This window comes from Trueperaceae bacterium, assembly GCA_036381595.1.
In the GTDB taxonomy this organism is placed as follows: Bacteria; Deinococcota; Deinococci; order Deinococcales; family Trueperaceae; genus DASVCN01.
On record DASVCN010000034.1, the window covers coordinates 1 to 57,671 of the forward strand.

Here is a 57,671-nt window from a genome sequence, read left to right on the forward strand (position 1 = left end):
TCGTACATCCCCACCCCCTTGCGGGCGGTCTTGAGCTTCGGTCCCGATGCCGGTTCCACCACCAGCACCACCTGCGACCGGGCGGCCTCCGCCTCGATGAGCTTCCGGGAGCTCCTGCTGCCGGTCTCCTCGTCGCTGCTCACGATCAACGTGACGTTGCAGGAACCTCCGCTCGCGCCCTCCTTGAAGGCCCCGATGGCGAAGAGCCCTTGGACGAGCCCTGCTTTCATGTCGAAGACGCCGGGACCGGTGAGCTTGCCCTCCTCCTGAGCGAAGGGGCGGCGGGAGGTCTCGTCGGCCGGCCAGACGGTGTCGAGGTGGGCGAGTACCAGCACGGTGGGAGCGCTCTCGCCCCTGCCGGGCCAGCGGGCCACCAGATGGTCGCCCGCCTCCTGCTGTTCGACGCGCTCGACCTGAGCCCCCGTCGCCCGGCAGGTCGCCTCGACCGACGACATCGCGGTGTCCAGCAGGTCCTTGCGGCTGCTGGGCGTGTCGAAGTTGACCAACGCCGCCAGCATGTCGATCATCTCCTGCTCGCGCTCGGCAAGCCACCGGGCGTAGCCGCGTACTGCTTCCTCGGGAACTCCAACGGGCACCTCAGCCACCCCTCAACGCTTCGGTGGCGCTTCGGGCCAGCCTCGCGGCCGCCCTTGCCGCGCTCACGACCCAGTTGGCCGTCCGGTGTAGTCGAGTCGCGATGGCGTGAGCGGTGGGGTCATCGGCAGGAAGCTTCGCCAGTCGCTCGAGGTCCTTCATGGACGGCACCGGGACCAGCGGCGCGGCGGGGTCGCGCACGTAGCGCACCTCCTCGTGGAAGGCGATCGGCACCAGGTGACGAGACAACCCCAGCAGCGTGTCGTTGATGAGTTCGTTCGACTGGGCCGGCGCCTTCGTAGCGGCCTCGTGGAACTCGTGGACGTCCCTCTGCAGGCTCTCCAGCTCCAACATCAGCCGGCTCAGGTCGAGTTGCTCCCGCGCCGCCTGCACCCGTGGCCGCACGGTTTCGACGATCTCGTCCACGGCCGGCCGGTAGTCGAACGGGAGAAGATCGGCCGTGAGCAGCTCGTTCACGACCGCGAGGTAGATCTTCGTGTCCCGCACGAGGAACTCCTCGTCCACCTTGTCGACGGTGTCGGCGGGCGTGTGCCACCACCAGCCCAGGCCGCCGGCACGCTTGCCACCGGTCTTGAACGAGATGGTGCTCCCCGAGTCCGCCGCATCCTGCTCCGAGAGGGTGCCGAAGACCGAGTTGAGGCCGATCCCGTAGAACGACTGGTCGGCGAAGCGGCCGATCCGTTTCCCCTCGAACTCCTCGCCGGTCACGGCGTTCACGGCGCGGGATGCGAGCGCCTTGGTCTGCGGCATGACCGGCGCCTCGGTGACGATGGTGGCCCCCATCCCCCCGGTCGAATCGACGAAGACGTTCGCGATGCAGTGGTCGTAGAGCTCGTGCCACTTCTCGTCGGCGTACCAGGCCGAGCCGGCGAAGCGGCCGTGGGAGTGTCCCGACCAGAACGCGAGCCGCAGGCCGCGCCTATGCCCCTTCGCTCGTTGCGCCAGGATCCTGGCTACCTCGATGACCGTGGCGTTGGCGCTGCCGTTGTCCATCGCCCCGTAGTACCAGGAGTCGACGTGGGTCGAGAGCAGGACGAAGGGGCGATCGGGGGCGGCGGCCAGGTCGGCGATGAGGAGCGGGATGGGGCGCCACTCGGTAAGGGTCCTGGTGTGGATCGTGACCGTCACCGGCCCCTGGGCGAGTCGTTCTCTCAGGACGCCGGCGGTCGACCGGCGGATCGACATGCTGGGTGTGCCGGGCATGAGCTCGAGACCGCGCTCGGTGGGGTTGCCCCACACGGGTGAGACGCTCGTCTCGTGCAGGTGGTCGTCGTGCACGTGGACCTGCCCAACCGTGCCCCTCGCCTCCCAGTTGGTCACGCTCACCCCGCTGGCCATGCCGTCGATCAGCACGATCGCTCCTGTGAAGTCGGCGTCCGGATCGTTGGCGTCCACCAGCCGGGCGGTGACACCGGTGGCCGGGGTCGAAGTCGCGAAGGCGTGGCTTATCCCTTCGAACTCCCCGCCCCCTTCGACGCTCAGCATCGCGGCCTCGGGCAGACTGATGTATGCGCGGTGGTGGAGCAGCTCGGTCTCGTAACCGTACTCGCGCAGCCGGGCCTCGATCCAGCGGAAGCTCTTGAGTTCGTCCGGCTCGCCCGACAGCCTCACCCACTGGGCGATAGCCGCGGTCGCGTCCATCAGCCTGCGACCCGAGACCTGGGAGAGGAGTTCGTCTTCGCGGGGTCTTGACACCATCTGTTGGTCCTTTCCGTGGCCCATAGGAGGGCCCGTGGGAGTCTGATCCGGCAGAGGTTCCTCTGCCTGGGCCTCAGCCGCGGTTGGCGCGCGGGTCGAGTGCGTCCCGCAGTCCGTCGCCGAAGAGGTTGAAGGCGAGGATGGCGAGCATGATCACCGCCCCCGGGAAGATCGAGACGTGCATGGCGCTTCGCAGGTAGCGGCGGCCGTCGTTGAGCATCGCGCCCCACTCGGGCGTGGGCGGTTGGGCGCCCAGCCCCAGGAAGCCCAGGTAGGAGGCCGAGAGGATCGCGGTCGCCATGCTCAGCGTCACCTGCACGATGATCGGCGGCAGGGAGTTGGGCAGAAGGTGGCTCCTGATGATCCGCAGATCGCCCGCACCCAGCGCGCGGGCGGCCTCGACGTAGACCTCCTCGCGCACCCGGATCACCTCGGCCCGGATGAGCCGGGCGAAGATCGGCATGAGCGAGATGCCGATGGCGATCATGGCGTTGCCCAGGCCGGGCCCGAAGATGGCGATCACCAGGATGGCCAGCAGCAGCGGCGGGAACGACAGCAGGAAGTCGATGGCGGCAGAGAGGAAGCGGTCCACCGTCCCGCCCGACCAACCGGCCGCGAGCCCCAGTGGGAGGCCGCCAAGCAGCGCGATGCCCACCGAGATCACGCCGATGACGACCGAGATGCGTGCCCCGTAGATGACCCGCGAGAGCAGATCGCGGCCCAGGTGATCGGTACCGAACGGGTGCTCGAGGGTGGGCGGTTGGAGCCTGACCAGCAGGTCGGTATCGTTCGGGTCGTAAGGGGCGATGAGCGGGGCGAACACTCCGCTCAGGAGGAGGAAGAGGAGGAGGACGCCTCCCGCCTGGGCCGCGCGGTGGCGGCGGAAGCGCTTGAAGGCACGCATGGAGGGGCGCGAGCCGCGCTGCTCCGTAGGACGCCTCAGAGGGATGACGCTCACCGGCAGCCTCCCCTCACCGGTGGCTCAACTGCGGGTTGATGAGCGGATAGATGAGGTCGGTCAGCAGGTTCACCAGGGTGAAGGTGAGGGCGAAGAGCATCACGATTCCCTGGATGACCGGGTAATCGCGCTGAGCGATGGCGGTCACGAGATAGCTGCCCAGGCCGGGGAGGTTGAAGACCGTCTCGGTGAGGATGGCGCCCGCCAACATGCGTCCGAACTGCAGCCCGGTGATGGTGACGATCGGGATGAGGGCCATCTTGAAGGCGTGCTTCATGATCACCGAACGCGGCCTCAGGCCCTTGGAGCGCGCGGTTCGCACGTAGTCCTGGCCCAGGCTCTCGAGCATGGCGCTGCGTGTTTGCCTGGCGACGACGCCGGCAGAGAAGAGGCCCAGGCTCACCGCCGGCAACACGTAGTGCTGCCAGGAGCCGATGCCGCCGGTGGGCAACCAGTCGAGTTTGAGGGCGAAGAAGATGATGAGCAGCAGGCCCGACCAGAAGATCGGCATGCTCACGCCCACCAGGGAAAATACCGTGCTGAAGTAGTCGAGGGTCGTGTACGGCTTTACGGCGCTGGCGATGCCGGCCGTGAGACCCAGGATCATCGTCACGACGATGCTGGCGAGGGCCAGCTTGAGCGTGACCATGAGCCGCCGGCCCAGTTCCACCGTTACCGGCTGACGCGACCGGATCGAGTCGCCCAAATCGCCCTGGGCGAGGTTGGTCATGAACACGCCGAACTGCACCGGCAGGGGCTTGTCGAGCCCCCACTCGTGCCGCAGCTGCTCGAGCGTCTCGGCGTCGGCGAAATCGCCGGCCATGATCACCGCAGGGTCGCCCGGCACCAGCCGTATCGCCAGGAAGACGAAGGTGACCACCGCCAGGACGGTGGGCACGGTGAGCACGAGTTTCTGCAGGAGATAACGCCACATCAGCGCGGCCTTCTTCTCTCGATCCGATTCGGCAAGGTCGTTCGCTTCTCCTAAGCTGAACAGCGGAGAGGCAGGCGCCCGGGAAGGGAGATCCCCTCCGGGGCGCCTGCCTGATCCATCGGCGCTACTCGATGCTTACGGTGTAGAGCGGCTCCAGGGTACTGAGCGGAGTGATGACGTCCTCGAGGCCTATGACGTCGGCCCGAACGGCCCACAGCTGCGGCTGGTTGTAGAGCGGGATCGCCGGGAGCTCCTCCATCAGGACCCGCTGCAGGTCCTCGAGCAGCTGGCGCCGCGCCTCGGGATCGGGTTCGACCTGCTGAGCGGCGTAGAGCCTCTCGAACTCCTCGCTCACGTAGTAGGTGGGGTTGTTGCCGCCCGGAGGCATCTCTGCCTCGGTGAACACGCCGATGGCACTGTCGGGGTCGCCGTTGACCGAACGCCACCAGGTGAGCGACATCTGTGACTGGGCTTCGGCTGGTGGTTGCCTGATGAACTGCGAGAACTGTGCCCACTCCATCGCCTGTATCTCGACGTTGACGCCGATCTCGGCGAGCTGCGCCTGCACGATCGTGACGACCTCGCTGTCGAGGAGGTAACGACCGCTGCCGTACGAGAGGGTGAAGCTCAGATTGGGGACGCCCGCCTCCTCGAGGAGCTGGCGCGCCTTCTCGGGGTTGTGTTCGTAGACGTCGTACTCGCCGGTGTAGCCGAAGGTCCCGGCTGGAACGAGCGAGTGCGCGACCGGCGCGGTGCCCAGGAAGATGCCTTCGGCCAACGCCTCACGGTCGAGGCCGTAGGCGATCGCCTGGCGCACGCGCACGTCATCGAACGGTGGCTTCTGGGTGTTCATGTTGAGGCGGATGAAGCCTGCCGACGGTGGGTTTATGACGACGATGTCGGGGTTCTCGCTCAGCCTCTGCGCTTCGAGCGGTGAGAAGGCGTGGATGGCGTCGATCTCACCCGCCTCGAGCGCGGCGATGCGGCTCGCCTCGTCGAGGATTACGCGGAACTCGACGGTCTCGATCGCCGGCGCGCCGGCCCAGTACTCGTCGAACGCCTCGAGTACGAGCCGCTGGCCGGGAACCCACTCGACGAACTTGTACGGACCGGGGCCCACGGGGTGCAAGGAGAACGCCTCGTCGCTGCCCGCGGCATCGTAGGCGTCCTTCGAGTAGACGCCGATGAGCGTGTAGGTGAAGGTGTTGAGGAGCGGAGCGAACGGCTCCTCGGTGCTCACCTGAACGCGGTTGCCGTCCAGTTCCTTCACCTCGGTCACCACCTGCAAAGAGGAGCGGCCGATCGAGATCTCGCGGAACCGGTTGATGCTCCAGGCGACGTCCTCGGCGGTGATCTCGGTACCGTCGTGGGCCATCACGCCGTCGCGGATCTTGAAGATGAGTGAGCGGCCGCCGTCGGCAGACTCCCACGACTCGGCGATCCACGGCACCAGCTCGCCGTCTCGCTCGATCACCAGAGGATCGGCGATCTGGGCGACAGCGCCGAACGCCGGCAGGCCGCTCCCCTTGTGCAGGTCGGGGATGGTGATGTCGATGGGCAGGGCGATGATGAGCCGGTCGCGCGACTGGGCGAAACCGAGGGAGGAGGATGCCATCACCACCACAAGGGCAGCGACCAGCAATGCCAGGGACCGTGTCCACTTCAGTGACTTCGAAAAAACCACTGTCCGAACCTCCAAAAAACCCCAGGACTAGAGCAACGGGAGTTTGCAAGATTATAAGCCTGGGGGTGGCGGCGGAGGCTGGCTACTCGCGTTCGGGACGACAAAGCTGGTGGGGTCAGGGTAGCAGCAGGTATGGGCGCTACCGGTGGCAGCTAACCTGCGCTTCGGAGACCGCGGTCGGGGGAAGCGGGCCTAACTTGGCATCGTTGAGGCTGTTAGTCGGTATGCGGTCTGCCTCATGTTTATGCCTCTCGCTGCGCGAGCAGCGCAGTCGTCGGTCGGCCGCAGGTTCCAGGGGGACTGACCCCTGCCTCCGGCCTTCGCAGTTCGCCACGACCCTGTCTCCGCCGCCCAAGGTGATTCCGCCGCTGGCGCCTCACGCTGGGATGAGTGAGGATCGGGGCAGGAGGAGTTCGCTAGTCATGAGCACACGCCCGGCCCGAACGAGAAGCGATCAGACGAAGAGGTCCGAGAGGCTGCCAGGCGCACCTTCTCCGCCGCCGCTCTCGCCTACGTGAACAGCGACGCGCACAGGAGTGGGAGCGACCTGGCCCGGCTGCTCACGCTCGCCGCCGATCGGTTGGGCAGCCTCGCGGGCAAGGAAGCGCTCGACGTCGCCACCGGCGGGGGGCACGTCGCCCTGGCGCTCGCCCAGGCAGGTGCGCGAGTCACCGCCAGCGACCTCACGCCCGGCATGCTGGCGCAAGCGAGCAACTTCCTCCGCGAACAGACGCCCGGAGTCGAAGTCGTCTTCCGCGAGGCAGATGCCGGCAGGCTGCCGTTCGACGACTCGACGTTCGACCTCGTCACCTGCCGCATCGCCGCCCATCACTTCCCCGACCCGCAGGCGTTCCTCGGCGAGGCTGAGCGCACCTTGCGCCCCGGTGGCCTGCTCGTGCTCATCGACAACATCGCGCCCCAGGATCCGGAGCTGGCGCGGGCGATGAACGGGCTCGAACGCAAGCGCGACGAGGCCCACGTGGAGGCGTACGCCGTCTCGTGGTGGGTGGCCGGAGTCACCCGCGCGGGGTTGGAGACCGTACACCTCGAACGCTTCTGGCGGGAGAAGTCGTTCCGCGAGTGGGCCCGGCGCACGCCCCCCGAAGGCAAGGACCCAGCCTTGCACGCCGACGAGGTCGAGGAGTTCCTCCGCGGCCTGTCCCCGCGCGCCCGAAACTACCTGGGAGAACGCGACGACGACCAGGGTCGGCTCGCTTCACTTCGGCACGAGGTGATGATCCTGCTGGCCACGAGTCAGGCCTGAACTCCTCGTATCGGAGCGAAGCAGCCCCCTGGGGAAGAAGACATAGGGGGGCGAACATCTCCGAGAAACAGACGCTGCGGTAAACTTACCGCCGTGAGCAGCGGCCAAACCACGTTGGCAACGAGTAAATCGAGGCCCAGGCGGGTCTACTCCGCCCTGAGGCGCCTCACCACCCCGCTCTACTGGCTCTACGAACGCCGGCTCCTTCGCGCGGTCAAGGCCGACGGCTCGTTGCCCAGGCACATCGGCATCATCATGGACGGCAACAGGCGCTTCGCCAGGACGGTGGGGCTCGACCTCAAGGCCGGCCACGATTACGGGGCCAGCAAGGCCCGCGAGGTGCTCGACTGGTGCCTCGAGCTGGGGATAAAGCACGTCACGCTCTGGGGCTTCTCGACCGACAACCGCGGCCGCGCCCCGGATGAGGTGCACCACCTGCACAGCCTCTTCGCGGCTCAGGCCAAGGAGCTGATAGACGACCCGAGGGTGCACCGGAACAAGGTGCGGGTGCGGATCATCGGCGACATCGAGGACTTCCCGGAGGAGGCCCGCGAGGCGCTGCGCGAGGTGGAGAAACGCACCGAGGCGTACGACGACATCCACCTCAACGTCGCTCTGGGCTACGGGGGCCGCGAGGAGATCGTCACCGCGGTACGCAACCTGCTGCGCTCGAAACTGGACAAGAGCGGAGACCTCGAGGAGCTGGTACGGGCTGTGGACGCCGAGGAGATCGGCCGCCACCTCTACACTGCCGGCATGCCCGACCCCGACTTCGTCATCCGCACGAGCGGCGAAGTGCGGATGTCCGGCTTCCTGCTCTGGCAGACCGCCTACAGCGAGTTCTACTTCTGCGACGCCTTCTGGCCCGAGTTCCGAAAGATCGACTTCCTGCGGGCGATGCGGAGCTTCCAGGCGCGGGAGAGGCGGTTCGGAAGGTGAGCCGATCGGCAGTGTTAGTCGGCTTGCGGTAGGCGACTGACCCCTTTACTTCACCGACCCGGCCGTCAAGCCCGTTACCAGGAACCTCTGCATGAAACCGGCGAAGAGCAGCCCAGGCAAGGCGATGAGCGTCGCCAGGGCACTCATGTCCTGCCAGTAGATCTGCAGCTCGCCTAGGGTCTCGGCGATGACCACCGGCATGGTTTTGGCGTTGATGCTCGTGAAGATGAACGCGAAGGTGAACTCGTTCCAGGCGAGGACGAATATGAAGGTGGCCGTCGCGGCCACACCGGGCAGAGCCAGTGGCAAGGTTATGTGCCGCAGCGCCCGCAGAGTCGTGCAGCCGTCTACCCGGGCCGACTCCTCCAGCTCACGAGGGATGGTGTCGAAGAACGACTTGAGGATCCAGATGGCGAACGGCACGTTGATGGCCGCGTAGACGATGACCAAGCCCAGGTGAGTGTCGAGTAGCCGCAGGTCGCGCATGAGGAGGAAGAGCGGGATGACGGCGGTGATAGGCGGAAGCAGTCTGGTCGCAAGTACCGACATGAGCAGTGGCAACCGACCGTTGAAGGTCAGGCGCGAGAACGCGTATGCGGCAAGGCATCCGGCAACGATAGTCAGCACCGTGGAGAGGGATGCGATGACGACGCTGTTCCAGAGGTTGGGCAGGATGGTGCCTTCGCCCAGGGAGAGGAAGTGGCGGTATGAGTCTAGATTCGGTGAGAAGAAGAGTTTGGGCGGGAAAGCGAAGATGTCGAGTCTGGACTTGAACGAGTTGAGTATCAACCACACGATCGGGACCAGCGACCAGACGGTAAATATCGCAGTCAGGCCCCAGCGCAGCAGCGCATTGCGGCCGAAGATCATCGGGGCCATCAGTGCTGGACCTCCCGGTAAACGAGTCGGATGTAGACGAAGCTTATCGCCGCCCCCAGAACCATCAGGACCACCGCGATCGTCGCCGCCTGGCCGCCGTCGAAGTATCTGAAGTAGGTGCGGTAGATATGGATGCCGTACGGCGTGGTCGAATTGCCTGGGCCGCCGCCGGTCATGATGTAGATCAGATCGAATACCCGCAGTTTGAGGATCGTTTGGAACAGCAGAGCGATGGTGAGCGAGGGCCGCAGCAGCGGCAGGATGATGTGCCAGAGTTCCTGCCAGGCATTGACTCCGTCGGATCGCGCTGCCTCCAGCACCTCCTTGGGGATCGCCGTCAGGCCGGCGAGCAGGATGATAGTCACGAACGGAGTAGACCGCCACACTTCCGTGACGACTACGGCGAGTCGGCTCATCTGCGAGTCGCCCAGCCACGTGACCGGCTGGATTCCTATCAGACCAACGAACCAGTTGATGAGCCCGAAGTCGTGGTTCCACAACAGCCGCCAATCGAGGCCAACGGCTATGGGCGCGATCAGGTAGGGCAGCAGGATTATCGTGGCGAACCACTTCCGGCTCCTGTCGAGCGAACCGAGCAACAGGGCGCCGGTGAGCCCCAGCACGAACTCGAGGGCGATCGTGGCGACCACGAACAGTGCCGTGAAGCTCGATACCGCCCAAAACGTGCCGTCTCCCAGCAGTGTGGCGTAGTTATCGAAGCCGATGAAGCGGGTCGCGCTGGGGTTTATGTAGCGCCAGGCGAAGAAGGAGAGATAGACGTTGTAGACCAGCGGATATATGAGTACGACGCCCAGGAGCAGGAACGACGGCGCCAGCAGTAGATACGGCACAAACCGGTGCGTCCGGCGGGATCTCCTCCCGCCCGACGCACGGTGAGAATCGATGCTCTTCAGGCGGCTAGCAGCCATGTCAGAGCAAGCTGTCTATCTGCCGACACATCGCTCCGGCTGCTTCCTCGGGTGTGGAACGACCCTCGAGCGCGGTCGTGAGTTCGATAGTGATGATGTCGGCCATCTCGGCGAATCTCGGATGAGAAGGGGTGAACTCGGAGGCAGCAGTCGCCGTCAGCCATCCGGCCGCAGCCGGATTCCCGCTGCTGAAGCCCTGGTCGTTGTAAACCGACGCTCGAACCGGGGCATTAGCGTACTCGACCGCCATCGTCAGCTGGTTCTCGGGGTTGGTGAGCCACTGGACGAGTTGCCAGGCGGCATCCTTGTTATCACTGTTCCTGTCTATCGCGAGGCTCCAGAGAGTATTTAGGCTGCGTCCCGGCTCAACGCCGTCGGCGGTGGGGGTGACGCTCCATCCGATGACCTCTGGTCCGGTCTCGGCCACGATGCGGCCGTAGTAGGGCGAGAAGTAGATTCCCATCGCCGCGTCTCCGGTCTGCAGCATCCTGATCTGATCGTCACGGCCCAAGGCGAACGTGTCGGGTGGCATGTAGCCGCCCTGGAAGAGGTCAGCCCAGAATGCGATCGTTGCAATTCCCTCGGGCTCGTCGAGCAGACATTCGGTTCCGGACTCGTCCAGTATCTCGCCGCCGTGCGCGAATAGGAGCCGTGCGAAGTCCTGAGTGATCTCGAACCCTGGTACGCCGCGCATCACTAGACCGTAAACGCCCTCCCGCGTCAGCTCCTTGGCCGCCGCACCCAACTCCTCGATGGTGGTAGGCGGCTCCACTCCGGCCTCTTCGAGGAGATCCTTCCGGTAGTAGAGCATGGTGGTGCCACCGCGAAACGGGATGGCGACGAGGTTGCCGTCGACGGTATTGACAGCGAGTAACGACTGGATGATGTCGTCGGACGCGTACTCGTTATCTGTCGCTTGGAAGCGGTCGCTCAGCGGCTCGAGGAAGGCAGCCACCTCAAGGTTCATCCACGAGTCTTGCAGCGTGGCGACGTCGAACCTGCCCGTACCGCTCACGTACTCGATCACCGCTCGCTCGCGAAGCTGATCGGTCGGGGCGGTCACCACCTCGACCTCTATGCCGGTGGCATCGGTGAATTCGCTTACCAGTCCCCCCTCACCCCCGGTCGCTTCATAGAGGGTGGGGTGGATCAGAAGGGTGATGCTCTCCTGGGCCGAGGCCACCATCAACAGCGAGATACTCGTCGTAGCGATAAACACCAGAACCAGATTTCGTATTGAACCGTTGATCCTTGTCATGCTCACTCCTTCGCGAGTCGAGGTTGGGGTCGTGTAAGCGGATCGTTCAGTGGGTCCCGTCTACCACCCCCCCTTGCGAAGCGATCCGCTCACGCAATGAATCGACCGCTACTTTGCGGACGTCGGGAAGACCTTGCCGGGAAGCCAGGGCTCCTGCCGTGCCGGCGGCCTGACCCATCGCCATGCAGGGTCCCATGACTCTCGCGGAACCGTTGGCTTCACGGGTCGAGGAGAAGCAACGGCCAGCGACCAGGAGGTTCGACAGGTTTCGCGGGACGAGGCTACCGAACGGGATGTCGTAGGAGCGGCCGTCCTTGACGGGGATACGTTCCTGCTCCCGGCCGGCCCCATGGAGGTCTACGTGGTGCGATCCCTTGGCCACCCCTTCGGCGGACTTCCGACCTTCGAGCACGTCCTCGGTGGTAAGCACGTAGTCGCCCATCACTCGCCTCGTCTCGCGGATGCCAACCCGCGGCGCGATCCCTGAGAGGTGGGCATCCTCGAAACCGGGAACGCAGTCGCGGAGGAAGCTGGTGGCCCGCGCCACCTGGTCGGTGAGGGTGGAGAGGGAATCACTCAGCCGTTCGATGTCGGTGGCGTCGAGTTTGGCGAGCCGGGTCGTATTCAGGCCAACCTCGCGCCTCTGTAAAGAGGTCGGCCACATATAGACGGCGGTGGTGTCGAAGAGCCGGCCGGAAGAGATCGCCCGGTCCATCAGGTCGCCGTTGGCATCGAGGACGCAGAAAGGAAGTCCCTTGTCATAAACGGCCGCTGCGCACTCCGCAGGTGTCTTCTCGATGATCGGGTTCTCGGCGAGGATGAACTGATCAGGATTGTCACGCATATAGCGCAGGTACTTCTCGTAGCTCACTCCACCCATTCGGAAGATCAGGCTGGCCGGTTGCATCTCTCCGTCACGACCACCCGCTTCGTACGGGGCTCCCGCGGCGATCGAAACGTCGCCGTCACCGGAACAATCGATGAAGACATCTGCCTGGATGAAGGTGCGCCCGTTCTTGTTGGTGGCCAATACGCCCAGCACTCGACCGTGCTCCACGATCGGCTCCTGGGCGAGGGTGTAGAGGAGGACCGTGACCCTGCTCTGGGCGAGCTTCTCCATGAGGACGATCTTCATGATTTCCGGATCGAAACAGACCCCGTAGTTGAGCCGCCAGTCGAATACCTCGCCGATGTAGCCGCCCAATTCGGCGCACGCGTCAAGCAGTTCCCGCATAACGCCGCCGACTATCCACTCACCTCGAGCGTTCAGCGCGCCGTCGATCGGCAATCCGCTCAACAGCTCGCCACCCACCGTGGGTCCGCTGTCCAGAAGCAGGGTGCGGGCGCCGTTGCGTGCGGCGGCAATGGCGGCGCTCACTCCAGCGCTACCGGCCCCGATGACAACCACGTCGTATCTCTTCGATTTGAAGGCTGGGTACACTAATCCTCCTCTTCGCCGACGCCGTTGAGTTCCTGGCTCGACTTGGATCGACGTACGATGGTTTCGACACTTCCGATGTGCTGCCTCATTAGGTCCCGCGCCGCTTCGGCATCCCCCTCGTATATCGAGAACGCGATGAGGCGGTGGAAGTGCTTCCCCTTCTCACGCACTATCGGGTCTTCGGCTGGATGCGGCTCTGTCTTGCCGAAGAATTCGTACAGCGTGAGGACCATCTCGGATACGACCGGATTGTGCGAGGCGTTGCAGATAAGTGAGTGGAAAGCGATGTTGTGGCGAGCCCACTCCCCCGGGTCCCTGAGGGCCGCGTCCTCCTCTTTTGACGCCCTGACGATCGCTTGGCGCTCGGCGTTGGTAGCCCGCTGAGCGGCCAGCGCGGCGACCTGCGGTTCGAGTAGACGCCGTGCTTCGAGGAGGTGCGCACGAGTGGGCGCGGGCGTAAAGCTGAGCGACAGGAGCATCTCGTTGTCCGGACCCAAGTTGGTCGACACGAAGGTGCCGCTGCCCTGGACGACTTCGAGGACGCCTCGGCTCTCGAGAACGCGGTAAGCCTCTCGTACCGATCCCTGTCCAACGTTCAGTTCCCGAGCCCGTTCGGCGATCGTGGGCAGGCGGTCCCCGGGTTTCAGCTCACCTTCGAGAATCTGCCCCTTGATCTCCTCGACTATCGCTTCGTACGTAAGTGCCCGGTCTGAAACGCGAGTAGGCATCCTGCCCTTCCTTCTGAATATGTTCTCAGGGTCATCGGATGATTTGAGCAATCATGCGATGTTTGTGTTGGGAAGTCAAGAGTGGAGCCCGGGGCCGACGGAAGACGCAGCACGGAGAACCGGAGGCGAAACCGCTGCCCTTTTCATTAGGAGGACCAAACGTAGCGCCTCTCACGTTCGTATAAACAGAGGCGGCAACGAGGAATGAGGTATCGAACCTCCTCCCCTCCACCCACTTGCTAACCTCTTCGGAGTGAAGTCAGGTCGCCCCCGACCCGCTCCGCTGGACGACACTGTGTCGCCCGGTCCGGCTGGTCCTGCCTCCATCCTCCGCAGCGCGCGCTCCCGCCTGGGCCGCATGGCGTTGGCGGTTCTCCTCTGCCTCCTTGCGGGCACGGTGTGGGCGAGCGAGATCTGCGCCTCCGAGTTGCGGGCGGCGATCGTTCCCGACGCGGCTCCCGCTCGCGTGGCGACGGCGTTGGTGCGCACGGCGGTGGAAGCGATCGAACCCGCCATGCCGGCGGTCCGGGGCGCTTCACGCCAATGGGAAGACGCCAACGCGCACTGGCTCGACCGGCGCGGCTTCCTCCCGCGGCAGTGGGACGAGGACGGCGGGCTCACGTCCGCGAACTGGGCTTCTCTGCTGGCGAAGTTGCAGGAGCCGTACCGAGTGTCTCCGCGTAGGCTCTCGGGCGCGACCGATCCGCAGACACTGCTCGAGGAGACTCAGCGGGCGCTCGAAGCGGTCGTGGAGAGCCTACGCCCCCTCGCCCTGCTTGCCACCGTGCCGGGCGAACGCGACGAGTTGGCCTTCGCCGGTGTCACCTGGAACTGGACGCCCAAGCCGCGCTTCCTGCTCTTCGATCCCCGCGGTCTCGACTTCGGGCCCGACGGAGAGGTCGACTCCATCCTCGCCTCGCTGGGCACCTGCGCCTGGCAGCCGCGCTCCTACCTGAGCACCAACGCTCGCACCGCCACCAACTTCTATCTGGGCAGCGACAGCGCCCGGGCGAGACTGCTCGCGACCGATCGGGCCGACTACTCGGAGCTCGTCCCCGTGGGACAGGAGATGGAGTTCCTCTCCTTCGAGGCCGAGGCCCTGGCCGGAGCCCACGTCGCCGCCATCGGCTTCGAAGGGCCGGGCCCCTCGTTCGGCCAGGTGGCCGGGCTGCTGCTCCGGGCCGAGTCGAACATCGGCGCCTTCGACCTGATGTACTACATGACCCTCCCATGAGGGAGTGGCGAGTGGCGGGCCGCTTCGCCTCCACGCGCGGTACCATTCGGGTAAGAGGAGATGAGTTGAACGATTTCGTTGCCGTCATCATGGCTGGGGGCCGTGGGCAGCGCTTCTGGCCTTTGTCCACCGAGGCGCGTCCCAAGCAGTTTCTCGATCTAGGCCAGGACGGGCGCACCCTGATCCAGGCGACCTTCGACCGGGTGTTGCCGCTGGCTGGCGACCCGTCGAGGATCCTGGTCGCGACCGGCGAGCGGTACGTGCCGTTGGTTTGCGAGCAACTACCCGAGCTTCCCGCCGGCAACCTGATCGTGGAACCCGTGGGCAGAGATTCCGGTCCCGCCGTCGCCCTGGCCTCGCTCGAGGTGCAGAGGCGCTTCGGTGACGTCATCGCCGGCTTCTTCTCCGCCGATCATCGGATCGTGGATGCGAACGGTTTCCAGCGGTCGCTGGCTTCTGCGATCGAGCTCGCTGCCGGTAGGGCGGGGCTCGTGACCGTGGGCATCACCCCGACTCAACCCTCCACCGGTTACGGCTATATCGAGCAGGGGGCGGCGGTCGGTGCCGGTTTCGAGGTGTCGCGCTTCGTCGAGAAGCCGAACCTGGAGCGGGCTACCCACTACCTGGAGTCGGGCAACTACCTGTGGAACGCGGGTATGTTCGTCTGGCCGGTCGACGTCATCCTTGAGGAGCTGGACGCCCATGCGCCGGAGCTGATGGCCCCTCTGCGCGCCGCCTTCGAGCGGAACACGGTGGCGCGGGACTTCCCCGAGCTGCCCAAGATCAGTATCGACTACGCGGTCATGGAGCATACTCGGCGCGCCTACGTCGTTCGCGGCGAGTTCGACTGGGACGACATCGGCGACTGGGTGGCGCTGGAGCGTCTGCTCGAACGCGGCGAGGACGGCTCCAACACCGTCGTGGGTCAGCACGTGGGCCACGAGGCGTACGGCAACATCGTCTACACCGAGTCGTCCGACGACGTCATCGTCACGCTAGGGGTCGAGGACCTGGTCATCGTCAAGCGCGGCAACACGGTGCTGCTGGTGCGCAAGGACCGGGTGCAGGAGCTCAAGAAACTGCTCGAGGACGAGCGGTTGGCGGAGCTGGTTCTGGAATAGTCGAGCCGGGACGGAACGAGCGGTTGACGGATCTGGTGTTGGAGTAGGGCGAGGCGGGAGCCGTCTTCTTGCGCTCCTACTCTCTAGCGTAGATGTCCTCCAGATCCACGAGGCGGATCGAGGGGTCCTGCTCGGCCAACGCTTCGAATCCACTCTCGAAACCAGCCGCCGAGAAGAAGATGTGCCCCGCGGACTTCTCGACATCGAGCGCATCGGCCGCCCAGCCCGATCCGGACCGCGCGAGGTCTTCGAGGTCTCGCCTGAGCTGCCAATGCAGATGCTGTCCCACCGGCTTCGACGACCACTTCACCTCACCGGTTAGAACTCGTTCATCATCCAACCTCGCGACGAAGTCGATCTCGATGTCCCGGCGGTTCTTGTCCTTCCCCTCCCAGCGGGCTACTTCCCTTGCCCCCGGCACTCCCCGCCTGACGTGTTCGCTACCGAAGGCTTCTCGGCAGATGCCCTCGAAGATCTTGCCCATGTAGTCGTCCAAGTATCCCTCGACGTACCTCTTCCAGACCTCATGCACGTCTCCCGTTTCAAGGCGACTACGGTGGGGGTAGACGAATCTGTACCAGAAGCTGACAGCATTGTCCAAGATCCGGTACCGGTATGGAGTGCGGGTCCCGGACTCGAAGTTCCGTTCTCGCCAGATCAGCTCCAGGTCTTCCAGTACCTCCAGAGCCCGCCTCACGACGTGCGGTCTATCCTGCAACCCGGCTGAGTTAGCGATCTCGTTCAACAAGGATGCCCCGTTGGCAACTGCCGTAAGCACGGCGCGGTACTCCGCGGGATCGCGGATACCCTTCTCCTGTTCGATTATCCGCTCCAACTGGATATGGATTTCACCGCGGGGGGAAAGGATCGAGTCCGTCACCCGCTGTGAGAGCGACTCACCCGGCTGAATGGAAGCGAGGTACCTCGGCGTGCCCCCGAAGATTCCGTAGATCAACGCCTTCTCACGCAGCGATCGCCCGGGTGTCATCAAGGCAGAGTTGAGGTAGTCGAAGGGGCGAAGACGGGCAGCCCAGTCCCACCTGCCATAGAGCGGACCTGCGCCACTCTGCAGGTTCTGCATCGTGCTTACCTCCGAACCACACGCAACGAGGATCAGGGGCCTTCCCTTCAGTTCTCGGTCCCAAACGGCCATCAGCTGAGAGGCGATGTCCTCGTCCTTCCCTAGAAGGTGCTGGAACTCATCGAGCACGACGACGAACGGGCCGTCACTTGCGAGGTCGGCGAAGAGACGAAAGATGTGGCGCCACGTCGGATAGAGCGCTGGATCCGCCTCGTCCTGTTCCGGAAGGAAGGCGGCAATCTCTTGGAGAAGGTCTCTCTTGTTGAGCTCACCTGTCGTGTCTCCCGCAAGAAAGTAGAAGAAGCGACCGTCCTGCCAAGCGTGATCGAGGAGAAACGTCTTGCCTACCCTGCGTCTCCCGTACAGGAGGGCCAGTGCCGGTCTCCCTCTGCTAACGAGTCGCCTCAATTCAACGAGCTCGGCTTCTCTGTTCACGAAGCCAGGTCGTTCTGCCGAGCGCTTTGACACCATAAGGTAATTAGACCATAGTGTTATTACACCGTGGTGTCAATAGGAATACCGGCCGCTCGGGCTTCGAAGGGTGCGCCTCGACGCTCAGTAGTACACTCCCCAACGGAGATGACCCCCACCCTCTGGCGCGCGCTACTCCTCTCCCTGCTGCTGAGCGTCGCCGGCGTCCTGGTCGTCGCCCTCTGGCTTGGCGAGCCGGGCGACCTCCGCGCGCTGTCGCGGCTGTCGCTGCCGGACCTGAGCGTCGCTCTGCTGCTCCTGGTCACGAGCCTCTTCGCCGGCGGAGCGCGCCTGCGCATCCTCGTCTCGATGGTGGGCGAGCGCGTGAACCTCTGGCGCGCCACCAGGGCCTTCGTCCTCGGACTCTTCGCGGCTGCGGTCACGCCCAGCGGAGGCGGCAACGCGCCGGCTATCGGGCTCTCGCTCATCCGCGACGGCGTTCGCTCCTCGGCCGCCTGGTCGGTGACGATCTACAGTTCGATCGCCGACCTGCTCTTCTTCGCCTGGTCCATCCCAGTGGCGAGCCTGGTGCTATACCGGACGGACGGACTGCTGAGCTTCCGGCTGTTCTGGCTGTCGCTGCTGGTGAGCGTCGCCTCGCTGGTCCTCTGGTACCTGCTGGCGTTCGAACTGGGCCGGGCCACCCGGCTGAGCGGCAAACTCTTCTCCCTGCCCGGCCTGCGCCGCTGGCGCAAGAGGGTCATGAGGTCGCTGGCCGATGTGGGCACGGCCACAGCCCAGGTCACCGACTCGCACCTGGGCCTGCACCTGCTGCTGCAGCTCCTCACCGCCCTGCTGCACCTGCTGCTCTACGCCATCTTCTATGTCATCGCCACCTCCCTGGGGGCCCAGGTAGCTCTTCCGGTGAGCCTGGCGATCCTGCTCCTGGTATCGGTCACCAGCTACTTCGTTCCCACCCCGGGCGCCAGCGGCTACCTCGAACTGGCCATGTCGTTCGCCTTCGCCCGGCAACTCCCTTCCGCGCTGCTCACCGCGACGGTGGTGGGCTACCGGGCGCTCTCCTACTACGCCGCCATCCTGCTGGGTGGCCTCCTGGGCGGCGCGGTCCTTACCAAGGAGATCGCCAGGCGGACGCAGACGGGCGAGGCGGTGCCCGAGTGACGGGGGGCTGGCACTGGGCTGAGGAGCAACCGCACGCGGGTGTGGAGCGACCGCACGCGGGTGCGGTGTCGAGGCACGCGGGTGCGGTGTGGAGGCACGCGGGTGCGGAGTGGAGGTACGAAAGTGCGGAGCGACCGCACGCGCGTGCGGAGTGGAACTGGTCGGAGCGCACGCAGAGGCGCCAGCGGGTGGCCGAGTGAGTCCAGCTCCTCGGGAAGCAGAACGGCCGCTCACCATCGCCCTCGCCAGCATCGAGTACCCGCCCGACCGCTTCAGCGCAGGCATCGGCTCGTATGCGAAGGCTCTGGCGCGGCTTCTGCACGAACGCGGCCACCGGGTGCATGTGGTCACCCGGGGTACCGACCGCGAAGAGTTGACCGAAGAGGAGGGCGTCTTCGTCCACAGGCTCCTGCCCGGCCGGCCGGAGCTGCCGGAGAACCTGAGCCCGGGCCCGATCGTTCGGCTGCTGGCCCGTAGCCTGCCCGCCGAACTTGCCTACCGCCGCAAGGTGGTCACTACCCTCACGAGGCTGGTCCGCCAAGAGGGGGTGGACCTGGTCGAGGCGGCCGATCACATGGCCGAGACGCTCGGCTACGACCCGACGAGGTTCCCGAAGGTACCGTTCGTGGTTCGCCTCCACACCCCGCTGGCGGTGACCGAGAGGCTCGCGCCGAACATCCCCGAGACGGCGCGCCTGGGCATACGGCTCCTCGAGCGCCGGCTGCTGCGCAAGGCCACCCACCTGACTTCGCCCAGCGCATCGGCCACGGCGGTGATCATGGCCGAGATGGGACTCGACCTGCCCGTCGCCACCTATCCGAATCCGCCGAGCTACGCGGCCCAGGCTCGTGATCCGGGTGTCCAGGAGGAGCCCGGGATGGTGCTCTTCGTGGGTCGCCTCAATACCCTCAAGGGCGTCGATCTGCTGGCCCGCGCTATCCCCCGCGTTCTCGAAGTCAGGCCCGACGCGCGCTTCGTCTTCGCCGGGGCCGACAACATCCCCTACGGCGGCTTCCCGTCGGTATCGCGCTACCTGCTCTCGTTACTGCCGTCCCGAGCGCACCACGCCATCGCCTTCACCGGCCACCTCCTCCACGACGAACTGCGCGACCTCTACCCTCGAGCGACGCTCTGCGTCTTCCCCTCACGCTTCGAATCGTTCGGCTACACCTGCCTGGAAGCCATGGGCTTCGGCAAGGCGATAGTAGGCAGCAACAGCGGCGGGATGGCGGAGATGCTCGACGGGGGGGCAGGCCTCCTCTTCACCCCGCCTGATGTGGACGAGCTGACGGAGAAGATCCTCCGCCTGCTGAACGACCCCGAACTGCGGCGCGACCTGGGCGCGAGGGCGCGGCGCCGAGCGGCCGAGGCGTACGGTCAGGAGGCGGTGATGGACCAGGTCGAGGAGTTCTACCGGCGCGCCATCGCCGAACGTTCACTCGGGCCGGCGTGATTCGAGGGCAACGACGGCGGGCCCCAAGCGACTCGAGACGGACGAGCCGGACCGGCCGGTATGACGGCAGCGTGTCGAGGCGTGCGGCCCGCCGTGACGTGAGAGGGCCCGGACGGCCGCCCCTCCCCGATAATTGCGGGGTATGCGTACCCCTCGACTACTCCCGCGCTGTCCCCGGGGAGATGGATGAGCAGGCTGGAGAGAGCGCTGCGGGCACGCCGCTACCGCCTGGAAAGCTCGTTCCGTCTGCTGACATCCTCGCTGAGGATGCTCCCCCGGACGCTGCTCATCGGGGCTCAGAAGGCCGGCACCACCTCGCTCTTCGAGTACATCGTTCAGCACCCCGCCGTCGGACGGCCTCGCCGCAAGGAGGTGAGGTTCTTCCACAAGCATTACGGGAGGGGAATGAAGTGGTACCACTCCCAGTTCCCGATTCCGATCCCCGGAGTCACGGAAACGATCGACGCCAGCCCTGGCTACCTCGACCACCCGCACGTTCCCGCCAGGACAGCCCACCACCTACCGGACGCCCGGTTCATCGTGCTGCTGCGCGATCCGGTGGAGCGCGCCTGGTCACACTACCGCCACTCGCTGCGACTCGGGGCCGAGACCTTGTCCTTCACTGAAGCACTGTCGGCAGAGGATGAGAGGATCGAACCGCTGCTCGAGCGGATGGAGAAAGAGCCGACCTACTACCCGGAGCAGTGGGCGCAGTTCACCTATCGCCGGAAGGGTCGTTACGCGGAGCACCTCGAGCGCTGGTTCTCTCACTTCGACCGTCGCCGGTTCCTGATCCTCACCAGCCACGAGTTCCGCACCTCCCCGGAAGCGACGATGGAGCGAGTCTGGCGTCACCTCGAACTGCCGCCGCACCGCGCGAGCGAGTACCCGCGTTACAACGAGGGTCAGGCGGTCCAGGTGTCCGATCCCGCTACCGGAGCGGCTATGACGAAGCTCCGGAACTACTTCGAACCGCACGACCAACGGCTCGAGGAGCTTCTGGGCCGTAGCCTCGAGTGGCGGGAGGCGCGAGGCTCGCCCGGCTGATCAGGAGCGCCGCTGCGGGCGGTTGCCACCACCGGAATCAGCAGGATCTACGGCATCATCGAGGTCTCGAACAGCTCCTCGACCCGCACCTCTTCGCCGGGTTCGAAATAGGCCGTGTCCATCTGCGCGAGTTGCAGCCGGCCGGAAACGTCGTCGTTCACGCCGTGCCAGTAGGTGTAGTGGTCGATGACCCAGATCCCGCTCTCGCGGGCGCCGTTGCCCGAGCCCTTGATGCCGCCGAACGGCATGTGCGCCTCTGCCCCGTTGGTGGTGTTGTTGATCGAGGTCATGCCCGCCTCGATGCGCTCCTTGAAGGCGTGCGCCCACTCGCGGTCGTTGGTGTAGATGGCGCTGGAGAGCCCGTAGTCGACGGCGTTGGCCGTCTCGATGGCCTCTTCGATACCGTCCACCTTGACGAGGTTGATGGTGGGGCCGAAGATCTCCTGCTGGAACTGCCGCATGCCGGGCCTGACGTTCTCCCAGACGGTGGGCCAACCGTAGAACGAGGCGTCAGGGTCGCCCACGAAGCCTTCGGGCCTGGAGTCCTGGGTGATGCGCCCCTCGCCGTACAGCTTCGTGGCGCCGTCCTCCTGGCCCCACTCGTAATGCTCGAGCCAGCGGCGGAAGAAGCGCTCGTTGATGAACGGTCCGTAGAGCACGTCCTCGTGCTTGAGCGGGTCGCCGATCCTGATCTTGCGGACCTCGACCAGGAAGCGCTCCCTGAACTCGTCGTATACCGGCGCGTCGATGATGAGGTTGCCGGCAGAGGTGCACCGCTGCCCCCCTGTCCCGAACGCAGAGAAGATGGAGCCCTGCACAGCGTTCTCGAGGTCGGCGTCCCGCAATACAACGAGCGGGTTCTTGCCGCCCAGCTCCAGGGTCGGATGCTGGAGGTTGCGACCGGCGATCTCGCCCACCTGCCTGCCAACGGCAGTCGAACCTGTGAACGCGATCTTGTCGATCATGCCCTCGTCCATCATCTCGATGAGGTACTGGCCGGCGGCGTCCTTGCCGCCGCCGAAGACGACGTTCATGACTCCGGCGGGCAGCCCCGCAGCCTGCATAAGGCGCACCAGGGCGTATGCGCAGGCCGGCGCGTCCTCCGAGGGCTTCCAGACGACAGCGTTGCCGGTGACCAGCGCCGGGATGATCTTCCAGGAGGGCACCGCGACCGGGAAGTTGCCGGCGGTCACGATGCCGACCACGCCCAGTGGGCGACGGTAGGTCATCAGCTCCTTGCGAGGCATCTCGGACGGAACCGTCTGCCCGTAGAGCCTGCGCCCCTCGCTCTGGAAGAAGTCGCAGGTGTCTATCGCCTCCTGAACGTCGCCGCGCGCCTCCTTGAGGGTCTTCCCCATCTCGCGCGAGACGAGCCGGGAGAGCGCCTCCTTCTCGCGGGTGATCGCCTGGCCGATCAGGCCGATAACCTGTCCGCGGATCGGCGCCGGGGTTCGTGACCAGCTCTGGAACCCCTCCCGTGCGGCCTTGCACGCGTCGCGCACCTGATCCTTCGTCGCCTCGGGGAAGACCCCGACGAGGTCCGCCTGGTCACTCGAGTTGCGCGATTCGAAGGTCCTGTCGCTGCTCACTTCGCGCCCGCCTATGAGGTTCGGGTAGCGCTTGCCCACGGCTGCCTGTGCCATGAATCGTCCTCCTTTTCGGTTCGCTGTTGATGTTCCGCTCGCGCCCGCGCTGCCTGGCGGGCCCCGGTGAGCGGAGCAGGGTGCTATGGGGCGATGGTATCACGGGCACGAGAATCGCCCGGCGCGCTCACGCCTCTTCGATCTGAGCCGTGAGAGACGGCAGACGGATCGTGAAGACGCTGCCCTTGCCGGGCCGGGAGCTCACCGCCAGCTCCCCCTCGTGGCGCTCGATGATCCCCTTGGCGACGGTAAGGCCAACCCCGGCACCCTGAGATGGCGAGCCGCTCACGAACCGCTCGAAGATCCGCGCCTGCTCGAGCACGTCGAGCCCCTTGCCCTCATCGCGTACCGCCAGCTCCACGCGGTCGTCGGTCTGCTCCACCGAGATCGTCACCTGCTCGGCAGCACTCGCCTGCACAGCGTTGCGAACCAGGTTGCGCACCACCTGGGTGAGTCTTTCCGAGCTGCCCAGCACGTCGGCCCCCGGTCGGCCCGTTATCGCCACACCCGGATACTGGCGGGCGACTCGCCAGGCCACCTCGTAGAGGTCCACCGCGCCCAGCTCGAGCGGAAGTTCCAGCTCGCCGCGGGCCAGCGTGAGCAGGTCCTGGGAGGTGTAGAGGAGTTCGTCGGCAGCGTCTTTGGCGGCCTGGAAGCGGGGGTCGGCGTTCTCGGCCGCGAGCGCGTTCAGCTGCCCGGCAACCACGGAGAGGGGAGCCGCCAGTTCGTGAGCCACCTCGGCCAGGGCGTCGCGTTCCGACTTCTGCCTCGCCCTGATCGCCTCCAGGGCCCGCTCGAGAGCCTTGGCCACGCGCGCCACCTCGTCGTCGGGGCCCTCGTACTTCTCCATCGTCGGGTTGGCCGGGTCGAGCCGGTCAGCCTGGTCGGCCAGTTGCTTGAGCGGGGACAGGGCGCGCTGGAGGGTCCTCAGGCTCAGCTGCAGACCGAGCAGACAGATGACAACGCCACTGACGACCAGGCTTCGGATGAGGATCAGCCGACCTCTGCCTATGACGGTTGCGTCGTAGCCCATACGGATGGTGCCGACCTCCGTGCCCAGCGGGGTGATCCAGGGAACCGAGGCGGTCAGGGTCGGTACCCCCTCGAACTCGATCAGTTCCGGCTCCTGGAAGTAGGGAATCGCTTCCTCCTCTTCGGGGGGGACGATCACCTCGCCGTCCCTGGAGACGAACTGGAGGCGGCGACCGCCGGACCCGTCGATGAATTCGACGCCCACCTGTGAGGTCTCGAAGAAGCGCTGGATCTGGTGCAGGTCGCGCATCAGGAGCGTCTCCAGCTGCCGGTACTGCAGCCTGCCGAAGAGCACCACGGCCAGCACCCCGAACGCCAGTATCGCGACGAGTAGGGCGGTGGTAAGCAGGAGGCTGAGGCGGAAGCGAAGCACGACCCGGATCCTCGGATGCCGGCCCTATCGGACCAGGTATCCCTTGCTGCGGACCGTCTTGATCACTTCGCTCATCCCCGCCGAAGCCAACTTCTTGCGCAGATTGTGCACGAACACCTCGATGGTGTTGGAGCCTGGCTGGTCCGCTCCGTAGAGCTGGCGCTGCAGCTCCTCCTTCGAGTAGAGCCGGCCCCGGTTGCTTATGAGCAGCCTCAGCAGCTCGAACTCCAGATCGGGGAGCACGAACGCCTTGCCGTCCACGATGCAGGTGTTCGAACCCGGGTCGAGCACCAGGTCGCCGTAGCGGAGCTCGTTCGCCGTGCGCTCCCGTTCGCGTAGCCGGGCGTGGATCCGGGCCACCAGTTCGTGGATGCTGAACGGCTTGGTCAGGTAGTCGCTTGCGCCGGCGTAGAGCCCCTCCACCCTGCTGTCGACGTCGGCCCTTGCGGTCAGGATGAGGATGCTCGCTTCGCTACGCCCTTGCAGCCACTCCGCGACCTCGATGCCGTCCATGTCGGGCAGGTTCAGGTCGAGCACGATCAGGTCGAACGGCTCCTCCTCGGCAACGAAGAGGGCTTCGCCGCCGGTCGTCACGGAACGCACCTCGTACCCCACCTGGCCCAGCTGCTCTTCGAGCAGCGAGACGAGGCTCAGGTCGTCTTCGACCACGAGCAACCGCGCTGACTGCTGTTTCACCGGCTCCAGGATAGCCTGCCCAGGGTCAGCAGCCTTCGTTCGCCCCATCATCGCGGTGCGGGTCCACCAGCTCCTCGACGGGTTGGGTTGGTGCCGTGAAGGCCACGTTTTCTGCCTGCTGGGTCGAGACCGACGCATCATCGACTACGACGCAGGTCTCGGTCGTGCCGGCCGTACTGCTCGGCGTTGGCGGCGGCGTCGGGGCCGGCGTGGTCGTCGTGCTCGTAGTCGGGTTGGTGTTCGTTGCTGGGCTCGTACTCACCGGGTTGGTCGCTGCTGGACCAGCTGTCGTCGTGCTACTCCCCGCTGCCCCGACTCCCGGATCTGACATCCCCGTCTGCGCTCCGTTGGACCGTGCCGGCGGAGTGTTCGACCTCCCGGGTGGATCAGCAGGAGCACCCCGCCGTTCTGCGGGCCCGCCACTCCTCCCCGGACCGGACGGCCGATCCGAAGCTGGCCCGGCGCCTGCTTCTTCGGGCGGTGAAGTCACCGGAACCGTCATCGAGTGTTCGGTCTGCTCAGGAGCGGCCGGTCCGGTCGACATTGTCGAGGGCGCATCGGGCGATGTCGTGTTCGGCAGGGTCGGCGCCTGGGTGTTCGGGACTGTCGTTTGCGGTGCGGTGTTGGCCGGCGCCGGGTCGTTCACAGGTGCCGGATCGTTCGACGGACGGCCAGCGTTACCGGCCGCCTTGGGAGCGGCACCGACGGCGGGACCGTCGGCATCTACCGGAGTGCCGCTCGCGCCGCCGGGCGAGGGCGGGGAGGCGGCGGGAGTGGGCGGGGAGGCGGTCGGGGCTGTCGCCGTATCGACGAACGGGTTGACGGGCGGTTCGGCCACCGGCTCGGTCACCGGCTCGGTCGGCGGCTCCTCGGCAGCCACCGGCGGGACGGGCTCCGACACCGGGCCCCCGACCTCGGTAGTCGTAGGCGGAACTGACTCCGTCGTTGGCTCCGCCGCCTCCGTAGTCGCGGGCGGAACGGGCTCCGTTACCTCCGCGGGCCCTTGCGTCTGCAAGCTGGCGCCATCGACGGTCGACGACGCTCCTTGCGAATCGGGCTCGCCGGTTGGCTCGGACGAGGGAGTCTCTTCGGTCGAGGAACCTGCAGGCGCCGGCTCCTCGGTCACCGGCTCCTCGGTCACCGGTTCTTCGGCCGGCTCCTCGGTCACCGGTTCTTCGGCTGCCGGCTGCTCGGCGGCGGGTTCATCGGTCACCGGTTCTTCGGGCGCGGGCTCGACGTTCGTCGCTTCCCCAGCCGGTGGCGGCTCGGTAGCGGGCTGTTCGATCGTTGACTCATCGGTAGCAGGCGTCGTTGCAGCGGATTGCTCCGACGCCGGCTCTACCGGAGCCGGCTCTTCTGTCGCGGCTTCGGCCGACTGTTCCTGGGCAGGAGCTGTTTGCGTGGGCTCGACCGGCTGCTCCTCCGCGGGTGCAGGCTGGGTAGCTTCGGCTGACTGCTCCTCGGCAGGAGCCGGCGGCGTGGCTTCGACGGTCTCGGACTGCTCGACCGCGGTGTTCTCTCCGGCCGCCTCATCCCCAGCAGCTGCCGGAGTTCCCTCGGCCCCCGCTGGGGCTTGCCCGGCCGCTGCCGGTTCTCGGGGCGCTTCCGATCCACTCGCGCCTGCCGGCTCGCCGGCGGGCGGAGTCGCCGACTCGCCAGCCGGTTCGGGCACGTCGTCGGGAGTCGGGCGGTCGGGTTCTGCCGGCCTACCCGAATCCGCGGGAGTTTCGGCGGGAGGACCGCCGGCTGAGCGAGCCGGATCGCCCTGGGCGGGCGAACGCCCTGCGGCAGGACCGTCGGCGTCGCCACTGCCCGCCTCACCATTGGAGGCCGGGCCGGATTCCGCGCCTGCCGCCGCCTCACCGTCGTCGTTCGCGTCGCCGCCGCCGGCAACTTCTCCGCCCGCTTCAGGCCCGGCTGCCACGTCGATAGGCGGTGGCGTCTCCTCGGGCTCCTGCTCGACCACGACCGGTTCGCCGCCAGGTTCATCGGTTACTACCGGCTGGGGAATATCACGCACCTCGAGACCGACCGAGGCGTCCTCCAGCACGGAGTCGAGGCTCTCGGACTCGCTCCCCTCACGATCGACCATCAGCTGGCCCGACTCGTCGACGCGGCCGGGAAGCGTCTCGACCTCGCCTGTAGGGGACGCCACGACCATGAGGAAGTCCTTGGACCCCTCACCCTCGTCCCCGTCACTGAACTCCAGGCGCAGAACGCCGTTCACGACCCGGCCGTAACCGATCAGGCGCTTGCCGGTGCTGTCGAAGACCATGACTTCCGTGCCTTCGACGGGATCGAACGCGAATACCGTCAGGGTAGTTGCGAGAAGTAGTGAAGCCAAGGCCGCACGAAGCAGTCTCACGCGGTTACCCCCTGGCCCCGAGATTACCGTCCGCTCCAGCCTTTGGGGCTGGCGACGTCACTTCGCTAGTGCAAAATTGGTGTTCGTCAGACGGCGGCTTTCGTTGTCGACCCGGATCCGGCGGCGTTCGGACCTGATCCTGGTCGCCTGCAGGAACTCATGCAAGGTGACCTGCCGGCCTTGTAGGTTGACGAGAAGTTCGCCTTCTTCTGTGACGTGTCCTTCGTACTGGACCATCGTTACCCCCTTTTACGACGGTCGGTTGCGGTGGCGTCCAAAGACGACAACGTAATGGCTGAAGTTAAGACACCGGACCGCTTGCCCCCCGATCCGCTATGGGTACAGTCTGCGATGGTCCACTGAAGTGAATCTTAAGAAGCTCGGCGGGGGCCGCCAGTAACCTCCGGGCCCGGCGGGCTTGTGCCGTCGTTCGGAGTCGCCTAGGCAGCGGACGGCCGCCCGCGGTAGACTTCCTCAGACCTTTAAGCCGGTCCGGAGAGGCCGGGAAGGAGCGGAGATGGAACGTATCGCTGGAAGTCGTCGTGCCGCGCCCCGAAGCGGGGAGAGCGGCTATTTTTCTGCCGAGTCGCCGGCCAAGTCGAACCGGATCGGCGGGAACTGATGGAACCTGTTCACAAGGCAGAACTGATGAGCTCGGAAGAGGTGAGCCGGGCTCTGACCCGCATCGCTCACGAGATAGTCGAGCGCAACAAGGGGGCGGAACGCGTCGCGCTCGTAGGCGTCCACACCAGGGGCGTGCCCATAGCCTCACGCCTGGCAGAACTCATCTCCGGTTTCGAGGACACCACGCCGCAGGTGGGTAAGCTCGACATCACGCTCTACCGCGACGACCTGACCGAGATCGCGCTGCAACCGATCGTCAAGCGAACCGAGGTCGACTTCGACGTGCACGGCATGCGCATCGTCCTCTGCGACGACGTGCTCTTCACCGGCCGCACCGCCAGAGCAGCGCTCGACGCCCTCATCGACATGGGGCGCCCGCAGGTGATCCAGTACGCCGTCCTCGTCGACCGCGGGCACCGAGAACTCCCGATCCGGGCCGATTACGTAGGCAAGAACGTGCCCACCAGCCGCGCGGAAGTGGTCAAGGTCAAACTGACCGAGACAGACGGTGAGGACCGCGTCGACCTGCTCGAGGTGAAGCGGTGATCCCCGGCTCCACGGCCGTGGCGATCCCGCAGCGGGAGCCGGTGAGCAAGGGCCCGAGGAAGAATCTGCTCGACTTCGCAGACTGGTCGTCCGAGGAGGTAATCCGACTCTTCGAAACGGCCGACGTGATGGCCCAGGTGCTCACCCGCACTATCAAGAAGGTGCCGGCCCTGCAAGGCTTCTCCGTTGGCCTCCTGTTCTTCGAGAACTCGACCCGCACCAGGCTCTCGTTCGAGCGCGCCGCCAGAGCACAGAGCGCCGACGTCATGAACTTCGCCAGCGGCGGCTCGAGCATGAGCAAGGGCGAGAGCCTCAAAGACACGCTTCGCACCCTCGATGCGATGCAGGCCGATCTCTACGTCGTCCGCCATCACGCCTCCGGGGTGCCTCACCAGCTGAGCCGCTGGACCGACGCCGTCGTGGTCAACGCCGGCGACGGCAGGCGGGCCCACCCCACCCAGGCGCTGCTCGATGCCTACACCTTCCGGAACTCCTTCCCCGGCTTCGACGGCTTCGCCGGCAAGAAACTGACGATCGTGGGCGATATCGCGCACTCCAGGGTCGCGCGCTCCAACGCCGAACTATGGACCATGCTGGGCGGCGAAGTGGTCCTCTGCGGACCGGCCACGTTGCTCCCGCCGGAGCTCGCCGAACTGCCGGGGGTGAAGCTGAACGCCCGGCTGGACGAGGCGATCGAAGGTGCCCACGCCATCATGGCCTTGCGGCTCCAACTCGAGCGTATGCGTCCTGGCCTCCTCCCTTCGGCGGCCGAGTATGCGGCTCGCTATCAGATAACCGAACGGATCGTGGCCGGAGCGCATCCCGACGCCGTCGTCATGCACCCGGGCCCGATGAACCGCGACCTCGAGATCGAGGGACGGCTGGCCGACAGCCCCAGAGCGCTCGTCGAGAAGCAGGTCGCCAACGGCGTGCCCGTTCGCATGGCGGTACTCTATTCGCTCCTCGTGGGGAAACGCTGATGAGAACGGCGATCCGCAACGCACGACTGGTAGATGGCCTAGGAGAGCACGGCAAAGGCGATCTCTACCTGAAGGACGGCAGGATCGAGGGTGTAGACCTGGGTGGTGAGGTAGACGAGGAGTACGACGTCGCCGGCCACCTGGTGACGCCGGCCTTCATCGACCTCCACGCCCACCTGCGCGAGCCGGGACAGGAGGTGAAGGAGGATCTGGAGAGTGGCCTGGGAGCGGCGGTAGCGGGCGGCTTCGGCACCGTGGTGTCGATGGCCAACACATCGCCTGTCATCGACGAACCCGGGTTGGTTTCACAACTAGTGGAGAAGGCGCAGGGGCTCGGTCTCGCCCGTCTGCGACCGGCAGCAGCGCTCTCTCACGGCCTTGCCGGCCAGCGCCTCACCGATTTCGCCGCCCTCCGGCAGGCAGGCGCCGTGATGATCACCGACGACGGCATCCCCGTGAACGACGGGCACCTGATGCGGCGGGCCTGCGAGTACGCTGCCGAGCTCGGGCTCGTCATCCAGACCCACTCGGAGGAGCCTTCGCTCCGCGGAGACGGGGTGATGAACGAAGGGCCGGTGAGCCAGCGGCTCGGCCTCCCTGGAAACCCCGTCGCAGCCGAGGCGGTGATGGTCTATCGAGACTGCGAACTCGCGTTGCTCACCGGCTGCCGCGTGCATATCGCCCACGTGTCGAGCAGGCGGGCGTTGCAGGTGATCGAGAGCTTCAAGGCCGCGGGCGCGCCAGTGACGGCAGAGGTTACGCCTCACCACCTCACCCTCACCGACGACTGCCTGACCAGCTTCGACCCCGTCTACAAGGTGGCGCCGCCCCTGCGCACAGGCGACGACGTGGCGGCGCTCCGCGAGGGGCTGGCTGGGGGCCTGGTCGACACGGTCGGCACCGACCACGCGCCCCACACGAGGGCCGAGAAGGAGCGGGACATGCTCGAGGCGCCGTTCGGCATCGCCAATCTCGAGGTCGCCTTCCCCCTCCTCTACACCCGGCTCGTTGGTGAAGGTGTGCTAAGCCTCCCAACGCTGCTCGAGCGCCTGCAGGGCGGCCCGGCACGAGTGATGGGTTGGGAGCCTCCGACGCTCGAGCCGGGCAAGCCGGCGGACCTCACCGTCATCGACCTGCGCAGCGAGCTACCGGTGGAGCCGGGGACGTTCCGGACCAAGGCGAAATTCACGCCCTGGGATGGTCAACTGCTCACAGGTTGGCCCGTCCACACCTTCATCGGCGGCCGCAAGGTGTTCGAGCGGTAGGACGCCCCCAGGAGCCGCCCAAGGAACGGGAGCGGGCCCGCGCGCTTCAGAACGCCAGGACGCTGCTGCCCACCTTGGCGCCGGAAGCTTCGTAGGCCGTTAGGGTCAGCTCGATGACGGCGGCATCGGCGCTGCTGCTGACCCGCACGAAGCGGGCATCCTCGAACGCCAGGTAGCTCTCGAACTCCTCCGCGAGCGGCAGGAGCAGGGTGTTCTCATCCACCCGTCGGGGCGAGTCGACCGCCGCGAATATCACCGTCCGTCCGCGCGGCCCCAGGAACTCCACCGCGAGGGGCGGAGAATCGCCGCCTAGCCCCACGTCCAGCTCATTGCGCACGTAGGCCCGAGCACGCAGTTGCAGCACGCCCGAAGGAGCGAGGAGTTGCCACTCCGCCCCGCTGGGCGCGGCCTCCATCGGTTGGCGGACGATGATCGCCTCACCGTTCTGCGCTCCTACCTGCTCCCCGAAGAGCCCGCTCTCCAGGAGCGGCGTCTCGCCTCCGAGGGCGGTCAGACTGGGCGTCGGCTGGTCCCCGCTCTCCGCGCCCAGGCGTCGATCAACGAGCACTCTGCGCCAGCCGGAGAGCCCTCGGCGGACCTTGCTCCAGTCGACGCTACCGTTGACCCGCGACATGTGGTACTGGGCGGCTACCTCGTTCCCGGCAGCCTCGAAGTAGTCGGCGGCGGCCCCGTGATAGAGCTGAGACCGGCCCTTGGGCAGCGACAGGTAGATCGCCTGCCGCGCCACCCTCCCCTTGAATCGCCAGCCATCTCCCAGCACCAACCAGTTGCGCCGCTCGAGTTCGATCAGGTACGGCTCCACGTCGAGGGCGCCAAGCAGCCCCGCAGGCATCGACCCCGGGTGGACGGAGGCTCGCTCTAGCGCGAAACGGGCGTCGCGTGAGAGGCGGCGGGCCTCCAGCTGATACGCAGCCCTGATCCTCTGGGGAAGTTGCGCCGGATCGGCCAGGGCGTTGGAGCCGCGGAGCTCGAGGAGTTCGCGGAGGAACCCGGCGTGACCCCCCGTCCTGGTGTAGATCTCCGCTGCTTCCGGGAACGTGAGCGACGCCTGCAGCTGAACTTCGACCTGCCGCCAGCTCAATCCGGGGAGCTCCAGGAAGGTCGTCCGGGAAGCGGGGTAGCTGCGCCGGAGGTCGAGGAGGAAGAGGCTGTCCTCTCCGAAACTGGGCCGCTCGACCACCCAGACGTTCGACCTGTCTTCGGCGATCCGTCTCACGACGCTGTCGTCGTACCTGCCGTCGGCCGAGAGGTGGCGCAGGGCGGGTTGGCTGCCGTGGAGCTCGCTGGTTAAGCCCAGGCCCAGCCGTGCGGCGAGCGCGGTAACGAAGGCATCCTGGCCCGAGTCGGGCTCCGCCGCGAGTATCAGCAGGTATGGGGGCCGGATCCGGCTCACGAGAGAAGCGAGCAGTTCACGGTGCGGCCGCAGCGCCGCGGGCCGCCTGTCCTGCAACGCCCGCTGATCCTCGAGCCAGGCTTGGAACGCAGGCGAGAGCCCTTCGAGACCTTCGAACGATTCCCCATCGCCGCTGTTCATCTCGAGCCGCAAGCCTGGGGGCAGCGTGAGCGGGTCGATGCTGCTCTCGAACGAGTTCACGCCGAAATCCACCAGTTTCTTCCGCAGGTCGTGCAGTTCCACGCGGAGGTTCTGCGCCGAGTCGACTTGCTCCCAGAGCAGGTCGGCCAACAGCTGACGGCGGGTGGGGCCTTCTACGGCGAGGTAGTAGAGGATCGCCAACGACTTCCGCCTCAGCTTTATCGTCTGGCCGCGCCGCTCGAGTCGAGCGGGGCCGAACATAGGCAGCAGCAGGAATCCGTCCTGGTCGGCCATGAGGGGAGTCGGATTGAGGCTCAACTGGGGGCGGGGCACGTCGACCTCGAAGCTGGAGTGAGGGCCGGGCCTTAATCGGCCGTTAAGCCCAGCATGAATGTGCCCCTCAACACACTTTATAGGCTTGTCAGAAATTTAACAAGCGGGAGGGAAGGGCTCCACCATATCCGTCACCCTCGTCATCTCCCCTGTTCACGGCCGCTTGATGCCCTCATCCCTAATCTGGCGAGAAGTGCTCCCTGGAGCAGTGTCGCGTCCACCGTCCTTCGCCGATCCGTCCCCACGCGACCGACTGAAGCGGCTGCCGACACCTCCCGAGGATGGGAAGAGGTGAAGCAGTGAGAAAGCCCCCGATGTTGCTCATAGCGATCCTGGCGCTGATCCTTACGCTCGGAACGGCCACTGCCGGCGGCGGCAAGGGCGGAGGGGCCGATCCCTGTGTCCCGCCGCCGTTCGCCGGTGGGTGCGGAGGAGGAGGCGGCACCCCAGGACCCACGGGGCCCCAGGGGCCAGAGGGACCCCAAGGGCCAGAGGGACCGCAGGGACCGGCAGGTCCAGAGGGACCGCAAGGACCAGCCGGACCAGCGGGACCCCAGGGACCAGCAGGGCCAGCGGGACCCCAGGGACCGGCCGGACCAGCAGGGCCGGAGGGACCGCAAGGACCAGCCGGACCAGCGGGACCGCAAGGACCAGCCGGACCGCAGGGGCCGGCCGGAGCCCAAGGGCCGGCCGGACCCGCGGGAATCGCTGGCGCGGCAGGCCTACAGGGACCCGCGGGACCGGCCGGCCCGGCGGGCACCCGGGGCCCGCGCGGACCTCAGGGCGAACCGGGTAACCGCGTCACCTGGTTCGAAGAAACGGCCCAGAATCTCTCGGCGAGCGGGATCCTCCGCTTCGAGGAGCAGGGCGGCTCCTGGGTTCGAGCAAACCACGCCGACAGCTTCGAGCAGCTCATCGGCCTGGTATTCAGGACCGAGGACGACATCTTCCTCTCGGGCAGCATAGTGACCGGCGTGAGGGGCGTCCACACCGGCGAGATCTACTACCTGGGCACCGACGGCAAGCTCACCGCCGACGTCCCGGTTACCGGCTTCGTGGTCGTCGTTGGCAAGGGCATAGGGCAAGGTGTCCTGCTCTTCAGCCCCCACCTGCCGGTGCAGACCGACGCGTTCATGGCGATGTCGGGAACCGGTCAGGCGCTGGCCGGCAACTAGGACGGCCGACCGTCACCCGAGAGGCAGGCGCTGCAACGGCGCCTGCCTCTCGCTGTTCAGAGACCCGGTTCGAGGATCAGGTTGGTCCGCAACTGCTCTCCCGGCGCCAGGGCCAGATCGAGGCTCCTGACGAGCGAGGTGGACTCAGGGTCGACCGCGCGAAGCTGATAGCGACCCGGAGCGATGCCGTCGAACGAGAACTCGGCGCCGCCAGGCGCGACGCCCAGGGTCAGCGGCAACTGACGGCCAGCGCCCGATGAAGTTTCGGTCAGTTCGATGACCACGCTGTCGCCCGGTCCCAGGTAGCCCAGCGCCCTGTCGGCTCGCAACACTCCGGCGCCGTATTCGGCTTCGTTCATGGAGTCCGGGTCGAAGTATGCGGAGTCCAGCAAACGCCGTTCGAGCTCGGCAACGCTCAGCTCAGGCTCGTGACTCAGGATCAGAGCGGCGGCGGCGCTCACCATCGGGGCGGCCATCGAGGTTCCGACGGCGCTGCCGTAGGCGTCGCCGGGGATCGAGCTCATCAGCCCCTCGACCTCGTAGGGGCTGATGCCGCATGGAACGATGCTGCCGTCGGCTTCTCCGCCCGGCGCGAGGATGTCGACGCCTCCGGGGCCGTTGCTGCCCACCCCGTAATTGGAGAAGCAGGAGCGTTCGAAGTCGGAGTTGATGGAGCCGACAGCGACGACCCCGGCCGCGGCGGCCGGCGACATCACCCGATCCACACCGGCGTTGCCGGTCGATGCGACCACCAGGGCCCCGGCCGCCCTGACCTCGTCGATCGTCGCCTGCAGTATCTCGCTCGAGAAGTCCCCCGCGAGACTGAGGTTGATCACCCGGGCCGGCTGCGCGTTGACCGGCACGCCGTCCACCGGCAGCCCGGCCGCCCAGCGCAACCCTTCGATCAGTACTTGGGTGTTGGCGCCTCCGCCCTCGTCGTTGAAGATCTTGACCGGCAGGATGCGCACGGAGCGGCTGTCGGCAACGCCCTTGACGCCCAACCCGTTGTCGCCGACGGCCGCCACCACCCCGGCCACATGGGTGCCGTGCCAGTTGCCAGCGCTCCCGTTGCTCGGATCCGAGTCGGTGGCACTGCAGTCGCTGTTGCCGCAGAAGTCGTAACCGGGCAGGAAGACGCCCTCGAGGTCCTCGTGGTCGAGGTCGAATCCGCTGTCCACTACCGCGACGACCACCTGGTTCTCGCCCGGCTCGCCCCAGGTGACGGGAATACCGGCCGAGGGCAGGCTCCACTGTTGCGGCAGGTAGGGATCGTTCGGCAGAGCCGTCGGGTAGATGTAGTAGTTGGGCGAGGCGAGTTCCACCTCGGGATCTCGGGAGAGGCGGTTGATGGCAGAGGGAACCCCTTCGAGCGGACCGAGTTCGACGAGTTCAGGGGCGGGCCGGCGGGAGCCGAGGTCGAGAGCCGAGAGTCGTTCGCTCCCGGAGCGTCGCACCACCAGCACTTCGCCAGGCACGTAGGCGTTCTCGGGTGCCGGGGCGCGGAGCACCTGCGGTGAAGGAGCGCGGAACACCTCCGGCGAAGTGGCACCTAGCGCATCGGGCGCAGTGGCGCGGGGCACCTCGGACGAAGGAGCACCGAGCACTCTTGCCGAGGCAGCCGGTGACGCGAGCGAACTCTGCTGCAGCTGTCCTTGCGACAGGGCCAGGACCTCGAGGGCGTAGTCGTCGCTCAGAACCGCTCCCCGCACCGAGGCGTCGCCTCCCGGCACCACCTCTGCCAGCATCGAGCAGGCAGAGAGGAGCAGGAGCAGAAGGCCCAGGGCCAGCGACCAGTGCGCCCGAGCCCACACCGAAATAGATCTGTCTACCCGAAGATTCGCGTCCATCGCGCCCTCTCGGGGCGCTCGTGCTGTGGCTGCACTCGGACATGGCGGACTGAGCCGCGTCGTTGGCCGGTTGCGCTACTCGCTCCATCAGTCCCAAGCGCCCAAGTAGGGGACAGACTTCTCAGCTTCCGATCGCCGTCCGGCTCCGGCCGGAGGGCGTCACCGAGTCTAGAGAATGTCGAATCCAGAGGAACGTGAAAAACCCCAACCCCTGTCACGGTTTTCACGCTATTCCGCGAAATGTGACGTAACTCTCACTGTCGTCACAACCCGGGCTGGCTCCCTGAGGTCACGCCCTGGAGGTCTCCCTGAACGCTGCGGACGCTCGCTGCTCGCGCGCAGCGCCCCGTCGCCGTCGGGAACCACCAACATCGCGGAGACGTCCCCGACCCAAGTAAGGGTACGTGTGGATCGCCGGTTCCTCCTGGGCAATGGTCGCGCTTCACGTGCTCCACGCTCGCGGAACCCTTAGAATGCAGCCATGACGCCAACCGTCGACGGCAGCATCGGCGCCAGCAGCTTCTCTCCGCCTCCGGCGCAGCGTGACTCCGGCTGGGGTCGGCGTGAGCTGGGGAGGGGCGAGGCGCTATACCGGGCGGGGGACGTCGGCGGCCTCGTCTACCGGATCGAGGAGGGGCTGCTGAAGCTGGTGATCGACGGACCCGGCGGCAGGGAGCGGATCCTCTCGTTAGCAGGTCCGGGCGACCTCATCGGGAGCATCGGCCCGCTGGAGCAGAGCTTCCGGGAGACGGCCGAGAGCCTCAGCCAGGCGCGCGTGAGCGCCCTCCCGCTCACCGAGTTCATGGTCGACTCGAGCGAGGAGCTCCTGGCAGCAGCCGCGAAGAGGCTCGACCACCTGCGGGTGACTCTCGAGGAGTCCGAGCTGCCGGTCGCGATGCGGGTAGCGCGCATCCTCCTGAGGCTGGGCTGCCGCTTCGGACACCGGAGCGACGACGGTTGGATCCGCCTGACGCTACCGCTGACCCACGACCACCTGGCCGCCATGGCGGGAGCAGCTCGCGAGACGACCAGCACCGCGCTCGGCGAGATCCGCAAGGCCGGGTTGCTGGAAGGGACGCGCGGCCGCTACTACTTCGAGCCGGCGCGGCTCGAGAGCTTCGTACACGAACTCAGCTAAGAGCGGCGCCTGGCGCTGCTTGCCCGGTCGGCCTCAGCCACGCTCCTCTTCGAAGAACGGCAGGACGTATTCGCGCAGGAACTCGGCGGCCGTCAGCTGGGGCGCCTCCTCCTCGTCGCCGAGGACGGTCTGCGAGGCCTTGGCGTAGATCTCCTCGACCCCGGCCAGGTACTCGTCGGTGTAGTGCTGCCGCCACTCCTCATAGGTTTCGGGCACGATGTCGCCGAAGAACTCGGCGTCGAACTCCTCGCGCGGCAGCTTGCCGGCGTCGCGGCAGCTTTCGACCATCTCCACCCAGCCTGCGAGCAGGTCCAGCAGGGCGGTCTCCCGGTCCTCGAATAGTTGCTTGCCTGTCGCCACTGGACTCCCTCCACTCGACGAACTCACGCTGCTGCGGTTCGGCCCGGTGCGCCGTCCGCAGGCTCGGGAGTTCAGGATCTGCCGAGCAACGACCTCAGGTCGGCCTCGAGATACGCCTGGTTCGCCTCGTTATAGATCCGGCTGAACCGACCCCGGGGGTCCACCAGCAGCACCTGGCTGCTGTGCATGATGACCCCGTGCCCGTCGCCGTGGTGTCCGATGTAGAACCGCTCGGCCGCTGCATCCAGGGCAGCCTCACTACCGCCCAATCCCTGGAAGGCGGGATGGAAGCTGCTGGCGTACTCGTCCACGACCTTGGGCGAGTCCCTGTCCGGATCGACGGTGATCATCACCACCTGCAGATCATCCGGCTCCCCCAGATCGCGGTAGATCGTGGAGAGCCGCGCCATGGTAAGTGGGCAAACATCGGGGCAGTTGGTGTAGCCGAAGAAGACGAGCAGGTGTTCGCCGCGATAGTCGCCCAAGTTGACGGGCTCTCCGCCGGCGGCGACTAGGCTCACGTCTGCGACCGAGGGGGCCGCCTCGACCGCGGTTCCGTGTAGGTCGGGGGCGCCCCTGGCGATGACTCCCAGAGAGTACGCGGCCACGCCCAGCGCGACCAGCAGGACGGCAGCGGCTGCGATGATGACGGGTCTTCTCACGACGGTCAGTATAAGGGCCCTCCCCACGTGTGCCTGCCCGCCACGGAACGTTCCGGGCGGGCAGTTGACCATGGTAGTCGGGTGCGACTCAGTCCAGGGCGGCGTAGGTTATCGGGGCGTCGGAGTAGACCTCGACCGACTCGACCCAGAGGACCTCGCACGACCCGTCACCGGTGTCGGTGCGCTTCGTCGAAGAGGTCCAGGTCCAGCCGTCGTTGGCGCTGACCTCGACGAGGTAGCCACGGAGTCGGACGATGTCGCCCGGCTGAACGGCCTGGAGTTGCGCCGCCACCTGAGGGTTGGCCGGAAGCAGGTGGGTGTTGGCGCTGTTGGCGATGACCTCTTCTGCGCGGACCGGAGCGTTGCGCCAGCGCACGAAGTACCAGCGGTTGCGCTGCGAGACGTTGAGGCTCTCGAGCAGGCCGCGGTCGGCCATGGGACCCCAGCCCAGAGCGAAGTCTATGGGCGAGACTTCCGCCTCGCGCTTCGCGCTGTAGCCGTGGGTGCTGAGCACGCGGGCGGTCACGTCGTACTGGGCCAGAGGATCGACCCGGTACTCGCCCACGCGCCAGCTGCTGACGCCGGCCGCCGGAGACTGATCGGGGACGACGCTAATCTCGGGCTTGAGCGGGAGTTCGGCGTTCGCCTTCGCCAGCATCGTGAAGACGATCAGGCTGGCTGCCAGGAAGGCGAAGAGCCGGACTGCCGAGCCGAATGACTGGCCGGGGTTCGCGGAGGCCGCGAGAGTGGGGGCTTCGGTGTTCGCAGGGAGGCGCCGCGCGGGCGAGAAGTCGTTGCTGGTGAAGGAGTCGCTGCCTGTGATAACGCGTCCAGGACGCGCTGTACCACCATTGGGGGCGGATGGATGATACAAATGATGTTCCATCACAGATGCACAAGTTAAGGGTGCTCGGATGGAACTCAGGTGGAATTTTCAACCCGCCGGCGACGGGTGAGATATTTCGCTACTCCTTCAGGTGCTACGCTGGCTCAGGTGCTGCCCTGGCTCAAGTGCTGCCCTCGCTCAGGTGCTGCGCTGGCGCAGGTGCTGCCCTGGCTCAAGTGGTGCCCTCGCTCAGGTGCTGCGCTGACTCAGGTGCTGCGCTGGCTCAGGCGCTACCCTCGCTCAGCCCGCTGCCTGGTGGCTCGGCCGGCGGCGGCACAGCCCCGCTCGGATCGAGCGCGGCCTGGATCCGCTCGAGTCGCTCGGCCACGATGATGGCGATGTCGCGCACCTCCGGCGCGCCTTCCTCCTGCGCGCTGTCGCTCGAGCCCAGCATCACTCGGCAGAAGGGGCAACCGGTGGCGACCACTTCTGCCCCGGTCTCGCGCGCTTCCCGGAAGCGGTTCTCGGAGACGCGCATCTGGCCCGGTTCCTCCTCCTTCCAGAACTGGGCTCCGCCCGCACCACAGCAGAACGACTGGTTGCGGCTGCGCGGCATCTCGATGATCTCCCTGCCGCCGCTCTGCAGAACGCTGCGGGGCGAGTCGTAGATGCCGTTGTGCCGCCCCAGGTAGCAGGGGTCGTGGAAGGTGATGCTCTCGTCCGTCGCTACCGGCGGCAGTCGCCCGGCGTCGATCAGCTCCTCTATCAGCTGGCTGTGGTGGACCACGTCGTAATGCCCGCCCAGCTGCGGGTAGTCGTTGAAGAGGGCGTTGAAGCAGTGGGGGCAGGCGGTGACGACACGCTTCCGCTTGGCGGGGTCGAGCTTCTCGTCGACCAGTTCGTGGTTTAGGCCCACCGCGTCGAGCGTAGCGACGTTCTCCGCGGCCAGCTGGTAGTAGAGGTACTCGTTGCCGGCCCTACGGGCGGGGTCGCCGGTGCACTTCTCCCCCTTGCCCAGTACCGCGTAGTCGACGCCGGCGTGCTCCAGGATCCTGGCCATCGCGCGGGTGGTCTGCTGGGCGGTGGGGTCGTAGGAACCGGCGCAGCCGACCCAGAAGAGCACCTCGAAGTCGGGCTTCTCCGCCGGCCCTTCAAGATCGAGCGTCGGGATATCGAGACCCTCGGCCCAGTCGAGTCGCTTGTCCTGGCCGATGCCCCACGGATTGCCGGAGCGCTCCATGCCCCGGAAGGCGTTCACCAGCTCTGCCGGGAACTCGCCCTGCATCATCACCAAGTCGCGCCTGATGTCGATGATGTCGATCATCTGGGTGCAGCCCACCGGGCAGATCTCCATGCAGGCGCCGCAAGCAGTGCAGGCCCAGACCGATTCGGTTGAGATGGCGAACTCGGTGAGCGGCCGCGGAGACTCCTCGCCGCTCGCCAGGGCATCGGACACGAGGTTGAGCTCGTAGCGCTTGTTGATCTCGAGGGCGGCTGGGCTGAGGGTCTTGCCCGTCACGTTGGCCGGACAGGCGTTGGTGCAGCGGTTGCACTGGATGCAGGCGTAGGCGTCGAGGAGTTGCGGCCAGCGGAGGTGCTCCAGTTTCGAGGCGCCGAACTGCTCGAGCTCCTCGTTCTCGAAGTCGATCGGCTCGAGCGCGCCGCGGGGCACCGGGCTAAGGTCCTCGTGGCGCCGCTCGACGGTGAAGTTGGCGGGTCCGGCGAAAAGGTGCAGGTGCTTCGTCCGCGGGAAGTAGGGCAGGAATGCGAGGATCAGGCCCAGCGCGCCCCACCAGCCGATGTGCCAGCCGATAATCCGCCCATCGCCGTAACCCACGAACATCGCCAGCGAGGAAGCGAACGGCTGCCACGGATCGAAGTGGCTCTCGGCAGCGAGCAGGAACGTCTCACCAGCCAAGCGGAAGCCGACGTGGAACAGGATGAACAGGGCGACGATGAGACTGTCTCGCCTTATCGAGCCCTCGCGGACTTTCTCGTGGAGCAGCGTCTCGGGGTTGCGCTGGTCGAGCCTGTCGTCGTGGAACACGAAACGCCGCAGCAGGAGGTAGACGATCCCCACCAGGATCAGCACCGAGAAGAGGTCGACGAAGAACCGGTAGACCCCTCCGACCGGGCCGAAGTCGAGTCCGGCCAGCAGCGATGGCGGCAGATACCCCTTTAGCGCGTCGAAAACGTTGACCAGCAGGTAGAGGACGAACCCGTAGAAGACGAAGGCGTGGAAGAAGCTCACCCAGGGCCGGTCGCGGAAGACCGTGCGCTGCCCCAGCGTTCGCGAGATGGACTCCCCGATCCTGCGCGGCAACTGGTTGATTCGCGGGTAGTAGATCCCCCCCTGCCCGGCCGCGATGGCGCGGATCACTCGGCGGAAGCCCAGGTAGGTATAGGCGAACGACACGATCACCAGGACCACGAAGAGGATTTGTTCGACGATGGTGAGCACGCAGACCTCCGTGCGGCAGCGGCTGGCGCGAACCGCGGCTGGCTGGCTGGCTAGTACTCGCGCCACGATGACGATTTCTGCTGCCCCAGCCAGTGTAGCCCGCTGCCCGCCCCAATTCAGTGGAAGGAGGTGCCCGCGGGGTGTGCCAGGCGCGAGGTGCGCCAGCCACTCGACAGCAGCCGCGGCCGGGGCGTACACTACCGGCACCACGGGAAGGAGGTGGTCCTGATAAATACGAGTTATATGACCAGTGGAGGTGCCCGTCGAGGGTAGCTGGTAACGCCTCCTCTGAGACGGGACCAGAGTTCCTCTCAGTCCAAGGCGGGTAACCGATACAACCCCCGGTTTCGACCGGGGGTTCTTCTATTGCCGCGAGTTCCCGGCTTTTGCCGCGAGTTCCCGGTTCTTGCCGAGAAGCTCCCTGTTCCTGCCGAAAAGTTCCCGGTTCGTGCCGGAAGGTTCCCGGTTCCTGCCCGGAAGAACAAAGCATTCGCCGAGCATCCCCTGGCTTTCGCCTGAGAACGCCTCAGTTCTTGCCCAAGAATTCTCCGAGTACGGTCCGACCCGGCCATAATCGCGTTACTCTTAGGAAAGTCCTTCGATACTGGAGCAGGGTCGGATTGTCCATGAAAAATGCGTCATTCTCCCAGACATTGCAACCTCCGACACAGTAGACTGTGAGCGAATGGCCGTGAACACCGCCAACGTTCCCCCTGCCGTTCCCGAGGCCCTCTGGACCCTCTGCCTCTATCTGAACGAGCGGAGACGCCTGCTGGAGCAGCTCGAGCAGGTGGCGCGTTGCGCGGCCGAACTCACCGCCAGCGATCACGCCGACATCACCCTTTTCGACGCCACCCTCAGGCGTTTCATCCCCCTGCGCAGCACCCAGGTGTTCATCCATCAGGGCGAACCCGATGCTGCCGCGAAGGTCCGCGAGACGAAGCGGCCGGTCATCGTTCCCGATCTGAACTTCTCTGCGAGCGATGAAGACCTTGCCCTCTTCAACCGCGACATCGCTTCATATCTGGCGGTTCCGGTGATGGATGGAGCGCGTGTTGACGCCGCACTGGTGGTATTCAGCAGGGAGGCGCGCAACTACGACTCGGGCGAGCAGCAGACGCTCGAAGGGCTGGCCGCCCTGGCGGCCGTCGCGCTGAAGCAGAAGCGACTGTCGTTGGGCCTCGAAGACGCCAGCCGCACCCTGCTGAAACTATCGCTCAGCGACCCCTACACGGGGATAGCGACCCGCAAGCAGTTCGATCAGATGCTGCAGCACGAGTGGAACCGGGCCATCTCCGAGGGGCTCTCCATCTCGCTCCTCCAGCTCGAGATCGACGGGATCGACGACGACGGCAATGCGCGACCCCACAGCGGGGCCCAGGAGGCCTTGTCACGGGCCGCCCGCACACTGCGCGCCGCCCTCTACCGAGCCGGAGATTCGATCGCTTTGCTCGGTGACGGCAGGTTGGCCGTGATAATGCCCGACACCGACCAGACCGGAGCCGTGGCCATCGCCCGCCGGCTGCAACGCGACGTGGCTGGCTACGCGCTCAACAGCGACGAGGAGCCGCTCACCCTATCGATAGGGATCAGCTCGTTCGACACGCTTCAATTGCAGAGGGGCGTGTTCGGCACGCCCGAGAAGCTCGTGCGTCAGGCCGCGGCCGCGCTGGAGCAGGCCAAACGGGCCGGCGGCAATCAGCTGAAGCTCGTCGAACTCGCCGACTGAGGGTCTGGCTCCGCACTACCGGGCCAGCTGAATCGACCAGCTCAACGCCGGCCGATGAACCTCCAGGCGGTAGGCAGCAGCGCGACCGCAACTAGCAACTTGATGAGGTCCCCCGCCAGGAACGGCCACAGCCCCCATGCGAGGGTGGTGGCGAAGTCGGGAGCGAAGCGAGACAACCACAGCAACCCGAAGGCGTAGATGATCACGTTCCCGATCACCATCGCGCCGGCCATCGCCCGGTAGGAGCGATCCCAGCCGCGTTGAGCCAGGTAGCCCACCACGAGCGCGGCCGGCAGGAAACCGATCAGGTAACCGCCGGTGGTGCCCGCGAGGAACGACCAGCCCGAGCCGCCTCCCGAGAAGACCGCCAGGCCCAGCCCCCCTGCCAACAGGTAGGCGACCATGGTGAGCGAGCCGAGACCAGCTCCGTAAGCAGCCCCGATGAGCAGGACGCCGAGGGTCTGGCCTGTCACCGGAACCGCGCCGATCTCGAACCGCAGTTGCGCCAGGGCCGCCAGCAAGGCGACGCCGATGATCACCTGCAGCGCCACTCGCAGGGTGTCGCTGCGAACCGGAACCAGGCGCTCGATGATTGGTTGATGCAGGATTCCGCTCGTCATATCTACCTCCCGGATATTCGTCGGCGCAGTATACCGGCAGGGCGCCGCTTTGCGGGGGAGTGAACCGCGGTTCGCGACAGATCGGAGGCCCGTCCAGCAGGGGGTCGTCAACGCCGTTGCGGACCTCGGTCCAACCTACCGGGGTCCCGTACCCCCCCCGAAACCAGGTACGAACACGTTTGCATGCGCAGAACGGCTCCAGGACGCGAATCCGACGCGGCACCGACGATTGCCCAGGTCGATCCACCAACTGGCGGTAGCAGACTTTACACTTCAGGGACGCGATCGAGCGCCACGGTCCCTATGCAAACGTATTCGTAGGGAGCCGGAAGGGGTGTGCTCCTACGAGCGCGACAGGGCGCTCACCGCAGTGCGCGAAGCGACCGCACTTCGGCCCACGACAGCGCGCGAAGGGGCCCGCTCCTCGGCCCATGACAGGGCGAACGAGCGCGAGGGGATGCCGACGGCAGGGACGGGCTCGAGCAAGGGAACCCCTTCCCGCCCGCATATACTGGCTCCCGATGTCAGAACCGGAACCGGGGCCGCTCGCCTCCGAGTGGGTGGTCACCGTCGACACCGTCTTCCCCCACCACACCAACCCGCTGGGCACGCTCTTCGGCGGGCGGGTGCTCGAACTGATGGACATCAACGCCTCCATCGCCTGCACCCGCTTCTGCCGTCAGACGGCGGTCACCGCCTCGACCGAACCGATCGACTTCCGCAACCCGATCTACGTGGGCGAGATCATCGAGCTGAAGAGCCGAGTGGCCTGGACCGGACGCACCAGCATGATCGTCCGCTGCGAAGTGCACGGAGAGAACCCGCTCACCGGCGACCGCAGGCTCTGCACCGTCGGGCACATGAACTTCGTCGCGGTCGGAGCGAACGGCCGGCCCACCCCCGTGCCCGGGCTCAGGGTGGAGACGGAACTCGAGCGGCGCCACTGGCAGACCGCCCAGCGGGTGCGCGACGACATCGACAGACGCCGCTCCCACAAGGGCCATCAGGCGAGCCAGGGGGATTGACGCGAGGGCCCAGAGTAGCTCGGCGACGGGCAACTATAATCGCCGAGTGACCGTAACGTCCTGTCCTCGGCGCCGTTCCGCCGTCGACCGCGACCGTTCCAGCCGGGATCCGGCCACGCCGACCGACCCACCAACCGCCAGGAGGTAGCCATGTCCGTCATTTCCAAGTCGTTCCCCATGGACGTTTCGAAGTACCAGCCGCTGAGCCTCGACCCGAGCAAGTCGAGCCTCAGCGCAGAGGAGCGGCGCCAGTGGGAGACGAACATCGGCCTCATGCGCGACGTCATCGTCTTCTTCACGGCCGTCGCCGGCGCCCGCGGCCTCTCGGGCCACACCGGCGGAGCCTACGACGTCGTGCCCGAAGCGCTCCTCGCCGACGGCTTCATGCGCGGCTCCGACCGGGTCTACCCGGTCCTCTTCGACGAGGCCGGCCATCGGGTGGCGCTGCAGTACGCCCTCTCGGCCTTCAACGGAGCGATGGCGTTCGAGGAGCTCCTCTACTACCGGGAGGAGAACAAGGCCCTCTACGGGCACCCCGAGATAGACGAGGAGCGGGCCATCGGCTTCGCTTCGGGAAGGCTCGGGCACCTGTGGCCGTTCGTCAACGGCGTGGCCATGGCGAACCCCGACAAGGCGGTCATCCTGCTCGGCTCCGACGGCTCGCAGATGGAGGGGAACGACGCCGAGGCGGCCCGCCTGGCCGTCGCCAAGGACCTGAACGTCAAGCTGCTGCTCGACGACAACAATGTGACCATCGCCGGGCACCCGGACGAGTACCTGCCCGGCTTCGACATGACTCGCACGCTGGGCGGCCACGGCCTCACCACGGAGGCGGGTGACGGGGAGGACCTCGACTCGGTCTATACCCGCTTCCAGCGTGCGCTGGCACACCCGGGCCCGGTCGCGGTGATCAACCACCGGCCCATGGCGCCCGGCCTCCCCGAGATCGAGGGGAAGCCCGCCGGTCACGAGGTCATAGGCGCTGACGCCGCGAAGCAGTACCTCCTTAGCCGCGGCCATGAGGCGGCGGCGCGCTACCTCGAGGGTGTTACCAAGCACGAGGAGAGCCGCCGCTACCGGGGCTCGAGCGACGAGTTGGGTTCGAACCGGAAGACCTTCGGGAAGGTCGTCTCGGACCTGATCGACGAGATCCCCGAGGCGCAGCGCAGCGAGCGGATCATGGTGATCGACAGCGATCTCGCCGGCTCTACCGGCCTCAACACCATCGCCAAGCGTCATCCCGAAGTCTTCGTCGCTTCCGGCGTCATGGAGCGGGGCAACTTCTCGGCCGCGGCCGGCTTCGGTTTCGAGGAGGGCAGGACCGGCGTCTTCTCGACCTTCTCCGCCTTCCTGGAGATGGTCGTCTCGGAAGTCACGATGGCCCGCCTCAACCGCTCTAACGTGCTCTGCCACTTCTCGCACGCCGGCGTCGACGCCATCGCCGACAACACCAGCCACTTCGGCATCAACATCTTCTTCGCCGACAACGGGGTCGAGCAGCAGGGGACCACTCCCCTCTACTTCCCGGCCGACGCCCACCAGTTCGAGGCGGTCGTCAAGCGGATCCTCTGGGAACCGGGCGTCCGCTTCCTGTTCAGCACTCGCTCCGAGGTGCCGTTCGTCCTCGACGAGGAGGGCCGAGGCCTCTACGATCCGCAACGGGGCTACACATTCGAACCCGGCAAGGATGAGGTCGTCCGCGAGGGGAACGCCGGCTGGGTGGTCTCGTTCGGCGAGATGCTCTACCGCTCGCTAGACGCCGTGGAGCGGTTGCGCGCCGACGGTCTCGACGTGGGCCTCATCAACAAGCCGACCATCAACGTGGTCGACGAGGAGACGATGAAGCTGCTGGGCGGGTCGCCGTTCGTGTTCGTGGTCGAGGGGCTCAACCGGAAGACGGGGCTGGGCTCGCGGTTCGGCAGCTGGCTGCTCGAGCGGGGCTACTCCCCTCGCTACGCCAGCGCGGGCGTGACGAAGATCGGGGAGGGCGGAACCTGGGCGCAACTGGGGCACCAGGGCCTGGGCAGCGACGACCTGGTGAAGCGGATCGAGGCGTTGGCGAAAGGCTGAACCGGGGAAGCGCTATAGTTGCAGCCTGAAACGCGCCGGCCCGACCAGCGGTCCGCGAAGCCGAACGGAAGCTGGTAGTGGCCGGTCAATTCGCGCCGGGGCGTCACCCACCCCGAGGAGGATCTCGATGGCTCGTCGACTCACAGGCTTCTCGTTCGTACTGCTGCTCGTGCTGGGCACCGCTACCGCCCAGCCTCTGGCGAGCGTCCTCCCGCAGGAGACGATCTTCGCGGTCGGCACCGAGGGGATCGCTTCTCATGCGGACAAGCTGGAACCGATAATCGCCGAGGCGGAGCGGCTGGAGCTCGGCCAGGCGTTCCGCGACGCCTTCGGTTACGAGGACGAGCTCTCCACCGAGGTTCCCGAGGAGTTGGGCGACCTGGCGCCGCTCGACCTGGTCGGCCAGGAAGCCTGGCTCACCGTCTCGATAAGTGACTTCAACCCGTTGCCGGCGCTGACCGCCGTGAGCCGGGTGAGCGGCGGGGCTGCCGACCAGCTGGGCGCCTCGCTCGAGGAGGCGGCCGCCCAGGAGGGCGCCACGACGCTCACCGAGGGCGACGTGACCATCTACCAGTTCCCCCTCGATTCCGAGGACGAGGGCTCGCCGTTCCAGGTGATGGCGGTTGCTCGATCGGGCGACGTGTTCGTCCTCTCGACCAACCCCGAGGTGCTTCGCGGCGTCCTGCGCCGCCTCGCCGGCGCGAACGAGCCCGGCTTCACCGACAGCGAGGGGTACCGGGTGGCGCTCGACCCGCTGGGCAGCGGCAACGTCTACTTCTATCTGGACATGCAGAGGTTGGCAGGTGCGCTGCGCCCGCTGGCGAACGGCACGGGCTACGACCAGCTCATCCAGCGCGCCCTGGCGGGACTCGAGACGTTCGGCCAGATCGGCTCGGTGACGACCATCGAGCGGGACGGCTTCAGCTCCTCGTCGCTGCGCCTGCCCGGCACCGGCGACGAGATGGTGATGGCCCTGCTTTCCGGCCAGGAACCTGCTTCGCGGGAGCCCCTCGACTTCGTTTCGCCCGACGCGCTCGGCGTCCAGGTTACGAGCCTCGACATCCCCGCCTGGTGGGACTACCTGAGCGACGTGGCCCGGAGCAGCGACGAACTGGGCAACCCGGAGCTCGACCAGATGATCACGCAGTTCACCGGCATCGACATCCGTACCGCACTGCTCGACTGGATGGGTGACGGCGCTGCCACCATCACCGGCGACCTGGGCGCCCCGGTCCAGCCAGGCGTGCCCAGCGAGAACCTCCTGGGCAACGCGGTCTACATGATCGAGACGACCGACGAGCAGGCCGCCAGCCAAGGGCTCTCGATGCTCTTCGGCATGGTCGGCGGGATGGTGGCAGGCTTCGCCGACCCCACGGGCGCCGGAGCGCCGCAGGTCGCCCAGCGAGTCTCCTCGGGCGTTCAGGTGACCTCGTACAACGTCGCTCCCGGCGTCCACGTCGGTTTCGCGGTGACCGACGGCTGGGTGCTCATCTCCACTTCGGAGGAGGGGATGGACGCCGCTCTGGCAGCGCGCGCCAGCGGCACCGGCATCGGTGGAGTCCTGGGCCGGCTCGTGAGCGAGGTCCCTGACGAAGCCACCTCCTACGCCGTCAGCGACGTGCAGCAGACGCTGGAGCAGACCGGCGCGCAGATGGCCGCCCAGGTGCAGATGTTCGCCGGCATGACCGGTGGGGACATCGACTTCCAGGCGCTCGAGCAGGCCGGCGCGGCGATCCAGGAGTTCTTCTCGTTCCTCGCTCAGCGGGCCGGCGGCAGTGTCACCTACACGGTGCCGGAGGGCGCGGGGGTCTTCCGCGGCCACGGCATGACCGAATTCGACTGGTAACGAACGAGATCTTGGGCATTCGCGTGAGTGTCCTTGGGTCCAGACTGAAGGGGGTGGCGCCGGCTCCCGCCGGCGCCACCCCCTCGGCCTCTCAGCCTACGATCAGGCGCCACAGCCCGGCGACCTGCGCCTCGAGCGCTGCCAGATCTCCATCGTTGTTCACGACCCAGTCGGCCTTGGCGGCCTTCGCCTCGAGCGGCCACTGAGCACGGTCGCGCCTCTCGAACTCCTCCCGCGGCAGGCCGCTTCGCTCCGCGACCCGCTGCGCCCGCAGTTCGGCCGGGGCGACGACGACCAGCACCCCTTCGAAGTTCGACTCGAGGCCGTTCTCGAACAGCAACGGTATGTCGTGGACGATCAGGGGCGGAGGATCCTCGCGCTCCTGGAACTGAGCCTGAAGCTCCCGGCCGCGTCGCCTCACCCACGGGTGGATCAGCGCTTCGAGCTTCCTTCGGGCATCGTCATCGGCGAACACCATCCGGGCGGTTCGCTCCCGGTCGAGCCCGCCATCTCTCACCAGCTCCGGATCCAGCTCGGCCGCGATCCGCTCCAGCACCTCGGGATCGTGGGTCGCCTCACGCGCCAGCAGGTCGGCATCGATGACCTCCGCTCCGCGCTCGGCCAGCAGCCGCGCGACCGTCGATTTGCCCGAACCGATGTTTCCAGTGAGGCCGATCACCCTGGGCCCCGGCTCGTCTCCCGATCGCTCCGAAACGCCCGGCTTGTCTCCCGATCGCTCCGCCACGCCCGACTCGTCTCCCGATCGCTCCGCCACGCCCCATTAGAACCCGGTCTGAAGCGCGGGAGGAACCGAAGGGGGAGCATTCCTGTTTAGATGAAGGCGTGGGGAGGCTGGGTCCCATCCTTTCGCTGCTGCCCAGGAGGCGTAAACGGCTCGACATGAGCCGCTTCGCTCCGCTGCCCGCCGGTGGCTACCTGGTAGGGGGGGCGGTTCGCGACACGCTGCTGGGGCGCGAGAGCAACGACCTCGACTGGCTGGTCGAGGATCCTCGGCTCGAGGCCGAGGCGGCCGGGGAGCGACTGGGTTCCAGACCTTTCCAGCTCGACGAAGACCGCAACCACTGGCGTCTGGTGGCGGCCGAGCGAACGCTCGACTTCATCCCACTCGAGGGGAGTCTCGAGCGCGACCTCAGGTCGCGGGACTTCACCATCAACGCGCTAGCCGCCGACGAACGGGGCGAGATCACCGACGTGACGGGTGGTCTCGACGACCTCCGGCGCAAGGTCCTGCGGATGAACTCGGAGGCGGTGCTTCGCGAGGACCCTCTGCGGTTGCTGAGGGCCGTTCGGCTGCGGGCCCGGTTGGGCTTCAGCATCGAGCCCGCGACCAGGATGGCGGTTCGCGAAGGCGCCGAGCTGCTCGAGCGTGGGAACCAGCCGCTTCCCGCCTGGGAGCGCGTCCGCGAAGAACTCGACGCGATCATCCTCTCGCCGGCGCCCGGCTCGGCCATGTCGGAGCTCGAGGGACTCGGGCTGCTCTCCGTCTTCCTGCCCGAGTTGAGCCTCGCTCGAGGCGTTGACCAGGGTGGTTTCCACCACCTCGACGTGCTCGACCACAGCCTCGAGGCGCTTCAGCGGGTAGCCACCATCTTCCCCGACGCGAGCGTCACCCTGCGCTGGGCGACCCTCTTCCACGACGTGGGCAAGCCGGAGACACGCGACCGGGGCGAGGACGGCAGGGTGCACTTCTACGGTCACGACCGCCGCGGCAGCGAGCTGGCCAGGAAGGCGATGAAGCGCCTGCGCCGACCCGCCGACGAGGTCGACGAGATAGCGGGACTGGTTCGCTACCACATGGTCCAACTGCCCCGCACCGAGAAGGAGGCGAGGCGCTTCGCCCACCGCCGCGGCCGGCTCCTCCCCGACCTGCTCAAGCTGATGATCGCCGACCGGGAGGCCGCGCGGGGGCCGCTTTCGAGCCAGGCCACCAGGAGGTCCTATCGGGTCGCCCTCTCGCGGATCGTGGCGATCCTGGACGAGGAGCCGCCGCCGGAACCTCTGCTCGACGGTCGCGAGGTCATGGAGCTGCTGGGGCTGGAGCCCGGTCCGCGAGTGGGCGAGGCGCTCCGCTTCATCGCCGAGGCCCGGGCGGTCGGCGACATACGGGAGCGGGACGAGGCGGTCTCGGCGCTGCACGAGTATGCCGAAACGCGCGGTTGGGCGCGATGAGCGACAGGGCCTTCTGACCCGGTGGACGCCGACCCCGCGGACCCTGACCACGTGACCCCTGACCCCATGGCCCCCGACCCCGTCGACCCTCACCCCGAGGCCCCTGACCCAGTGGCCCCTGACCCCCTTGCCTCCTGGAAGCGCTTCCTCCCCTTCCTGCCTTCGCTCCTGCTCGGCGCTGTCGGAGGCGTCTGGGTGGCCCTCTCGCCTCCGCGGTTCACCCGCGACCCGTCGCTGCCGCTCGTCCTCGTCTCGGCCGCCGCGCTCGCGCTCCTGCTCCTGGGGGCCGCCTGGCTGCTGGAGCGGCGCCTGCCCTCCTTCCGCCACGCCAGCCGGCTGCTCGAGCGGGCGCTCGCTCGCCTGCGACTCTCCCCGCTGGCGGCTCTGCTGCTGGCGGCCTCGACGGCGGCAGGCGAGGAGCTCTTCTTCCGCGGTGGGTTGATGCAGTTCGCCGGCCTCTGGGGGCAGGCGCTGCTCTTCGGCGCCCTCCACCCCGTCGACCGGCGAGGCTGGTCGTACACGCTTTTCACCTTCGTCGCCGGGCTCCTCTTCGGGTACGCGGTCCTGGTCACGGGCAGCCTCTGGACCGCTGTGCTGGCCCACTTTGCTGTCAACCTGCACGGCCTACTCTCGGGTCGGAGAAGGAGAGCCGGCCCCCAGCGACGCCTGGGGTAGGGCCAACCAGAGGCAACGGACCTAGGAGGTAGAAGATCGGAGTCGTGGACTGGATCGTCAGTCACTCGCAGCTCGTCTCGTCGCTGGTGACGATCGCGACGCTCGTGGTCTGGCTCGTCTGGCTGCAACTGATGTACAACGACTACCGGAGCCGCCGACAGCCCAGGATGCTCATACATCAGACCGAAGGGGGCGGCCCGGGTTCCCACTGCCTGCTCGTGAACCTGAGCCAGGACGTCATCCACGTGCAATGCGTGAGGGCGGTGAGCGTTTCGGCCGAGGGTGAGAGCGCCGTACCTTTGGGCGCCGACGCCGACCTGACGCACGCGACCGAGCTGGGTCCCGTCGAGCTGGAGAACACCATCCGCCAGGGGCCATTGCGGCAAGGCGACTTCATCCGGCTGGGGAGCTTCGAGGAGATCCTGGAGAAAGTGGTTGGGGCCAGCCCGGCCGAGGGGCACGAGTGGCTGGGACCCAACGACGTGCCGAACATCAAGCGTATCGAGATCCGCGTCACGGCGGTCTACGGTCGCAGCGACCGCAGCGTGGGGGCGAGCCGCCGCTTCGAACTGGTCACACGGGACGACCTATTGAAGGTGAGGCCCATGGACACCTATACGACGCAGCTCTACAAGAGGCGCGACCGGAAGCGGGCGGAGCAGTGGCTGAAGCTGTGCCAGGAGTAGTGAGGCTTCAAACCTGCGGAGCAGCACGAACCACGGCAACGCTCAACGCTCGAGCACGGGACGCCGGGGGGCTGGCGAAATGAGTGATCGAGGGAGCCTGGGGCCGCGGGCCTGCTGCTCCGCCGCGAGAAGGATAGCACCAAAATCCTGACTGCTTTCTGAACGGGTCGTCAGCTGCCTAGCGGTGTCCCTCGAGCAGCATCCGCACCGGCTCGTCGTCGAGCCGCCGCGCTTCGCAATCCTGGGTGTTGCGGCAGGCGGTCAGGTAGCGGAAGCGCCGCCCGTTCGAACCGGGTACCTCGGCCCTCAACAGTTGCAGGTACTCCCTGATGCTGCTCCAGCCGCACAGGTCGCAGCAGAGGTGCGTGGTGGGGCTACCCGCTGCCGAAACCGGGAGGAGGCGAACGAGCTCGCGCTCCTGGCGGTCGCGGATTATCAGCGCGCCGTCGCCGCCCCGGTGGAGTTGGTAGTCGCGATTGCGGGGGATCAGCCTCGAATCGGTTGCCGGGAAGAACTCGAGCACGATCTCTCGCGCCGAGTAGGTGTGCTTGGGCTCTTCACTCACTCCGGATCCACGAGGGCGCCCGTTCGAGCCCGTTCCGAGGAGCGCAGTTGCGGCATGAGGGTGGCCATCTCGATGGCCGCGCTGGCCGACTCGGCCCCCTTGTTGCCCGCCTTGGTCCCGGCCCGCTCGATCGCCTGCTCGATGGTATCCACGGTGAGCACGCCGAATATTACCGGCAGTCCGGTTTCAAGCGATGCGCTCTGGACTCCACTCGAGACCATGCTGCAGACGTAATCGTAATGATCGGTAGCGCCGCGGATGACGGCGCCGAGGGTGACGATCGCGTCGTACCTGCCGCTTCGCGCCATCGTCCTGGCGGCCAGCGGGATCTCGACCGCTCCGGGCACCCAGCACACGTCGACCGAATCGCCCTTCACCGAGTGCCGGCGGAGGGAATCCATGGCCCCGTCGAGCAGACGCTTCGTGATGAAGTCGTTGAAGCGGGCGACAACGATCCCGATGCGCAACCCGCTTCCGTCGGCGCTTCCTTCGAAGACGCTCATCACCCCTTTATATCAGTTGCGCTCGGCTACGGTCCGCTGTGTCGGTTGCGCTCGGTCCGCTGTGTCGGTTGCGCCCGGCTCCGCTCAGGGGAGCACGGCGGTGAGCACGAGGTCGTCCACCTGCTGACGTATCTCGTACTGGGGCGTGCCCTCGCCAGGGAAGCGCACGGTGAAGATGTTCCAGCCCGCTTCGAGCTCCAGGGTCACGTCGGTACCGGTGAGCGTGGCGGGCTTGTCGACGTAGATGAGCGAGAAGAAGCCCACCGGATCGTCGAGGCTGCTCACCCCGATGTAGAAGGCATCGGTCACCCGTTCGAAGGAACCGCTGTCGTTGCTGTCGACGTACATGTTGACGCGGCCCTGCACGTAGTTGACGTTGTCGGGACTCACCCGGTACTCGTTCTGGAGCCCCGGCAGGAGGACCGCGCCCGAACGGAAGGAGCGCAACTCCTGATCCTCGACCGGTTCGGCGGTGATGCTGAAGGTGCCCGCCACTGGGGTGACGGTAGCGATCTCCTCGCCCCAGACGCCATTACGGTCGACGATGTGGACCGCGACTCGGGTCTGCTCGGCGAGCGGGTCCTGGCTCTCGATGATCCCGCTGAGCTCTACACTCCTTTGCGCCACTCCGAACTGGAGCGCGAAAACGAGCAGAAATAGGGTCGTGAACCCGAAAAGACGTGATCTCATGGCGTCTCCAAACGCTGGCCAGCTTAGCATGGGGTCCCGCAGGCTGACATCTTCGCTCATTAACAGTCCTTTCATACCTGCCGAAGGCGCATCGCGCGCGGAACGGACAGGCGGAAGGCTACTCGAGTTCGGTGGCCAATGATAACCGCTGGTTCAGTCGCCGTAACCGTGCGGATGCCGCAGCCGCCACTCCCAAGCAGAGGAGACGATCTCCTCCAGCGCCGGCCTCGTGGCTCGCCAGCCCAGCTCTCTGCCTATCCTCCGAGAGTCGGCCACCAGGATTGCCGGATCGCCCGCTCGCCGGGCCACCACCTTGGCGGGTATCTCGCACCCTGTCACGCGGCGGCAGGCTTCGATCACTTCGAGGACCGAGAAGCCCTGGCCGTTGCCGAGGTTGTAGGCGCGTTGCTCGCCCTCCGCGAGCGCTTCCACGGCCAGCACGTGCGCTTCGGCCAGGTCGCACACGTGGATGTAGTCCCGCACGTTGGTGCCGTCGGGGGTCTCGTAGTCGTCGCCGAACACCTCGATCCGCTGCCGGTGGCCCTGGGCCACCTCGAGGACCAGCGGGATGAGGTGGGTCTCGGGCCGGTGGTCCTCGCCGAACCGCTCGCTCGCACCGGCCGCGTTGAAGTAGCGGAGGGTGGCGTAGCCCAGACCGGTCGTTCGCGCCAGCCAGCCCAACATCCGCTCAGTGAGGTACTTGCTCTCGCCGTAGACGCTGGCGGGCCGGATGGTCGCGTCCTCGGCGATCGGCAGTTCGTCGGGAGTTCCGAAGAGCGCCGCCGTCGAGGAGAGGACGAACTTCCGCACCCCCTCACCGCTCATCGCCGTGAGTAGTTCGACCGTGGCGGCGCTGTTGTTGCCGAAGTAGGAGAGGGGCCGCGACATCGACTCGCCCACCAGCGAGTAGGCGGCGAAATGGAGGACCGCCTCGATCTCGTGCTCGCGCAGGGCCGCGCGCACCGCCTCGCCGTCTCGCACGTCGGCCTCCACGAAGGTGGCCTCCGGGTGCACCGCCCCTCGGTGGCCCTTCGCGAGGTTGTCGAGCACCACCGTGCGGTGCCCGCTAGCGATGAGGCTCTCGGTGGTAACGCTGCCGATGTAGCCGGCACCGCCGGTAACGAGGATGTTCACCGGGCCAGTCTATCGGAGGGGGTTCCCGGCAGGCCTGTGGACACCCCGGCTGCTGGTTCGGCAGCGTCGTATGATTGACGCCGACTCATTGGAGGTTTGTATGGCAGTCGAGTCCAAATCTGCGCCGGCAACGACCTCGGCGATCGACGCCGGTTACATCTATCTCGACGGCGATCTGGTCCCCCAGGCCGAAGCGAAGGTGTCGGTCCTCACCCACGCTCTGCACTACGGCACGAGCGTCTTCGAGGGCATCCGAGCCTACGAGACCGACCGCGGAGCCGCGGTGTTCCGCCTCCCCGAGCACAGCCAGCGTCTCCTCGACTCGGCCAAGATCCTGGGCATGAAGGTCGGCAAGAGCGTCGACGAGATAAACGATGCGATCCTCCAGACGATGCGGAAGAACGAGCGACGCTCGGCCTACATCCGGCCGCTCTTCTGGTACGGGCCCGAGTCGCTGGGCGTGAACCCCGGCAAGAACGCAGTCCACTTCATGGTGGCGACGCTGGGCTGGGGCGTCTACCTGGGCGAGGATGCGGTGCGCAAGGGCGCCAACCTGATGACCTCCTCCTGGCGCCGCAGCGCCGGCGACATCATGCCCACGAAGGCGAAGGCCGGGGGCAACTACGTCAACTCGGTGCTGGCTAACCAGGAGGCGCGCGAGAACGGCTTCGACGAGGCGCTGCTCCTCGACAAGGAGGGGTTCGTCGCCGAAGGTTCGGGCGAGAACATCTTCATGATGAGAGAGGGCGTCCTCTACCCCATCGCCCACTCCGTCAACCTGCGAGGCATCACCCGCGACAGCGTCATCAAGATCGCTCAGTGGATGGGCACCGAAGTCAAGCCGACGATGGCCACCCGCGACGAGCTCTACACCGCGGACGAGGTATTCATGGTCGGGACCGCCGCCGAGGTCACGCCGATCGCCTCCATCGACCGGCGGCCTATCGGCAAGGGTGTCGCAGGGGAGTTCGCGCTCCAGCTGCGCAAGACCTACCTCGACGTGGTGAGCGGCAAGGTGCCGGAGTTCGAGGAGTGGCTCACCTACGTCGACCGCTGATCCCGGCCCCCTCGAGCGCCCCCTGACTTGAACCTCCTCGCCCTGGCGCTGGTCCTGACCTCGGCCACCTTGCACGCCGCCTGGAACCTGCTCGCCAAGAGGGTGGCCCGGGGCGCGGCGTTCATCTGGCTCATCACGGCCGCGGCTGCGGTCGTCTACGCGCCGCTGGGCGTCTACCTGATCTGGCAGCAACGCCCCCGGCTCGGCCCGCTCGAGTTCGGCTTCATCGGTTTCTCGGCGTTGCTGCACGTGGGCTACATGCTCTCGCTGCAACGCGGCTACCGGGCGGGCGACCTGTCGCTCGTCTACCCGCTGGCGCGGGGGACCGGCCCGGCGCTGGCGGTCACCGGGGCGGTGCTCCTCTTCGGCGAGCGACCGGGTCCGATCGCGATAGCCGGCGTGGCGCTGGTCGTGGGCGGCGCCTTCGTCCTGGCCGGCGGCGAGCGGATGTTCCGCTCGGTGGACGGCAAGGCGGTGGGCTACGGCTTGCTCACCGGCCTCTTCATCGCCTCCTACACCCTGGCCGACGCCTTCGTGGTGACCGAACTGGCGCTCCACCCGCTCGTCTTCCTGTGGCTCGCGGAACTGGTGCGGGTGATCCTGCTCACTCCCACCGCGCTCCGCCGCAGGGCCGAGGTAGGCGAGCTGTGGGCCGGCCGCCGCCGCGAGATCGTGGCGGTGGCCATCATGAGCCCGCTCGCCTACCTGCTTGTGCTCGGAGCCTTCCGCATCGCACCGGTCAGCTACGTTGCCCCCGCTCGCGAGATAAGCATCCTCATAGGGGCGGCGCTGGGCGCAGGCTTCCTCCGGGAGGGGAAGCTGGGCAGGCGGTTGGGGGCGGCGCTGGTGATGGTGCTGGGGGTCTACGCCCTCACCCTTCCACCCCTCTGAGGCGGGCAGAGCCTCACCCGTGACGGAGCGGGTGAGAAGAGGGTGAAGAAGGAGTTGCGACGGTTACAGCAGTATGGCCGCCATCGCCTTTTAGAATCGAATATGGACAGTGCTGAACTGTTTGCGGAGCTGAGGGACCGTCACAGCCGGCATCTCGTTTACGAGGGTCCGTACCGGCTGGTTCGGCGGCGCAAGATGCCGGAAGAGTTGACCTCGATCCTCAAGTTCTTCGAAGAGTGGCGCCAGCGGATCTACCGATTCGACAACCGGTTCGGAGCATCTGTCGTCCTGTATCAGCCCCTCAAGGGAGGCGGCATGCGCTGGGACCTCATCCGCGCCCGCTTCCAGGGCGACGATCCGTTCGCGTTCAACTACGACGGCGGCACCCTAAGCAACCTGACCTGGCGGCAGGTGCAAGGGCTCCTCGACCGGATCCGCGAGGACTAGGGCAGGAGCCGCATCGGCACTCCGCGGCGGCACGTTCGCGGTTTAGAGTTGAGCGAACTCTGTTCTCGCAACGGTGGGGCCGAGCGCGAAAGTTCGAACGCGAGAGACACGCGTGGCCTGGCCCTGCCCCAGCGACTGGAGGAGGGAAGATGACCGACGCGGTACGGCGGATCCTCGACAACTACGCTTCTCAGCCACCGGGCGTCCAGGCCAACCTGGCCCGGATCATGGGACACGGCCGCCTGGCGGGCAGCGGCAAGATGGTGATCCTGCCTGTCGACCAGGGGTTCGAGCACGGTCCGGCTCGTAGCTTCTCCGACAACCCTGCCGGCTACGACCCGCTCTATCACTTCGACCTCGCCATCGACGCTGGCTGCAACGCCTACGCGGCGCCCCTCGGCTTCCTCGAGGCGGGAGCGGCCGAGCGGGCCGGGGAGATCCCGCTCATCCTCAAGCTGAACAACCACGACTCGCTGGCGCCCGATGGCGAAGATCCCGTCCCCTCGGTCACCGGTTCGGTCGCCGATGCCCTCTACCTGGGCTGCTCGGCGATAGGCTTCACCATCTACCCCGGCTCGGCCCACTTCAAGTCGATGTACGAGGAGTTGCGCGAGATCGCCGAGGAAGCCAAGGCGAGCGGCCTTGCGGTGGTCGTCTGGTCGTACCCGCGCGGTTCGGGCCTCTCCAAGAAGGGCGAGACGGCGATCGACGTGGTCGCCTACGCCGCTCAGGTGGCGGCCCAGATGGGCGCCCACATAATCAAGGTGAAGTTGCCCAGCGACCACCTGGAGAACGACTCGGCCCGC

General features: G+C 66.7%; 52 protein-coding genes and 1 riboswitch (1 of these 53 running past the window's edge). Of the genes, 23 read left to right on the forward strand and 29 right to left on the reverse strand.

Annotation, left to right across the window (positions count from 1 at the left end; genetic code table 11):
- The 5 genes from VF168_11860 to VF168_11880 all read right to left on the reverse strand — a co-directional run.
- The coding region (locus tag VF168_11860; protein ID HEX7004869.1) for a M20/M25/M40 family metallo-hydrolase at positions 1–605 on the reverse strand (605 nt) is incomplete at its 3' end.
- Complete coding sequence (locus VF168_11865; protein ID HEX7004870.1) at positions 598–2,313, reverse strand: M28 family peptidase; 1,716 nt, start codon at positions 2,311–2,313, stop codon at positions 598–600. The genes VF168_11865 and VF168_11860, both read right to left, overlap by 8 nt.
- A gap of 73 nt (positions 2,314–2,386) precedes the next feature.
- Positions 2,387–3,271: an ABC transporter permease gene (locus VF168_11870; protein ID HEX7004871.1), complete on the reverse strand. Its 885-nt coding sequence runs from the start codon at positions 3,269–3,271 to the stop codon at positions 2,387–2,389.
- Positions 3,272–3,284: 13 nt separating this feature from the next.
- Entirely contained in the window at positions 3,285–4,205 is a 921-nt protein-coding gene (locus VF168_11875) for an ABC transporter permease (GenBank protein ID HEX7004872.1), read from the reverse strand.
- A 124-nt stretch (positions 4,206–4,329) separates the two neighbouring features.
- Positions 4,330–5,889 (reverse strand): ABC transporter substrate-binding protein, encoded by a 1,560-nt coding sequence (locus tag VF168_11880; GenBank protein ID HEX7004873.1) that lies wholly within the window; start codon positions 5,887–5,889, stop codon positions 4,330–4,332.
- Between the two features lie 514 nt (positions 5,890–6,403).
- Here VF168_11880 and VF168_11885 point away from each other — a divergent pair.
- Positions 6,404–7,153, forward strand: coding sequence for a class I SAM-dependent methyltransferase (locus tag VF168_11885; protein ID HEX7004874.1), 750 nt, complete (start codon positions 6,404–6,406; stop codon positions 7,151–7,153).
- 93 nt (positions 7,154–7,246) lie between these two features.
- On the forward strand, positions 7,247–8,092 hold the full coding sequence (uppS, locus tag VF168_11890; GenBank protein ID HEX7004875.1) for a polyprenyl diphosphate synthase: 846 nt from the start codon (positions 7,247–7,249) through the stop codon (positions 8,090–8,092).
- 45 nt (positions 8,093–8,137) lie between these two features.
- Here uppS and VF168_11895 read toward each other — a convergent pair whose 3' ends face one another.
- From VF168_11895 to VF168_11915, 5 genes are all read right to left on the reverse strand, one after another.
- The gene (locus VF168_11895; GenBank protein HEX7004876.1) at positions 8,138–8,971 is read right to left on the reverse strand and encodes a carbohydrate ABC transporter permease; all 834 of its coding nucleotides are present in this window, start codon (positions 8,969–8,971) and stop codon (positions 8,138–8,140) included.
- The gene (locus VF168_11900; GenBank protein HEX7004877.1) at positions 8,971–9,822 is read right to left on the reverse strand and encodes a sugar ABC transporter permease; all 852 of its coding nucleotides are present in this window, start codon (positions 9,820–9,822) and stop codon (positions 8,971–8,973) included. The genes VF168_11895 and VF168_11900 overlap by 1 nt, the downstream gene beginning before the upstream one ends.
- 79 nt (positions 9,823–9,901) lie before the next feature.
- Positions 9,902–11,158, reverse strand: coding sequence for an extracellular solute-binding protein (locus tag VF168_11905; protein ID HEX7004878.1), 1,257 nt, complete (start codon positions 11,156–11,158; stop codon positions 9,902–9,904).
- 46 nt (positions 11,159–11,204) lie between these two features.
- A complete protein-coding gene (locus VF168_11910; GenBank protein HEX7004879.1) occupies positions 11,205–12,599 on the reverse strand; it encodes an FAD-dependent oxidoreductase in 1,395 nt (464 codons plus the stop codon).
- Positions 12,599–13,327, reverse strand: coding sequence for a FadR/GntR family transcriptional regulator (locus VF168_11915; protein ID HEX7004880.1), 729 nt, complete (start codon positions 13,325–13,327; stop codon positions 12,599–12,601). The genes VF168_11910 and VF168_11915 overlap by 1 nt, the downstream gene beginning before the upstream one ends.
- 253 nt (positions 13,328–13,580) lie before the next feature.
- Between VF168_11915 and VF168_11920 the strand changes: the two genes are divergently transcribed.
- Together VF168_11920 and VF168_11925 are read left to right on the forward strand one after the other, a co-directional pair.
- Positions 13,581–14,561, forward strand: coding sequence for a hypothetical protein (locus VF168_11920; GenBank protein HEX7004881.1), 981 nt, complete (start codon positions 13,581–13,583; stop codon positions 14,559–14,561).
- Positions 14,562–14,626: 65 nt separating this feature from the next.
- Entirely contained in the window at positions 14,627–15,682 is a 1,056-nt protein-coding gene (locus tag VF168_11925; GenBank protein ID HEX7004882.1) for a mannose-1-phosphate guanylyltransferase, read from the forward strand.
- A gap of 76 nt (positions 15,683–15,758) precedes the next feature.
- Here the strand turns inward: VF168_11925 and VF168_11930 are convergent, their stop codons facing one another.
- Positions 15,759–17,234, reverse strand: a complete 1,476-nt coding sequence (locus VF168_11930; GenBank protein HEX7004883.1) for an ATP-binding protein — start codon at positions 17,232–17,234, stop codon at positions 15,759–15,761.
- Between the two features lie 108 nt (positions 17,235–17,342).
- Between VF168_11930 and VF168_11935 the strand changes: the two genes are divergently transcribed.
- The 3 genes from VF168_11935 (at position 17,343) to VF168_11945 (ending at position 20,856) form a co-directional block, all read left to right on the forward strand.
- Positions 17,343–18,356 carry a lysylphosphatidylglycerol synthase transmembrane domain-containing protein gene (locus VF168_11935; GenBank protein ID HEX7004884.1) on the forward strand — a complete coding sequence of 338 codons (1,014 nt, stop codon included), beginning with the start codon at positions 17,343–17,345 and terminating at the stop codon, positions 18,354–18,356.
- Between the two features lie 196 nt (positions 18,357–18,552).
- Positions 18,553–19,809 carry a glycosyltransferase family 4 protein gene (locus tag VF168_11940; GenBank protein ID HEX7004885.1) on the forward strand — a complete coding sequence of 419 codons (1,257 nt, stop codon included), beginning with the start codon at positions 18,553–18,555 and terminating at the stop codon, positions 19,807–19,809.
- A 186-nt stretch (positions 19,810–19,995) separates the two neighbouring features.
- On the forward strand, positions 19,996–20,856 hold the full coding sequence (locus tag VF168_11945; protein ID HEX7004886.1) for a sulfotransferase domain-containing protein: 861 nt from the start codon (positions 19,996–19,998) through the stop codon (positions 20,854–20,856).
- A gap of 47 nt (positions 20,857–20,903) precedes the next feature.
- On the opposite strand, the gene VF168_11950 is transcribed toward VF168_11945, so the two are convergent.
- From VF168_11950 to VF168_11970, 5 genes are all read right to left on the reverse strand, one after another.
- Positions 20,904–22,499 (reverse strand): aldehyde dehydrogenase family protein, encoded by a 1,596-nt coding sequence (locus VF168_11950; GenBank protein ID HEX7004887.1) that lies wholly within the window; start codon positions 22,497–22,499, stop codon positions 20,904–20,906.
- A 127-nt stretch (positions 22,500–22,626) separates the two neighbouring features.
- Positions 22,627–23,904: a HAMP domain-containing sensor histidine kinase gene (locus VF168_11955; GenBank protein HEX7004888.1), complete on the reverse strand. Its 1,278-nt coding sequence runs from the start codon at positions 23,902–23,904 to the stop codon at positions 22,627–22,629.
- Between the two features lie 24 nt (positions 23,905–23,928).
- Positions 23,929–24,600: a response regulator transcription factor gene (locus VF168_11960; GenBank protein ID HEX7004889.1), complete on the reverse strand. Its 672-nt coding sequence runs from the start codon at positions 24,598–24,600 to the stop codon at positions 23,929–23,931.
- A 25-nt stretch (positions 24,601–24,625) separates the two neighbouring features.
- On the reverse strand, positions 24,626–26,965 hold the full coding sequence (locus VF168_11965) for a hypothetical protein (GenBank protein HEX7004890.1): 2,340 nt from the start codon (positions 26,963–26,965) through the stop codon (positions 24,626–24,628).
- 57 nt (positions 26,966–27,022) lie between these two features.
- Positions 27,023–27,202 carry a hypothetical protein gene (locus tag VF168_11970; GenBank protein HEX7004891.1) on the reverse strand — a complete coding sequence of 60 codons (180 nt, stop codon included), beginning with the start codon at positions 27,200–27,202 and terminating at the stop codon, positions 27,023–27,025.
- Between the two features lie 384 nt (positions 27,203–27,586).
- Between VF168_11970 and pyrR the strand changes: the two genes are divergently transcribed.
- From pyrR to VF168_11985, 3 genes are read left to right on the forward strand one after another with little or no spacing between them, the layout of a single operon-like run.
- Complete coding sequence (pyrR, locus tag VF168_11975; protein ID HEX7004892.1) at positions 27,587–28,135, forward strand: bifunctional pyr operon transcriptional regulator/uracil phosphoribosyltransferase PyrR; 549 nt, start codon at positions 27,587–27,589, stop codon at positions 28,133–28,135.
- Positions 28,132–29,115 (forward strand): aspartate carbamoyltransferase catalytic subunit, encoded by a 984-nt coding sequence (locus VF168_11980; GenBank protein ID HEX7004893.1) that lies wholly within the window; start codon positions 28,132–28,134, stop codon positions 29,113–29,115. The genes pyrR and VF168_11980 overlap by 4 nt, the downstream gene beginning before the upstream one ends.
- Complete coding sequence (locus tag VF168_11985) at positions 29,115–30,380, forward strand: dihydroorotase (GenBank protein ID HEX7004894.1); 1,266 nt, start codon at positions 29,115–29,117, stop codon at positions 30,378–30,380. Before VF168_11980 ends, VF168_11985 begins: the two co-directional genes overlap by 1 nt.
- A gap of 46 nt (positions 30,381–30,426) precedes the next feature.
- Here VF168_11985 and VF168_11990 read toward each other — a convergent pair whose 3' ends face one another.
- Entirely contained in the window at positions 30,427–32,268 is a 1,842-nt protein-coding gene (locus tag VF168_11990; protein ID HEX7004895.1) for a hypothetical protein, read from the reverse strand.
- 299 nt (positions 32,269–32,567) lie between these two features.
- Between VF168_11990 and VF168_11995 the strand changes: the two genes are divergently transcribed.
- The gene (locus VF168_11995) at positions 32,568–33,443 is read left to right on the forward strand and encodes a hypothetical protein (protein ID HEX7004896.1); all 876 of its coding nucleotides are present in this window, start codon (positions 32,568–32,570) and stop codon (positions 33,441–33,443) included.
- A gap of 56 nt (positions 33,444–33,499) precedes the next feature.
- On the opposite strand, the gene VF168_12000 is transcribed toward VF168_11995, so the two are convergent.
- The gene (locus tag VF168_12000) at positions 33,500–35,290 is read right to left on the reverse strand and encodes a S8 family serine peptidase (protein HEX7004897.1); all 1,791 of its coding nucleotides are present in this window, start codon (positions 35,288–35,290) and stop codon (positions 33,500–33,502) included.
- A 56-nt stretch (positions 35,291–35,346) separates the two neighbouring features.
- A riboswitch (cyclic di-GMP riboswitch) is annotated at positions 35,347–35,429 on the reverse strand.
- Between the two features lie 342 nt (positions 35,430–35,771).
- Here VF168_12000 and VF168_12005 point away from each other — a divergent pair.
- On the forward strand, positions 35,772–36,428 hold the full coding sequence (locus VF168_12005; GenBank protein HEX7004898.1) for a Crp/Fnr family transcriptional regulator: 657 nt from the start codon (positions 35,772–35,774) through the stop codon (positions 36,426–36,428).
- A gap of 33 nt (positions 36,429–36,461) precedes the next feature.
- On the opposite strand, the gene VF168_12010 is transcribed toward VF168_12005, so the two are convergent.
- From VF168_12010 to VF168_12025, 4 genes are all read right to left on the reverse strand, one after another.
- Entirely contained in the window at positions 36,462–36,788 is a 327-nt protein-coding gene (locus VF168_12010) for a hypothetical protein (GenBank protein HEX7004899.1), read from the reverse strand.
- Positions 36,789–36,859: 71 nt separating this feature from the next.
- Positions 36,860–37,450, reverse strand: coding sequence for an SCO family protein (locus tag VF168_12015; GenBank protein ID HEX7004900.1), 591 nt, complete (start codon positions 37,448–37,450; stop codon positions 36,860–36,862).
- An 88-nt stretch (positions 37,451–37,538) separates the two neighbouring features.
- Positions 37,539–38,336, reverse strand: coding sequence for a hypothetical protein (locus tag VF168_12020; GenBank protein HEX7004901.1), 798 nt, complete (start codon positions 38,334–38,336; stop codon positions 37,539–37,541).
- Between the two features lie 223 nt (positions 38,337–38,559).
- Positions 38,560–40,737: a (Fe-S)-binding protein gene (locus VF168_12025; GenBank protein ID HEX7004902.1), complete on the reverse strand. Its 2,178-nt coding sequence runs from the start codon at positions 40,735–40,737 to the stop codon at positions 38,560–38,562.
- Between the two features lie 685 nt (positions 40,738–41,422).
- Here VF168_12025 and VF168_12030 point away from each other — a divergent pair.
- Positions 41,423–42,466, forward strand: a complete 1,044-nt coding sequence (locus VF168_12030; GenBank protein ID HEX7004903.1) for a diguanylate cyclase — start codon at positions 41,423–41,425, stop codon at positions 42,464–42,466.
- A 41-nt stretch (positions 42,467–42,507) separates the two neighbouring features.
- Here the strand turns inward: VF168_12030 and VF168_12035 are convergent, their stop codons facing one another.
- Positions 42,508–43,086, reverse strand: a complete 579-nt coding sequence (locus tag VF168_12035) for a biotin transporter BioY (protein ID HEX7004904.1) — start codon at positions 43,084–43,086, stop codon at positions 42,508–42,510.
- Between the two features lie 342 nt (positions 43,087–43,428).
- Complete coding sequence (locus VF168_12040) at positions 43,429–43,572, reverse strand: hypothetical protein (GenBank protein ID HEX7004905.1); 144 nt, start codon at positions 43,570–43,572, stop codon at positions 43,429–43,431.
- A gap of 35 nt (positions 43,573–43,607) precedes the next feature.
- Here VF168_12040 and VF168_12045 point away from each other — a divergent pair, with 35 nt between their 5' ends.
- The 3 genes from VF168_12045 to VF168_12055 all read left to right on the forward strand — a co-directional run bounded on the left by VF168_12045 (position 43,608) and on the right by VF168_12055 (position 48,027).
- On the forward strand, positions 43,608–44,111 hold the full coding sequence (locus VF168_12045; GenBank protein ID HEX7004906.1) for an acyl-CoA thioesterase: 504 nt from the start codon (positions 43,608–43,610) through the stop codon (positions 44,109–44,111).
- Positions 44,112–44,261: 150 nt separating this feature from the next.
- The gene (locus VF168_12050) at positions 44,262–46,181 is read left to right on the forward strand and encodes a transketolase C-terminal domain-containing protein (protein HEX7004907.1); all 1,920 of its coding nucleotides are present in this window, start codon (positions 44,262–44,264) and stop codon (positions 46,179–46,181) included.
- Positions 46,182–46,308: 127 nt separating this feature from the next.
- A complete protein-coding gene (locus VF168_12055) occupies positions 46,309–48,027 on the forward strand; it encodes a hypothetical protein (GenBank protein HEX7004908.1) in 1,719 nt (572 codons plus the stop codon).
- A gap of 91 nt (positions 48,028–48,118) precedes the next feature.
- Here VF168_12055 and coaE read toward each other — a convergent pair whose 3' ends face one another.
- Positions 48,119–48,802 carry a dephospho-CoA kinase gene (gene coaE, locus VF168_12060; protein ID HEX7004909.1) on the reverse strand — a complete coding sequence of 228 codons (684 nt, stop codon included), beginning with the start codon at positions 48,800–48,802 and terminating at the stop codon, positions 48,119–48,121.
- 68 nt (positions 48,803–48,870) lie between these two features.
- Between coaE and VF168_12065 the strand changes: the two genes are divergently transcribed.
- The 3 genes from VF168_12065 to VF168_12075 are packed head-to-tail and all read left to right on the forward strand — an operon-like array spanning position 48,871 to position 51,578.
- Positions 48,871–50,217 carry an HD domain-containing protein gene (locus VF168_12065; GenBank protein HEX7004910.1) on the forward strand — a complete coding sequence of 449 codons (1,347 nt, stop codon included), beginning with the start codon at positions 48,871–48,873 and terminating at the stop codon, positions 50,215–50,217.
- A gap of 51 nt (positions 50,218–50,268) precedes the next feature.
- On the forward strand, positions 50,269–50,892 hold the full coding sequence (locus VF168_12070; GenBank protein HEX7004911.1) for a CPBP family glutamic-type intramembrane protease: 624 nt from the start codon (positions 50,269–50,271) through the stop codon (positions 50,890–50,892).
- 44 nt (positions 50,893–50,936) lie between these two features.
- On the forward strand, positions 50,937–51,578 hold the full coding sequence (locus VF168_12075; GenBank protein HEX7004912.1) for a hypothetical protein: 642 nt from the start codon (positions 50,937–50,939) through the stop codon (positions 51,576–51,578).
- Between the two features lie 178 nt (positions 51,579–51,756).
- Here VF168_12075 and VF168_12080 read toward each other — a convergent pair whose 3' ends face one another.
- From VF168_12080 to galE, 4 genes are all read right to left on the reverse strand, one after another.
- The gene (locus VF168_12080) at positions 51,757–52,143 is read right to left on the reverse strand and encodes a hypothetical protein (GenBank protein ID HEX7004913.1); all 387 of its coding nucleotides are present in this window, start codon (positions 52,141–52,143) and stop codon (positions 51,757–51,759) included.
- Positions 52,140–52,646: a 6,7-dimethyl-8-ribityllumazine synthase gene (ribE, locus tag VF168_12085; GenBank protein ID HEX7004914.1), complete on the reverse strand. Its 507-nt coding sequence runs from the start codon at positions 52,644–52,646 to the stop codon at positions 52,140–52,142. The genes VF168_12080 and ribE overlap by 4 nt, the downstream gene beginning before the upstream one ends.
- A gap of 84 nt (positions 52,647–52,730) precedes the next feature.
- Positions 52,731–53,336 carry a hypothetical protein gene (locus VF168_12090; GenBank protein ID HEX7004915.1) on the reverse strand — a complete coding sequence of 202 codons (606 nt, stop codon included), beginning with the start codon at positions 53,334–53,336 and terminating at the stop codon, positions 52,731–52,733.
- 153 nt (positions 53,337–53,489) lie between these two features.
- Entirely contained in the window at positions 53,490–54,470 is a 981-nt protein-coding gene (gene galE, locus VF168_12095; protein HEX7004916.1) for a UDP-glucose 4-epimerase GalE, read from the reverse strand.
- A gap of 100 nt (positions 54,471–54,570) precedes the next feature.
- Here galE and VF168_12100 point away from each other — a divergent pair, with 100 nt between their 5' ends.
- The 4 genes from VF168_12100 to VF168_12115 all read left to right on the forward strand — a co-directional run.
- Positions 54,571–55,527 (forward strand): branched-chain amino acid transaminase, encoded by a 957-nt coding sequence (locus tag VF168_12100; GenBank protein HEX7004917.1) that lies wholly within the window; start codon positions 54,571–54,573, stop codon positions 55,525–55,527.
- A 27-nt stretch (positions 55,528–55,554) separates the two neighbouring features.
- On the forward strand, positions 55,555–56,418 hold the full coding sequence (locus VF168_12105) for a DMT family transporter (GenBank protein HEX7004918.1): 864 nt from the start codon (positions 55,555–55,557) through the stop codon (positions 56,416–56,418).
- A gap of 102 nt (positions 56,419–56,520) precedes the next feature.
- The gene (locus VF168_12110) at positions 56,521–56,865 is read left to right on the forward strand and encodes a hypothetical protein (GenBank protein ID HEX7004919.1); all 345 of its coding nucleotides are present in this window, start codon (positions 56,521–56,523) and stop codon (positions 56,863–56,865) included.
- Positions 56,866–57,014: 149 nt separating this feature from the next.
- Positions 57,015–57,671, forward strand: partial view of a class I fructose-bisphosphate aldolase gene (locus VF168_12115; GenBank protein ID HEX7004920.1) — the 5' portion only. The gene runs 306 nt beyond the window's last position; 657 of the gene's 963 nt are visible here — the first part of the coding sequence; it begins with the start codon at positions 57,015–57,017; its stop codon lies beyond the right edge, outside the window.

Bases quoted from the DNA above. Each gene is read 5' to 3' on its own strand.
- ribE (HEX7004914.1), bottom strand. From the start codon at position 52,646: ATGAGCGTCTTCGAAGGAAGCGCCGACGGAAGCGGGTTGCGCATCGGG.
- VF168_12045 (HEX7004906.1), top strand. From the start codon at position 43,608: ATGTCAGAACCGGAACCGGGGCCGCTCGCCTCCGAGTGGGTGGTCACC.
- VF168_12035 (HEX7004904.1), bottom strand. From the start codon at position 43,086: ATGACGAGCGGAATCCTGCATCAACCAATCATCGAGCGCCTGGTTCCG.
- VF168_11905 (HEX7004878.1), bottom strand. From the start codon at position 11,158: ATGACAAGGATCAACGGTTCAATACGAAATCTGGTTCTGGTGTTTATC.
- VF168_12030 (HEX7004903.1), top strand. From the start codon at position 41,423: ATGGCCGTGAACACCGCCAACGTTCCCCCTGCCGTTCCCGAGGCCCTC.
- VF168_12055 (HEX7004908.1), top strand. From the start codon at position 46,309: ATGGCTCGTCGACTCACAGGCTTCTCGTTCGTACTGCTGCTCGTGCTG.
- VF168_11895 (HEX7004876.1), bottom strand. From the start codon at position 8,971: ATGGCCCCGATGATCTTCGGCCGCAATGCGCTGCTGCGCTGGGGCCTG.
- pyrR (HEX7004892.1), top strand. From the start codon at position 27,587: ATGGAACCTGTTCACAAGGCAGAACTGATGAGCTCGGAAGAGGTGAGC.
- VF168_12050 (HEX7004907.1), top strand. From the start codon at position 44,262: ATGTCCGTCATTTCCAAGTCGTTCCCCATGGACGTTTCGAAGTACCAG.
- VF168_11930 (HEX7004883.1), bottom strand. From the start codon at position 17,234: ATGGTGTCAAAGCGCTCGGCAGAACGACCTGGCTTCGTGAACAGAGAA.
- VF168_11935 (HEX7004884.1), top strand. From the start codon at position 17,343: ATGACCCCCACCCTCTGGCGCGCGCTACTCCTCTCCCTGCTGCTGAGC.
- VF168_11985 (HEX7004894.1), top strand. From the start codon at position 29,115: ATGAGAACGGCGATCCGCAACGCACGACTGGTAGATGGCCTAGGAGAG.
- VF168_12020 (HEX7004901.1), bottom strand. From the start codon at position 38,336: ATGGAACATCATTTGTATCATCCATCCGCCCCCAATGGTGGTACAGCG.
- VF168_12000 (HEX7004897.1), bottom strand. From the start codon at position 35,290: ATGGACGCGAATCTTCGGGTAGACAGATCTATTTCGGTGTGGGCTCGG.
- VF168_11970 (HEX7004891.1), bottom strand. From the start codon at position 27,202: ATGGTCCAGTACGAAGGACACGTCACAGAAGAAGGCGAACTTCTCGTC.
- VF168_12005 (HEX7004898.1), top strand. From the start codon at position 35,772: ATGACGCCAACCGTCGACGGCAGCATCGGCGCCAGCAGCTTCTCTCCG.
- VF168_12110 (HEX7004919.1), top strand. From the start codon at position 56,521: ATGGACAGTGCTGAACTGTTTGCGGAGCTGAGGGACCGTCACAGCCGG.
- VF168_11915 (HEX7004880.1), bottom strand. From the start codon at position 13,327: ATGCCTACTCGCGTTTCAGACCGGGCACTTACGTACGAAGCGATAGTC.
- VF168_11875 (HEX7004872.1), bottom strand. From the start codon at position 4,205: ATGTGGCGTTATCTCCTGCAGAAACTCGTGCTCACCGTGCCCACCGTC.
- VF168_11865 (HEX7004870.1), bottom strand. From the start codon at position 2,313: ATGGTGTCAAGACCCCGCGAAGACGAACTCCTCTCCCAGGTCTCGGGT.
- VF168_11950 (HEX7004887.1), bottom strand. From the start codon at position 22,499: ATGGCACAGGCAGCCGTGGGCAAGCGCTACCCGAACCTCATAGGCGGG.
- VF168_12100 (HEX7004917.1), top strand. From the start codon at position 54,571: ATGGCAGTCGAGTCCAAATCTGCGCCGGCAACGACCTCGGCGATCGAC.
- VF168_12090 (HEX7004915.1), bottom strand. From the start codon at position 53,336: ATGAGATCACGTCTTTTCGGGTTCACGACCCTATTTCTGCTCGTTTTC.
- VF168_11945 (HEX7004886.1), top strand. From the start codon at position 19,996: ATGAGCAGGCTGGAGAGAGCGCTGCGGGCACGCCGCTACCGCCTGGAA.